General features: G+C 64.1%; 54 protein-coding genes and 8 pseudogenes (1 of these 62 only partly in view). 24 read left to right on the forward strand and 38 right to left on the reverse strand.

Annotation, left to right across the window (positions count from 1 at the left end; genetic code table 11):
• The 3 genes and pseudogenes from DC31_RS01755 to DC31_RS01765 all read right to left on the reverse strand — a co-directional run.
• Window positions 1-516: pseudogene (locus DC31_RS01755) on the reverse strand (cytochrome b/b6 domain-containing protein); the annotation flags it as partial.
• 5 nt (window positions 517-521) lie between these two features.
• The gene (locus DC31_RS01760; RefSeq protein WP_200872852.1) at window positions 522-1,508 is read right to left on the reverse strand and encodes an electron transfer flavoprotein subunit alpha/FixB family protein; all 987 of its coding nucleotides are present in this window, start codon (window positions 1,506-1,508) and stop codon (window positions 522-524) included.
• 2 nt (window positions 1,509-1,510) lie between these two features.
• A complete protein-coding gene (locus DC31_RS01765) occupies window positions 1,511-2,287 on the reverse strand; it encodes an electron transfer flavoprotein subunit beta/FixA family protein (RefSeq protein ID WP_036276320.1) in 777 nt (258 codons plus the stop codon).
• A gap of 153 nt (window positions 2,288-2,440) precedes the next feature.
• On the opposite strand from DC31_RS01765, the gene DC31_RS01770 reads away from it, so the two are divergent.
• A complete protein-coding gene (locus tag DC31_RS01770) occupies window positions 2,441-2,977 on the forward strand; it encodes a MarR family winged helix-turn-helix transcriptional regulator (RefSeq protein ID WP_036276324.1) in 537 nt (178 codons plus the stop codon).
• Window positions 2,977-3,426 (forward strand): SRPBCC family protein, encoded by a 450-nt coding sequence (locus DC31_RS01775; RefSeq protein ID WP_036276327.1) that lies wholly within the window; start codon window positions 2,977-2,979, stop codon window positions 3,424-3,426. Before DC31_RS01770 ends, DC31_RS01775 begins: the two co-directional genes overlap by 1 nt.
• Window positions 3,427-3,529: 103 nt before the next feature.
• On the opposite strand, the gene DC31_RS01780 is transcribed toward DC31_RS01775, so the two are convergent.
• The 13 genes and pseudogenes from DC31_RS01780 to DC31_RS01835 all read right to left on the reverse strand — a co-directional run bounded on the left by DC31_RS01780 (window position 3,530) and on the right by DC31_RS01835 (window position 13,996).
• Complete coding sequence (locus DC31_RS01780; protein WP_036276332.1) at window positions 3,530-4,306, reverse strand: enoyl-CoA hydratase; 777 nt, start codon at window positions 4,304-4,306, stop codon at window positions 3,530-3,532.
• Between the two features lie 26 nt (window positions 4,307-4,332).
• The gene (locus tag DC31_RS01785; RefSeq protein WP_036276335.1) at window positions 4,333-4,725 is read right to left on the reverse strand and encodes a type II toxin-antitoxin system VapC family toxin; all 393 of its coding nucleotides are present in this window, start codon (window positions 4,723-4,725) and stop codon (window positions 4,333-4,335) included.
• A complete protein-coding gene (locus DC31_RS01790; protein ID WP_036276337.1) occupies window positions 4,722-4,991 on the reverse strand; it encodes a type II toxin-antitoxin system VapB family antitoxin in 270 nt (89 codons plus the stop codon). Before DC31_RS01790 ends, DC31_RS01785 begins: the two co-directional genes overlap by 4 nt.
• A gap of 48 nt (window positions 4,992-5,039) precedes the next feature.
• Window positions 5,040-5,346, reverse strand: a pseudogene (locus DC31_RS17985) (NAD(P)-binding domain-containing protein); the annotation flags it as partial.
• 59 nt (window positions 5,347-5,405) lie between these two features.
• Window positions 5,406-5,510 (reverse strand): annotated as a pseudogene (locus DC31_RS18955) (hypothetical protein); the annotation flags it as partial.
• A 268-nt stretch (window positions 5,511-5,778) separates the two neighbouring features.
• Window positions 5,779-6,123 carry a hypothetical protein gene (locus DC31_RS01800; protein WP_036276342.1) on the reverse strand — a complete coding sequence of 115 codons (345 nt, stop codon included), beginning with the start codon at window positions 6,121-6,123 and terminating at the stop codon, window positions 5,779-5,781.
• Window positions 6,124-6,498: 375 nt separating this feature from the next.
• A complete protein-coding gene (locus DC31_RS01805; RefSeq protein WP_036276343.1) occupies window positions 6,499-7,404 on the reverse strand; it encodes a hypothetical protein in 906 nt (301 codons plus the stop codon).
• Entirely contained in the window at window positions 7,401-7,718 is a 318-nt protein-coding gene (locus DC31_RS18610) for a hypothetical protein (RefSeq protein ID WP_036276345.1), read from the reverse strand. Before DC31_RS18610 ends, DC31_RS01805 begins: the two co-directional genes overlap by 4 nt.
• 269 nt (window positions 7,719-7,987) lie before the next feature.
• Window positions 7,988-8,920, reverse strand: a complete 933-nt coding sequence (locus DC31_RS01815) for an aldose 1-epimerase family protein (protein WP_036276346.1) — start codon at window positions 8,918-8,920, stop codon at window positions 7,988-7,990.
• Window positions 8,920-10,443 (reverse strand): L-arabinose isomerase, encoded by a 1,524-nt coding sequence (gene araA, locus DC31_RS01820; protein WP_036276350.1) that lies wholly within the window; start codon window positions 10,441-10,443, stop codon window positions 8,920-8,922. Before araA ends, DC31_RS01815 begins: the two co-directional genes overlap by 1 nt.
• Before the next feature lie 19 nt (window positions 10,444-10,462).
• On the reverse strand, window positions 10,463-12,046 hold the full coding sequence (locus DC31_RS01825; RefSeq protein ID WP_036276352.1) for a xylulokinase: 1,584 nt from the start codon (window positions 12,044-12,046) through the stop codon (window positions 10,463-10,465).
• Window positions 12,043-12,750 carry an L-ribulose-5-phosphate 4-epimerase gene (locus DC31_RS01830; RefSeq protein ID WP_051606316.1) on the reverse strand — a complete coding sequence of 236 codons (708 nt, stop codon included), beginning with the start codon at window positions 12,748-12,750 and terminating at the stop codon, window positions 12,043-12,045. Before DC31_RS01830 ends, DC31_RS01825 begins: the two co-directional genes overlap by 4 nt.
• A 229-nt stretch (window positions 12,751-12,979) precedes the next feature.
• Window positions 12,980-13,996, reverse strand: a complete 1,017-nt coding sequence (locus DC31_RS01835) for a LacI family DNA-binding transcriptional regulator (RefSeq protein ID WP_036276356.1) — start codon at window positions 13,994-13,996, stop codon at window positions 12,980-12,982.
• Between the two features lie 57 nt (window positions 13,997-14,053).
• On the opposite strand from DC31_RS01835, the gene DC31_RS01840 reads away from it, so the two are divergent.
• Window positions 14,054-14,908 carry an NAD-dependent epimerase/dehydratase family protein gene (locus DC31_RS01840; protein ID WP_036276358.1) on the forward strand — a complete coding sequence of 285 codons (855 nt, stop codon included), beginning with the start codon at window positions 14,054-14,056 and terminating at the stop codon, window positions 14,906-14,908.
• A 15-nt stretch (window positions 14,909-14,923) separates the two neighbouring features.
• On the opposite strand, the gene DC31_RS01845 is transcribed toward DC31_RS01840, so the two are convergent.
• The 6 genes and pseudogenes from DC31_RS01845 to DC31_RS01870 form a co-directional block, all read right to left on the reverse strand.
• The gene (locus tag DC31_RS01845; RefSeq protein WP_051606317.1) at window positions 14,924-15,943 is read right to left on the reverse strand and encodes a LacI family DNA-binding transcriptional regulator; all 1,020 of its coding nucleotides are present in this window, start codon (window positions 15,941-15,943) and stop codon (window positions 14,924-14,926) included.
• Between the two features lie 84 nt (window positions 15,944-16,027).
• Window positions 16,028-16,990: a galactofuranose ABC transporter, permease protein YjfF gene (gene yjfF, locus DC31_RS01850; protein ID WP_036276359.1), complete on the reverse strand. Its 963-nt coding sequence runs from the start codon at window positions 16,988-16,990 to the stop codon at window positions 16,028-16,030.
• 52 nt (window positions 16,991-17,042) lie between these two features.
• Window positions 17,043-18,089, reverse strand: coding sequence for an ABC transporter permease (locus DC31_RS01855; protein ID WP_036276362.1), 1,047 nt, complete (start codon window positions 18,087-18,089; stop codon window positions 17,043-17,045).
• Complete coding sequence (locus tag DC31_RS01860; RefSeq protein ID WP_036276365.1) at window positions 18,086-19,660, reverse strand: sugar ABC transporter ATP-binding protein; 1,575 nt, start codon at window positions 19,658-19,660, stop codon at window positions 18,086-18,088. Before DC31_RS01860 ends, DC31_RS01855 begins: the two co-directional genes overlap by 4 nt.
• 67 nt (window positions 19,661-19,727) lie before the next feature.
• Entirely contained in the window at window positions 19,728-20,717 is a 990-nt protein-coding gene (locus tag DC31_RS01865; protein WP_036276367.1) for an ABC transporter substrate-binding protein, read from the reverse strand.
• A 159-nt stretch (window positions 20,718-20,876) separates the two neighbouring features.
• Window positions 20,877-22,129: pseudogene (locus tag DC31_RS01870) on the reverse strand (D-arabinono-1,4-lactone oxidase).
• 85 nt (window positions 22,130-22,214) lie between these two features.
• Between DC31_RS01870 and DC31_RS18345 the strand changes: the two are divergent.
• The 6 genes from DC31_RS18345 (at window position 22,215) to cofC (ending at window position 26,027) form a co-directional block, all read left to right on the forward strand.
• Window positions 22,215-22,370, forward strand: a complete 156-nt coding sequence (locus DC31_RS18345) for a hypothetical protein (protein WP_160173188.1) — start codon at window positions 22,215-22,217, stop codon at window positions 22,368-22,370.
• A 123-nt stretch (window positions 22,371-22,493) separates the two neighbouring features.
• The gene (locus tag DC31_RS01875) at window positions 22,494-23,288 is read left to right on the forward strand and encodes a hypothetical protein (RefSeq protein WP_235201305.1); all 795 of its coding nucleotides are present in this window, start codon (window positions 22,494-22,496) and stop codon (window positions 23,286-23,288) included.
• Window positions 23,176-23,493, forward strand: coding sequence for an ABC transporter substrate-binding protein (locus DC31_RS18960; RefSeq protein ID WP_235201297.1), 318 nt, complete (start codon window positions 23,176-23,178; stop codon window positions 23,491-23,493). Before DC31_RS01875 ends, DC31_RS18960 begins: the two co-directional genes overlap by 113 nt.
• On the forward strand, window positions 23,490-24,557 hold the full coding sequence (locus DC31_RS01880) for a putative F420-0 ABC transporter permease subunit (RefSeq protein WP_442921833.1): 1,068 nt from the start codon (window positions 23,490-23,492) through the stop codon (window positions 24,555-24,557). The genes DC31_RS18960 and DC31_RS01880 overlap by 4 nt, the downstream gene beginning before the upstream one ends.
• A complete protein-coding gene (locus DC31_RS01885; RefSeq protein WP_051606318.1) occupies window positions 24,554-25,384 on the forward strand; it encodes an ABC transporter ATP-binding protein in 831 nt (276 codons plus the stop codon). The genes DC31_RS01880 and DC31_RS01885 overlap by 4 nt, the downstream gene beginning before the upstream one ends.
• The gene (gene cofC / locus DC31_RS01890) at window positions 25,374-26,027 is read left to right on the forward strand and encodes a 2-phospho-L-lactate guanylyltransferase (protein ID WP_235201268.1); all 654 of its coding nucleotides are present in this window, start codon (window positions 25,374-25,376) and stop codon (window positions 26,025-26,027) included. The genes DC31_RS01885 and cofC overlap by 11 nt, the downstream gene beginning before the upstream one ends.
• On the opposite strand, the gene cofD is transcribed toward cofC, so the two are convergent.
• The 6 genes and pseudogenes from cofD to DC31_RS01920 all read right to left on the reverse strand — a co-directional run bounded on the left by cofD (window position 26,012) and on the right by DC31_RS01920 (window position 33,199).
• Window positions 26,012-27,037: a 2-phospho-L-lactate transferase gene (cofD, locus tag DC31_RS01895; RefSeq protein WP_051606320.1), complete on the reverse strand. Its 1,026-nt coding sequence runs from the start codon at window positions 27,035-27,037 to the stop codon at window positions 26,012-26,014. The genes cofC and cofD overlap by 16 nt on opposite strands.
• Before the next feature lie 2 nt (window positions 27,038-27,039).
• A complete protein-coding gene (gene fgd / locus DC31_RS01900) occupies window positions 27,040-28,056 on the reverse strand; it encodes a glucose-6-phosphate dehydrogenase (coenzyme-F420) (RefSeq protein WP_036276370.1) in 1,017 nt (338 codons plus the stop codon).
• A pseudogene (gene cofE, locus DC31_RS01905) lies at window positions 28,034-28,857 on the reverse strand (coenzyme F420-0:L-glutamate ligase). The gene fgd and the pseudogene cofE overlap by 23 nt, the downstream one beginning before the upstream one ends.
• A 6-nt stretch (window positions 28,858-28,863) precedes the next feature.
• Window positions 28,864-29,880 carry an LLM class flavin-dependent oxidoreductase gene (locus tag DC31_RS01910; RefSeq protein WP_235201269.1) on the reverse strand — a complete coding sequence of 339 codons (1,017 nt, stop codon included), beginning with the start codon at window positions 29,878-29,880 and terminating at the stop codon, window positions 28,864-28,866.
• A 48-nt stretch (window positions 29,881-29,928) separates the two neighbouring features.
• Window positions 29,929-32,325, reverse strand: a complete 2,397-nt coding sequence (gene ppsA, locus DC31_RS01915) for a phosphoenolpyruvate synthase (RefSeq protein ID WP_036276372.1) — start codon at window positions 32,323-32,325, stop codon at window positions 29,929-29,931.
• A 37-nt stretch (window positions 32,326-32,362) separates the two neighbouring features.
• A complete protein-coding gene (locus tag DC31_RS01920) occupies window positions 32,363-33,199 on the reverse strand; it encodes a pyruvate, water dikinase regulatory protein (RefSeq protein WP_036276376.1) in 837 nt (278 codons plus the stop codon).
• A gap of 185 nt (window positions 33,200-33,384) precedes the next feature.
• Here DC31_RS01920 and DC31_RS01925 point away from each other — a divergent pair, with 185 nt between their 5' ends.
• Window positions 33,385-33,729 carry a MarR family winged helix-turn-helix transcriptional regulator gene (locus DC31_RS01925; RefSeq protein ID WP_081813668.1) on the forward strand — a complete coding sequence of 115 codons (345 nt, stop codon included), beginning with the start codon at window positions 33,385-33,387 and terminating at the stop codon, window positions 33,727-33,729.
• A gap of 33 nt (window positions 33,730-33,762) precedes the next feature.
• Here DC31_RS01925 and DC31_RS01930 read toward each other — a convergent pair whose 3' ends face one another.
• The 4 genes and pseudogenes from DC31_RS01930 to DC31_RS17395 form a co-directional block, all read right to left on the reverse strand.
• Window positions 33,763-34,539 (reverse strand): enoyl-CoA hydratase-related protein, encoded by a 777-nt coding sequence (locus DC31_RS01930; protein WP_036276379.1) that lies wholly within the window; start codon window positions 34,537-34,539, stop codon window positions 33,763-33,765.
• Between the two features lie 13 nt (window positions 34,540-34,552).
• A complete protein-coding gene (gene mmsB / locus DC31_RS01935) occupies window positions 34,553-35,467 on the reverse strand; it encodes a 3-hydroxyisobutyrate dehydrogenase (protein WP_036276382.1) in 915 nt (304 codons plus the stop codon).
• Between the two features lie 15 nt (window positions 35,468-35,482).
• Window positions 35,483-36,598: a 3-hydroxyisobutyryl-CoA hydrolase gene (locus DC31_RS01940; RefSeq protein ID WP_036276856.1), complete on the reverse strand. Its 1,116-nt coding sequence runs from the start codon at window positions 36,596-36,598 to the stop codon at window positions 35,483-35,485.
• Window positions 36,596-37,358: pseudogene (locus DC31_RS17395) on the reverse strand (aldehyde dehydrogenase family protein); the annotation flags it as partial. The gene DC31_RS01940 and the pseudogene DC31_RS17395, both read right to left, overlap by 3 nt.
• Before the next feature lie 129 nt (window positions 37,359-37,487).
• Here DC31_RS17395 and DC31_RS01950 point away from each other — a divergent pair.
• The 8 genes from DC31_RS01950 to DC31_RS01985 all read left to right on the forward strand — a co-directional run bounded on the left by DC31_RS01950 (window position 37,488) and on the right by DC31_RS01985 (window position 44,767).
• Complete coding sequence (locus tag DC31_RS01950) at window positions 37,488-38,672, forward strand: acetyl-CoA C-acyltransferase (RefSeq protein ID WP_036276384.1); 1,185 nt, start codon at window positions 37,488-37,490, stop codon at window positions 38,670-38,672.
• A complete protein-coding gene (locus DC31_RS01955; protein WP_036276387.1) occupies window positions 38,669-39,424 on the forward strand; it encodes an SDR family NAD(P)-dependent oxidoreductase in 756 nt (251 codons plus the stop codon). Before DC31_RS01950 ends, DC31_RS01955 begins: the two co-directional genes overlap by 4 nt.
• On the forward strand, window positions 39,421-40,191 hold the full coding sequence (locus DC31_RS01960) for an enoyl-CoA hydratase/isomerase family protein (RefSeq protein WP_036276391.1): 771 nt from the start codon (window positions 39,421-39,423) through the stop codon (window positions 40,189-40,191). The genes DC31_RS01955 and DC31_RS01960 overlap by 4 nt, the downstream gene beginning before the upstream one ends.
• A gap of 88 nt (window positions 40,192-40,279) precedes the next feature.
• Entirely contained in the window at window positions 40,280-41,179 is a 900-nt protein-coding gene (locus DC31_RS01965; RefSeq protein ID WP_036276858.1) for an HpcH/HpaI aldolase/citrate lyase family protein, read from the forward strand.
• 159 nt (window positions 41,180-41,338) lie between these two features.
• Window positions 41,339-41,986: a GntR family transcriptional regulator gene (locus DC31_RS01970; protein WP_051606321.1), complete on the forward strand. Its 648-nt coding sequence runs from the start codon at window positions 41,339-41,341 to the stop codon at window positions 41,984-41,986.
• A 97-nt stretch (window positions 41,987-42,083) separates the two neighbouring features.
• On the forward strand, window positions 42,084-43,052 hold the full coding sequence (locus DC31_RS17400; protein WP_081813670.1) for a flavin reductase: 969 nt from the start codon (window positions 42,084-42,086) through the stop codon (window positions 43,050-43,052).
• A gap of 49 nt (window positions 43,053-43,101) precedes the next feature.
• Window positions 43,102-44,124, forward strand: coding sequence for an LLM class flavin-dependent oxidoreductase (locus DC31_RS01980; RefSeq protein WP_036276393.1), 1,023 nt, complete (start codon window positions 43,102-43,104; stop codon window positions 44,122-44,124).
• Window positions 44,117-44,767 carry an enoyl-CoA hydratase/isomerase family protein gene (locus DC31_RS01985; RefSeq protein WP_081813672.1) on the forward strand — a complete coding sequence of 217 codons (651 nt, stop codon included), beginning with the start codon at window positions 44,117-44,119 and terminating at the stop codon, window positions 44,765-44,767. Before DC31_RS01980 ends, DC31_RS01985 begins: the two co-directional genes overlap by 8 nt.
• Before the next feature lie 9 nt (window positions 44,768-44,776).
• On the opposite strand, the gene DC31_RS01990 is transcribed toward DC31_RS01985, so the two are convergent.
• A complete protein-coding gene (locus DC31_RS01990; protein WP_036276398.1) occupies window positions 44,777-45,427 on the reverse strand; it encodes a TetR/AcrR family transcriptional regulator in 651 nt (216 codons plus the stop codon).
• Window positions 45,427-46,206, reverse strand: coding sequence for a citryl-CoA lyase (locus DC31_RS01995; RefSeq protein ID WP_036276400.1), 780 nt, complete (start codon window positions 46,204-46,206; stop codon window positions 45,427-45,429). The genes DC31_RS01990 and DC31_RS01995 overlap by 1 nt, the downstream gene beginning before the upstream one ends.
• 90 nt (window positions 46,207-46,296) lie before the next feature.
• On the opposite strand from DC31_RS01995, the gene DC31_RS02000 reads away from it, so the two are divergent.
• From DC31_RS02000 to DC31_RS02015, 4 genes are all read left to right on the forward strand, one after another.
• Window positions 46,297-47,334, forward strand: coding sequence for an HpcH/HpaI aldolase/citrate lyase family protein (locus DC31_RS02000; protein WP_036276403.1), 1,038 nt, complete (start codon window positions 46,297-46,299; stop codon window positions 47,332-47,334).
• Window positions 47,335-47,448: 114 nt separating this feature from the next.
• Window positions 47,449-48,315, forward strand: a complete 867-nt coding sequence (locus DC31_RS02005) for an alpha/beta fold hydrolase (protein WP_160173189.1) — start codon at window positions 47,449-47,451, stop codon at window positions 48,313-48,315.
• Window positions 48,316-48,414: 99 nt separating this feature from the next.
• Window positions 48,415-49,380: an amidohydrolase family protein gene (locus tag DC31_RS02010; protein ID WP_051606322.1), complete on the forward strand. Its 966-nt coding sequence runs from the start codon at window positions 48,415-48,417 to the stop codon at window positions 49,378-49,380.
• 76 nt (window positions 49,381-49,456) lie between these two features.
• Window positions 49,457-50,167, forward strand: a complete 711-nt coding sequence (locus DC31_RS02015) for a GntR family transcriptional regulator (protein ID WP_051606323.1) — start codon at window positions 49,457-49,459, stop codon at window positions 50,165-50,167.
• Window positions 50,168-50,169: 2 nt separating this feature from the next.
• Here DC31_RS02015 and DC31_RS02020 read toward each other — a convergent pair whose 3' ends face one another.
• The 4 genes and pseudogenes from DC31_RS02020 to DC31_RS16750 form a co-directional block, all read right to left on the reverse strand.
• Window positions 50,170-50,868, reverse strand: coding sequence for an alpha/beta hydrolase (locus DC31_RS02020; RefSeq protein WP_081813675.1), 699 nt, complete (start codon window positions 50,866-50,868; stop codon window positions 50,170-50,172).
• On the reverse strand, window positions 50,865-51,092 hold the full coding sequence (locus tag DC31_RS16745; protein ID WP_051606325.1) for a hypothetical protein: 228 nt from the start codon (window positions 51,090-51,092) through the stop codon (window positions 50,865-50,867). Before DC31_RS16745 ends, DC31_RS02020 begins: the two co-directional genes overlap by 4 nt.
• A 1-nt stretch (window position 51,093) precedes the next feature.
• Window positions 51,094-52,595: pseudogene (locus tag DC31_RS20435) on the reverse strand (aldehyde dehydrogenase family protein).
• A 7-nt stretch (window positions 52,596-52,602) separates the two neighbouring features.
• Window positions 52,603-53,741, reverse strand: a pseudogene (locus DC31_RS16750) (CaiB/BaiF CoA transferase family protein).
• Between the two features lie 320 nt (window positions 53,742-54,061).
• Here DC31_RS16750 and DC31_RS02035 point away from each other — a divergent pair.
• Window positions 54,062-55,144 carry a helix-turn-helix domain-containing protein gene (locus DC31_RS02035; RefSeq protein ID WP_036276408.1) on the forward strand — a complete coding sequence of 361 codons (1,083 nt, stop codon included), beginning with the start codon at window positions 54,062-54,064 and terminating at the stop codon, window positions 55,142-55,144.
• Window positions 55,145-55,299: 155 nt separating this feature from the next.
• Window positions 55,300-56,106 carry the beginning of a flavin-containing monooxygenase gene (locus DC31_RS02040; protein WP_081813677.1) on the forward strand. It continues 987 nt past the right edge of the window, so only the first 807 of its 1,794 coding nucleotides appear in the window; its start codon is at window positions 55,300-55,302; its stop codon lies beyond the right edge, outside the window.

A 56,106-nucleotide genomic window follows, 5' to 3' on the forward strand; every position in this document is an offset into this window, starting at 1 on the left:
TACCCGCGGGCGCCACGGCTCGCCCCCGGGCGAGCGCGGCAGGCCACGGCGCAGCGCTGAACCACTGACGGATTCGACAGCCGGTGCGATTGCGCTCTCTGAGCGTGCCGAAGGGCGCGCCTCTTTCGTGGCTGCTGTGGGTGTGCTCGCGGACTGCGTCGCCGCAGCGAGCACGGGTGCTGATGGCGCCTCGACTGGTTCAGACGCCGCAACGGCCGCAGCAGCACCTGCGGGCGGCCACGGTTCACCACCCGGCGTACGCGGCAGACCGCGGCGCAGAGCAGCAGTCCGCGACTGCGTTGTCGCCGCCGGCACAGCCTGCTGTTCGGCGGCCGGAGCGGGAGCACCAGCTACAGCCGAAGCGGGCTCCGCATTCGGAGCGGCCTCGACGATCGGCGGAGCCTCGGCGACGGCATCTGACGCCGCGGCGTCCGCTACCTCGACTTCACTCGCCGGAGGCCAGGCATCGCCACCGGCGACCCGGGGCAACCCTCGCCGCAGCTTCTGCGCAGCCATCGGCGCTACTTCTTCCGCGCTTCGAGCGCCTCGATCACCTGCGGCACGATGGTGAACACGTCACCGACGATGCCGAAGTCTGCGACGTCGAAGATCGGCGCTTCGCCGTCTTTGTTGATCGCGACGATGTTCTTCGCGGTCTGCATGCCGGCGCGGTGCTGGATGGCACCGGATATTCCGAGTGCGACATACAACTGCGGCGACACCGAGACCCCGGTCTGGCCGACCTGATGCGCGTAAGGAATGTAGCCCGCGTCGACCGCAGCACGTGATGCGCCGACTGCCGCACCGAGAGCATCGGCGAGCTGCTCGACGAGCACGAACTTCTCTTTCGAGCCGAGTCCGCGACCTCCCGAGACGACCTTCGGGGCGCCTCGCAGATCCGGACGAGACGACTCGACCTCGACGACCTCGGTCGCACCGGCCGTTGCCGCGGCTGCGCCGGATGCGGTGACCTGGAGCGCCTCGATGGTGGGCGAGGCGACAGCTTCTGCGCGAGCATCCACCGCACCCTGACGGAGGGTGATGACCGGCGCACCATAGGTCGCGGCGGAGTCGACGAGATACGCGCCACCGTATACCGAGTGGTGCGCGACGATACCTTCATCATCGCGAGAGACTCCTACGGCATCGACCGAGAGAGCAAGCTTCTCGCGCACAGCGAGGCGCCCGGCGACGTCGCGCCCAGCGATCGAGTTAGACACCAGTACTGCGTCGGGCTGCACCCGTTGGAACGCGGCCTGCAGTGCATCCACGACCGGAACGGTGAGAGCGCCAGCGTCAGCCTCTGCGGTCAGCACGACCGATGCGCCAGCCGCTGCCGCGGCATCCACTGCGCGTTGTACATCAGCACCGGGGGAACCGCCGGGCACCAGCGCGACCGGCGATCCGATCAACGATGCGGCACCGATCAGAGCAGCAGTGCTGCTGGCTGCCGCACCGGTGGGGGTCACGTCCACGAGGACGAGAATCGACTTGTCGGGGTAGCTCATCGTCACACCAGCCTGTTCTGCACGAGGTACTCGACCAGCTTCGCGCCGGCGTCACCCTCATCGGTGATCTTCACGCCTGCCGCACGCGGAGGCTTCTCGGAGACAGTGGTCATGATCGTGCGCGGTGCCGCAGCGGGGTCAGCCGAGACGCCGAGATCATCGAGCGTAAGGATCTCCAGGGGCTTCTTCTTCGCAGCCATGATGCCCTTGAAGTTCGGGAACCGCGCGTCGGGAAGCGCCTCGGTAATCGAGATCACGGCCGGGAATTTCACCGACACCGACTGGGATCCGTCGTCGGCTGCGCGCGTGCCAGAGACACCGTCTGCGGTGATCTCGACGGCGTTGAGGGCGGTGGCCTGTGCGTAGCCGAGGTGCTCGGCGAGCATCGCGGGAATCACGCCGCCGGAGCCGTCGGTCGAGAGGTTGCCGGTAATGACCAGGTCAGGCTCTGCACGGCGGATCGCCGCGGCCAGCACCTCAGCGGTCAGCCCCAGGTCAGCGCCCGCCAGCTGCTCGTCGACGATGTGCACAGCGGATGCCGCGCCGATCGCGAGTGCACGGCGAATGGATGCCGTGGAAGATTCGGGGGCCATGGCAAGCGCCACGACCTCGGTGCCTTCGGCCTTGCCTGCGTACGCAAGCGCGACCTCGAGCGCACGCTCGGTGATCTCATCCAGGACCACGTCGCCGGCCGCACGATCGGCCAAGCCGGTCTCTAGATTCAGTTTTCGATCGCCGTACGTGTCTGGTACCTCTTTGACCAGGACAAAAATCTTCATCGACTGCTCCTCACGACAGGGCCGAGTCTATCCGTAAGCGGGTGAATGTAGCCAAACTGAAGCTTTGCGGGCTCAGGTCTCACGCATGAGACGTTGAATGTATACACAGTGCACGTTCCTCGAGGATGCCCACCCACCCAGTAGCGTAGAACCGTGGCCCAATCCCGTCCGCTTCCGATAGACCCGCTCGCCGAGGCGAAGCGCCAGTGGCTGGCGCACGGGTGGACGGATGCTGCCGACGGCATGACTGCGGTGATTTCCGTCATGCGCGCTCAGCAGCTGCTGCTCGCACGAGTGGATACATCGCTGAAACCTTTCGGGCTCTCGTTCGCACGCTTCGAAGTGCTGCGGCTGCTGGCGTTCAGCCGCTCGGGAAGCTTGCCGCTGTCGAGTGTGGTTGCGCGCCTCCAGGTGCACGCGACCACGGTTACGAGTACGGCGGAGCGACTGATGCGCGACGGGCTCATCACGCGTGAGCCGCATCCGCACGACGGGCGCGCGGCGATGTTGGCCTTGACCGAGGCCGGGCGCGAACTCGTCGAACGGGCGACCACTGCGATCAACGCGGAGGTGTTTGCTGCTCCCGGCGTCACCCAGACAGATGCCGCTGACCTGGTCGCGATCGTTGCCCGCCTCCGCAAGGATGCCGGCGATTTCACCGAACCACGTCCGCAGCCAGATCCACTCTGATGGCCGAGTTCGTGCTCGAGCGCGTTATCCGCGCAACGCCAGCAGCGGTGTGCGCGGCATCCCTTGATCCTGCCCTCCACGTCGAATCCATGGCGCGCTACGGCGAGACAATGGTCGCGGGTCCCGCCGGAGGCGCGTTCACCGAAGGCTCGACGGCGACCTGGCGTGCGCGGCACTTCGGTGTGCCGTTCCATCTCAGCTCGGTCGTCTTCGACATCGATCCACCGCACCGGTTCTGCGACCGGCAGATCAAGGGACCGTTCGGTGATTTCCATCATGAGCACGAGTTTTTGGAGCATCCTGACGGCACGTTGATGCGCGACACGGTGACCTTCCGTTCGCCATTCGGCCCCATCGGCACGCTTGTCGACAAGCTGTTCATGCGCAAGTACATGCGCCGGATCATCTCCGAGCGCAATGAAACCCTCGCGGGACTACTTGAAGCCTGACCGTCGCGGCTGATCCAGCGCTGGACATCATTTCCTGCATGAGACATCACGCGTGCCGTGGCGTCTCACGCAGAAAGTTGCGCCTCACGCAGAAATTGGTGTCTCAGCGGTTGGTGAAGTCGGGCGCGCGCTTTTCGAGGAACGCGGCCATGCCCTCTTTCTGGTCCGCCGTATCGAACAGTGCGGAGAACGCCTGCTTCTCGTGCGCGAGGCCCTCGGCAAGCGTCGTTTCCATCGCCGCATCCAGCGCGGCCTTCGCGGCGTACACGCTTGGCAAAGACTTCAAGGCAATCATCTCGGCGAGCTTGGTCGCCTCTGCCAGCAGATCGGATGCCGCGACCACTCGCGATACGAGCCCCGCGCGCTCTGCTTCTTCAGCACCCATCATCCGACCGGAAAGGATGAGCTCGGCAGCCTTGTAATATCCGACGGCCCGGATGAGTCGTTGGGTCCCGCCCATCCCGGGGATCACGCCAAGGTTGATCTCAGGCTGGCCGAACCTCGCGGTGTCAGCGGCGAGGATGATGTCGCACATCATCGCGAGCTCGCATCCGCCGCCGAGAGCAAAACCTGAGACCGCGGCGATCACCGGAGTACGCACAGCGGCAAAGTCATCCCATGCCCCGAAGTGGTCGGTCTGGCGCATGTCAGCGGTCGACATCGACTGCATCTCTTTGATGTCGGCGCCCGCAGCGAAGGCCTTCTCAGAACCCGTGACAACAATGGCGCCGACACCGTCATCGGCATCGAAAGCGACGGCGGCGGCCGTGACTTCTCCTGCCATCTGAGAGTTCAGCGCGTTCAGTGCCTGCGGACGGTTCAGCGTGATCCATCCCACGCGGCCCCGCTGCTCGACCAGGATCGTCTCGTACTCGGTCATGTGTTCCCCTCCGCGGCGAGTTGCCGCTAACGTCGGATAGCCGGAAGAATGTCGGTCGCCGAGAAGTCCTCTCCGACGAACAACAGCCTTTCCCCTGTGATGACGGCAAGCGCATATGCGAAGCAGTCGCCAAAGTTCAGTTTCGCCGGGTGTCCGGAGCCCCGACCATAACGACGGTAAGCCTCACGGGCGATCTGCGCCTGCGTTGCCGTGACCGGCTCAAGCGCGATGCCGGCGGTAGTGAGCAAGTCTTCGAAGTCGCGCTGCGTGCTCACGGATCGGTTGTCCACGACGATCGAGGCTTCCAGCCAATTCGCGACCGACATACGGCAGTTCTCCTGTATCAAGAGCTCTGCGCACGCCGTCGCATCTGCCTCACCTTGAATGACCGCCAGCATCGCTGAGCTATCGACGATCATCGTGGCAGCCCGGTGGCTTCATCGTAGAGATCCTCGACGCGGGTGACACCTGCCGCCGCTGTACTTTCCTCCCGACGGTAGCGCTCACCCATCGCAAGGAGCCGGTGCATGCGACCAGCCCGGGCATTGTCGTCAGGATCTTCGCCGTGCTGTTGCAGAAGAAGACGGAGTGCCGCTTCTATTGCGCTCGTCTGAGTCGTGCCCGTGACACGGGCCGCCTCACGCGCCAACTCGTGCACACGTTCGTTCTTGATGTTCAGACTCATGGTGTAATGCTACCTAGGACCAAAGGTAGATGTCTACCTTTGCTGAATTCACACCTTTCCGGCGCGAATGTCGGTGATGATCCCGGAGAAGTCACGCGCCGCACCCTCACCGGCGGCGAAGGCCGCGTAGATCTGCTGCGCGAGGCGCCCCATCTGCGCATCCGCCAAGGTCTGGCATCACCCACGACGATCTGCGACACAGCGAGGATCATGTTGTTGCACACCTCGCTGCCTGGCCGAGCCCCGGCCCGCCGCAGTGCACGATGCGCTTTCCCATGGCTTCAAGCAACGGCAGCGCGGCGGCGAAATCCTCGTCGGATGCTCCGACCATGAAGGCGAGCGTCGCATTCTCGGCGTCGCCAGCGACGTCATCTCGTTCTGTACGAGATCGAGGAAGCGCAGCAGAACCCGCGCATGCTTCTGCGGGTTGGTCGCCGCCCACGCAGGCTGAGTTGCTTCGGCGTTCGCTATGACCTCGCGAACCTCGTCTGCTGAGGCGAGCGGCACGCGTGCCTGCACCGCGCCGAGCTCGGATCATACACGTCGCTGAAGCGGCCAGCATCCGGAGTGCGGAGCGATCCGCCTACAAAATGGGGGATAGTACGAGTCATTGTGCGAAGTCTCTTCACGCCTACATTGGCACGATGCCTACACTACTCGGCCTTCCCGCTATTTACTAGGACACCCTTGCATCTCTCTGGCCCCGCCCATCCCCCACTTTCGAATCGCGCAAGTTGCTGCATCCGGGGGAAATGGAACAACTTGCGCGATTCGAAAGCAGGCAGGTCTACAGGTAGTCGTCCGGGTGCAGCTGGCGAACGCCACGGGCGTGGACGATGAACTGCGCGCGCAGCGGCACGTCGAGGAGCTCTGCGGCCTCGGCCATCGCACGTGCCCAAACCCGATCATCGTCGCCGACCGCATCTGTTCCGACGCGTTCCCAGGCAAGCACGACGCTCGCGTTGTCGGTCATCTGGCGCAGCATGCCAGCGCGGTGCATGAGCACATGAGCCTCGGTCACCGTGCCGAGATCGTCGACGTCAACAACGGCATACGGATCATCGGGGTAATCATCCATCGGCATGAGCGGATCGCCGAGACATCCCCGCCCGTCCATGAACATCAGCCACATCTGTCGCTTCTCGCGCGCTGCAGCACAAGCTGCAGCAGATCACGCAAGTCATCGTCGTGGTCAAGGACTCTGTCTTTGAGAGGACTGCTCGTATTCGTCATGCCACGATGATGGCCCGCCTAGAACAGGACGCCCCCCGAGATTCCGGGGGCTGTGGACAAGTCCGAGCGAGTACGCGAATGTGCAGAACGAGTGAGCGGCGCCTGTTCGGTGGCCGTTTACCACCCGTCCACATTCGTCGCTTACAACTGCTTGTGCGTGGAACACCTCAGACCGGATCGGGTATTCAGAGCTTTCCACGCAATGGTGAGCATAGCTCCCAAGACCCCCGCCGAATCGGGTCGGCGGGGGTCTTCTCATGGGAGCGAGAGGTGATCAGTCCCAGGAGACTGTCGGGGTCTCCTTGGCGAAATCAACCGACGGCGAGTTCATGTACCCGCCGAACCAGACCTCGAATTCAGCGGTCGCGCCGTCCTTCGTACCCTGCAGCGTCATGTCGACATCGACCGAGTCGTACGTCGTGACGAGCGTGGGCGAGCTGTAATCAAGGTCAGCCGCCATCTCGTCAAGAGTCTTCTGACCGTCCGCGGAGATCGTCCTGGTGACGCTGCCATCGACCGGCGTATACCCCTGCAGATCAATGGTGTCGATGTCCATGCCGCAGGGTGTGGTGAGCGACTTCATCGCGACGCACTCCTCGATTGCCGCGCGCACCAGCGTGCGGAACGTTGCAGCGCCATCATCGGTGAGAACTGGCTGCAGCTCCCAGAATGCCTCAGTGTCGGCATCCGTTGCGACCGTGAACGTGTCGGTTTCGCCATCGATTGCGAACTCGTCATACGCCAGCGCCAGCTGGTAGGCGCCGGGGAACATCGACATAGAGGTGTCTGCGGGCTCGACGCCATTGATCGTGAGCCCGAGTCCCTCGAAGTTTGCCAGCGTCGCCGTGACCAGGCCGTCGGTGAGCTGCCAGGTGTCGTCGTAGTTGTAGACCGTGAAGCTGCGATCGACCGTTTCGCCGCCGATCGCGAAGGATGCCGAAACAACCGTCTCGCCGGGGCCATCCGAGCCCTCTGATTCCTCCACCACGATGTCGGTGATCGGCGCGAGCTTCAGAGAAGTCGCAAGTGCATCATCCGTGAGCAGGCTGTCATCTGCATACGACTCAACGTACGTCAGCGCCGTCTCTGCGTCGCCTTCGGAGATCGCCGTCAAGTACTCCTCTACGACACCGGATGCCGTCTGGGCAGGTCCGCGCAGCAGAGCGGGGACGATGATCACGCAGCGACCAGCAGCACCAGGGCAGCCGCGCCGCCGATGATGCCGAACAGCAGCCCCTTCGACATCGGCTTCTTCGGAGCCGGAGCCGGCGCCGGAACCGCGCCCGGGTATGCACCCGCAGGGTACCCGTCGGCCTGGTAGCCCCCTGTCGGATAAGGCTGCGTGCCGTTCGGTGGGACTACGCCTGCGGCGTTGGGGTCATAGGCGGGCGCAGCGGTCGGGTAAATCGGGGCTGCCGGGTACTCAGGCGCCGCGGGCGCCGCACCTGGGTACGCCGGGCCTGCCGGGTACGCGCTCGGCGCCTCGGGTGCCACGCCAGGCTCCTCAACAGGAGGACGACAGGCTCGGGTGCCGCACTCTCAGAAGAAATGCCCTCTGATGACAGCATCCCTCCGAAGTCGTGCTGCCCGGCATTCACGTCAGCGGCAGACGCCCCCGCTGCCGCATTTTCAGACTCGGGCACGATCGGCGGGATCGGCGGGGTGGACTGGGGATTCTCCGGTGTCTCATTGCTCACGGATCCCATCGTAGAACGGCGGCACCGCTCATTCCCGGCCAAACCACCCCGCTGCCCGGAACGTGATCAGATCGCTGTGAACCGCCAGGATGCCGAAGCGTCAGCGCCCGGTTCAAGAACGAGAAGATCGACCCCGGAGTTGAAGGCATCCGGCGGGCAGGTCATTGGCTCGACCGCGAGGCCGATCCGATGGGTTGCGGCATCCCCCGTGTCGGCGGTGTGCACCTGCACCCAGGGGCATCGTTCGTCCCAGCTCAGCGCGACGCCGTGGCCATCGACGCCCGTCAGACGCGCCTCGACAACGCCCTCGACTGACGCAAGTTCGGTGAAGGCGTTGTCGATGAAGACATCGCCGATCACGCGCGGCTCGCGGAAATCCCATTCGGGATGCTGCTCCATCGGTTCGACCGCGACCGGGCTCAGCCGGTCAGACGTGACCGTGAGAACCTCGGCGGCCGAAAGCGTGAGCGTCCATTCGTCGACGGGGCCGGTCCCTGAGCCTGTCGAAGGGCCACCCACCAGATACGGGTGAGGCCCGGTGCCCCAGGGCGCAGCATCCGCGCCGAGGTTACGGGCGATCACGGTCTGTGTGAGTCCGTCTTCAGCGAGTCGGTATTCGACTTCGACTTCGACGCGGAAGGGATAACCCGTCTGCGGTTCGATCGTCGCCGACAGCAACACCCGTTCTTCTTCGATGATGCGGTCGGAGAATTCCGTCCACACCAGCAGACCGTGCAGCGCGTGGCCACGCTCGGGTTCGGTGAGTGGCAACTGGTAGTCGACGTCACCGAAACGGTAACGGCCATCGACGATGCGGTTCGGCCATGGCGCAAGAGTGGCGCCTCGGTATGCCGGGCGCACTTCGTCAGCGTCGAACGGCACGACGAGGTCGCGGCCGTCGTGCTGCAGCATCCGAAGCGAAGCACCGACACTGGCGACGACTGCCTCGTAACCGTGCGCGGAAAGCGTCAGCTGACGCCCGGATCGAGGCGTCGTCATCACAGGCCCTGCGCGAGACGGTAGTAGGCCTGGTTCCAGCGCACCTGCTTCTGGAACTCGGGCAGCGTGGTGTCGTTGTCGATGACGAGGAGTTCGACCTCAGCCATCTCGGCGAAATCTCGGAACGCTTCGAGTCCCACAGCCGTCGACATCACCGTGTGGTGCGCGGCGCCGGCGGTCAGCCATGCGGCTGCGCTGGTGTTGAAGTCGGGCTGCGGCTTCCAGACCGCGCGACCGACGGGCAGCTTCGGCAGCGAAGCGCGTGGTTCGACATTCTCGACAACGTTCGCGGTGAGGCGGAAGCGATCGCGCATGTCGCTCATTGCCACCACGATGGCAGGACCGGGGTCAGCGGTGAAGACGAGGCGCACCGGGTCGTCCTTGCCGCCGATGCCGAGCGGGTGGATCTCCAGCGTCGGCTTCGCAGTAGTGAGCGAGGGGGCGACCTCAAGCATGTGTGCACCGAGGATGAGCTCGTCGCCCGGAGTCATGTCGTAGGTGTAGTCCTCCATGAGGCTTGCCCCGCCGGGGAGACCTGCGCCCATCACGTTGGCGATGCGCACGAGAACGGCGGTCTTCCAGTCGCCCTCGGCGCCGAAACCGTAGCCCTCAGCCATCAGCCTCTGCACGGCGAGGCCTGGCAGCTGCTTGAGCGATCCGAGATCCTCGAAGGACGTCGTGAAGGCGCCGAATCCGCCCTCTTCGAGGAAGGAGCGCAGACCGATCTCGATCGCGGCGCCGTCGCGGAGCGACTGGTGACGCTCGGCGCCCTTCGCAAGTTCCGGGACAACCTCGTACAGCTCTTCGTATTCGGCGACGAGCGCGTCGATCTCGGCATCCGTCGCCGCATCTACTGCTTCGGCGAGTTCGTTCACACCCCAGGTGTTTACCTGCACGCCGAAACGCAGTTCGGCCTCGGTCTTGTCGCCCTCGGTGACAGCGACGAAGCGCATGTTGTCGCCGAAACGGGCAAGCTTCAGGCTGCGGGATGCCGCGAGTCCTGCCGCTGCGCGCTGCCAGGTTCCGAGTTCCTGCTGCACGCGCGGGTCGCTGGCGTGACCGACGATGGTCTTGCGCGGAACACCGAGACGGGTCTGGATGTAGCCGAACTCACGGTCACCGTGGGCGGCCTGGTTGAGGTTCATGAAGTCGAAGTCGATGTCGGCCCACGGCAGTTCGACATTCGCCTGGGTGTGCAGGTGCGCGAGCGGCTTCTGCAGCGCATCGAGGCCTGCGATCCACATTTTCGCGGGGCTGAAGGTATGCATCCAAGCGACGAGTCCGATGACGCGGTCGGCGGCGTTGGCTTCCAGCGCCGTGCGCTTGATCGCGGCGGAATCCGTCAACACGGGCTTCCAGACGATCTTCACCGGAACATCGGTTGCGTCATCGAGAAGCCGCGCGATCTGTTGCGACTGCTCGGCAACCTGCGCGAGCGTCTCGGGTCCGTAGAGGTGCTGGCTGCCGGTGAGGAACCAGACTTCGTACTCGTCGAGAGTGGTGGAGAGCGGCGTGCGGGTCATAGTGGATTCCTTCGAGGGGTCAGAGAGCAGCGACGGCGGCGGCTTGGATGGCGAGGCCGGCGCGGTAGCGGTCAAGGTAAGTGGCGAAGCCGGCGACGTCTGCCGGATCGGGGTCGATGACGCTGAGGGATGCTTTGGCGAACACCTGCTCGTCGAGGTAGGCACCGAGGTCGGCGTCACCAGCGTGGGCGAGATACGAGGCGAGGACGGCGATGCCCCACGCTCCCCCTTCTGCGGCGAGTTCACCGACCGCGACGGGTGCACCTAGGGCGCCCGCGAGGAAGCGCTGGGCCACGCCGGCGGTGCGGAACATGCCACCGTGGGCGAACATCCGATCCAGTGCCACGCCTTCACCTTCGAGCACCTTCATGCCGAGCGCGAGAGTGCCGAAGACGCCGTAGAGCTGGGCGCGCATCGCATTTGCCAGAGTGAACGAGCTGTCCGGGGTGCGCACGAACAGTGGGCGTCCCTCAGTGAGACCGGCGATCGGTTCGCCAGCGAGGTGGTTGTAGGCCAGCAGTCCGCCGGCGTCCGCCTCACCCTCGAGCGCCTCACGGAACAGCACTTCGAAGACCGCATCGTCATCAAGCGGCTGGCCAGCGGCCGCCGAGAACCGGGTGAACATTCCCGCCCAGGCGGCGAGTTCGCTGGCGCCGTTGTTGCAGTGCACCATGGCGACCGGGTCGCCCGCAGGCGTCGTCACGAGGTCGAGTTCGTGGTGAGTGCTTTCGAGCGGATGCTCCAACACGACCATCGCGAAGATGCTCGTGCCCGCACTCACGTTGCCGGTGCGCGGAGAGACAGAGTTCGTCGCGACCATGCCCGTGCCCGCGTCGCCTTCGGGTGCGCAGAGCGGGATGCAGGGGCGCAGGGCGCCGGTCGGGTCCAACAGTGCCGCACCTTCAGCGGTCAGCTCCCCCGCCGCTGCTCCTGCCGCACGCACGGCAGGCAGCAGGTTCTTCACGGGTGCCGGAAGGCGGCTGCCCGCGAGAGCGTCATAGGCGTCCAGCATCCGCGCGTCGTAGTCGCACGTTGCAGAGTCGATCGGGAACATGCCGGACGCATCTCCGACGCCGAGCACCTTCTCGCCGGTGAGCTTCCAGTGCACGTAGCCGGCGAGGGTCGCGACGAAGTCGATCTGCGGCACGTGAGCCTCAGAATCAACAACGGCCTGGTGCAGGTGCGCGATCGACCATCGCAGCGGAATATTGACGCCGAGCAGGTCGGTGAGCTCGGATGCAGCAGCACCGGTGTTGGTGTTGCGCCAGGTGCGGAACGGCACGAGCAGGTCGCCGGCTGCGTCGAAGGCGAGGTAGCCGTGCATCATCGCGGAGACGCCGATGGCGCCGAAAGTGTCTGGCCGGATGCCGTGGCGCTTCTCCGCGTCGGCGATGAGATCGGCGTAGGCGGTTTGAAGCCCCTGCCACACCTCGTCCAACGCGTAGGTCCAGAGTCCGTCTTCGAGACGGTTCTCCCAGGCGAACGAGCCCGTTGCGAGCACCTCGGTCGCATCTGATCCGATCAAGCAAGCCTTGATGCGCGTCGAACCGAGTTCGATGCCCAGGCTCGTGCGGCCTTCGAGGATGTCTTCACGAGCGGTCATCGGCGGGCGTCCTCACTCTGGCCATATACGTTCTGGTACCGGTTGTAGAGGCTGTCGATTGCCTCCTGTGCGATCGGAATCAGGGGGCCCGCCTCGCGTGCGTAGTGCACCGTGCGGGCAACATCTTCGACCATGACTGCGGCCTTCACCGCATCTTTCGCATCCGTGCCGATCGTAAACGGACCGTGGTTCTTCATAAGGACGGCACGGGAGCGGTGCCCGGCAAGCGTGTCGACGATGCCGCGCCCGATCGAGTCGTCGCCGATGATCGCGAACGGGCCGACCGGGATCGGACCTCCGAACTCGTCGGCCATCGCCGTGATGACGCAGGGGATCTCTTCGCCACGCGCAGCCCAGGCGACAGCGAAGGTCGAGTGCGTGTGTACGACACCGCCGACCTCTGGCATGTTCCGGTAGACGTAAGCGTGCGCGGCGGTGTCGCTCGACGGAGCGCGCTCGCTGCCCGCACTGCCCGGTACGACGTTGCCGTCGAGATCGCAGAGAATCATGTTCTCTGGTGCGAGGTCGTCGTAGCTGACGCCCGACGGCTTGATGACAAACAGGTCAGCGCCCGGGACGCGGCCAGAGACGTTACCGCCCGTCCAGACCACCAGGTCGTTACGGACCAGTTCGCCGTGCAGACCGGCGACGTCGATGCGGACGGCTTCGATCTCGGGTGTGTTGGCAGGGGCTTCGTTGCTCACGGATACCTCGTCAGGATGTTGATGGCCACTGTGACCGGTCACAGTTAGTGTAAACGTGGTCGAAGCGACCGTCAAGGCGCCCGGTTGCAGCTTCCAGCGTTCACAACTCCTCCAAATCAGCAGCGACGGCCGCGGCCCCCCGCATCGTTGCGGGGCCCAACCGGCCTGGCAAGCCGAATGGTGCAAAATCTGGAGGAGTTGTGAACGCGTGGCGGCGGAGCCGTGATGCTTAGCGCGGCGGAGCGACGGAGTCGCGGGAGATGAGGACCGGAGCGATGGGCGCGAGAGCGGATGCCACGGCATCGTCCCGTTCGGTCAGCGCTGCGACTGTGCGACGGGCTAGCTCCTCGAAGTCCTGGCGCACAGTGGTGAGTTTGGGCCAGTAGTAGGCGGCATCCGGAATATCGTCGAAGCCCACGACGCTGATGTCGGCGGGCACCGAGATGCCCGCCTCGTGCAGGCCGCTGAGAAGGCCGAGCGCCATCTGGTCGTTCGCGGCGAATACTGCGGTGACGCCGGCCGCACGAATCTGGTCGACGGCGTCATATCCGGATCGCGCGGTCCAGTCCCCCTCGATCACGGGTCCTATCGGCAGCTCGCGTGCCGCAAGTTCTACGGTGAAGCCATTGACTCTGAACTCCGCTTCGAGCCAGTCTGCGGGGCCCGCAAGATGGGCGATCTTGCGGTGCCCAGCATCCGCCAATGTCGCCACAGCCAATCGCGCGCCCGCAATCTGGTCGACCGAGAGTCCTGCTCGGCCTCGCCCTGCCGAATGCAACGTGAGCACCGGGATCCCGATGCTCAGCGCATCCAACGTGCGCAGCGTGCGAGCATGCGGCGCGACCACCACGATGCCTTCAACACCCTGCGCGATGAGGTGATCGACCGCCGCCACGACCGCGTCGGCATCTCCCGATTCTGCGAAAGCAGCGCTCACCCAGTACCCGGCGTCGCGCGCAGAAGCTTCGATCGCGGCAATGCTGCGCGACGGGCCGTACTGCAGGGCGTCGGAGGCGAGCACGCCCAACGTGTGCGAACGGCGGGTACCCAGCGCGCGCGCCGCGTTGTTCACCCGGTAACCGAGATCGGCCATCGCCTGTCGCACGCGCGCATTCGTTTCAGCGGCGACATCGGGGTGTTCATTCAGCACCCGTGAGACCGTCTGCCTGGAGACCCCGGCGAGCGCGGCGACATCGCGCACGCCGACCGTCCGGGTCTCTCCAGAGGTGCTCGGCGACTCATTCATCGCCCCGAGTGTACGACGCGAGGTCGCTTGGTGTCGCCGGTGTGCCAGTCTGGAGACATGCGAATTGCTCTCACTGGATCCTCCGGCAAGCTCGGAACCGTCGTCGCACGCGAACTGCGGGCAAACGGATACGACGTGGTCGGCATGGACGTCACCGGCCAGCGAGGGCCAGGCTTCTTGCAGGTTGACCTCACCAACTATGGGGAGGTGGTCGATGCCTTCGGCGGCATCGGCGGGCTGGGCAACGAGCACGAGGGGTTCGATGCGATCGTCCATCTCGGCGCGATTCCCGCTCCCGGAATTCGCAGCGACGTGGCGACCTTCCACAACAACATGGCGGCGACCTTCAACGTCTTCTGGGCTGCTGTGCGCCTCGGCATCCAGCGCATTGTCTACGCTTCGAGCGAGACTGTGCTGGGGCTGCCGTTCGACGTCCCGCCACCCTATATTCCGGTTGACGAGGAGTATCCGGCTCGCCCCGAGTCGGTGTACTCGATGGTGAAGACGCTCGAAGAACGGATGGCCCAAGAGCTGGTGCGGTGGAACCCGGGCGTCTCGATCACCGCGCTTCGATTCTCGAACGTCATGAACCCCGAGGACTACGCGGAGTTCCCCTCCTTCGACGACGATGCGCTGGGGCGCAAGTGGAATCTCTGGGGTTACATCGACGCCCGTGACGGCGCACAGGCGGTGCAGCGCGCGCTGGAAAACGCAGCTCCCGGGTTCGATAATTTCGTCATCGCTGCCGCCGACACGGTGATGTCACGCCCGAACGCCGAGCTCATCGCCGAGGTGTTCCCTGATGTGCCCGTCACCCGAGAAGTCACAGCGAATGAGACGCTGCTCTCCATCGAGAAGGCGCGACGCATTCTCGGATTTGAGCCGAAGCACTCCTGGCGCGACCAGGCATAGCGCGAAGCGAGACGGTCAGCGCTGCCGCGTACTCGCTCTGACGACGAGCTCGGGGATCCGCATCGCGCTCATCACCGGCGATTCTTCATCTTTGAGCTGAGCAAGGACGGCCGACACTGCTTCTTGCCCGAGGGCAGTGAAGTCCTGTCTGACCGTCGTCAGTGGCGGCGAGAAGTGCTCGGAGTCTGGCACATCATCGAAGCCGACGACGCTGACATCTTCCGGCACTCGAAGCCCTGCGTCGTGGAGTGCGTGCAAGAAGCCCAGCGTCATCTGATCGTTGCCGACGAATACCGCCTCCGGGGTCCGCTCGGCCAGAAGTTGCTGCCCGATGCGGTACCCAGAGTCGGATGACCAGTCTCCGCGCAGCGGTTCGACAACCGGCATCCCTGCGTCGATCAGCGCGTCGCGCCATCCGCGCAAACGCTCCTCGGCATCCATAGATCCCGCCGGACCAGCAATGTGCAGGATGTCGCGGTGTCCGAGTTCTTGCAGATGACCGACCGCGCGGCGTGCACCTCCGTACTGATCAAGGCTCACACGAACGCTCCGCCCGCGCGCCTCCGACGCGATCGCGACTAGAGGAACGCCAAGCTCCCAGTCGTCGAAGGCATCGAGCACCCCGCGCTCAGCGGCGAGCAGCACGATGGCCTCAACGCTCTGGCGGATGAGCATCTCTGCCGCCGAGCGCAGCGTCGGTCCTTCAATATCGGTGGGGTGTGAGGCGATGACCGCATATCCCGCGATGCGCGCCGACCTGTTGAAGCTGAGAACAATGCTCGAAGGCCCGAAGTCGGGCAGCCCGGTGGCGACGAGTCCGATCGTCCTCGATCGCCTGGTGACAAGTGCGCGTGCAGCCTGCGACGGCACATAGTGGAGTTGACGTATCGCCTGCTCGACCCGCTCACGAGTCGCCGCCCGCACGTTCGGCAGGTTGTTGAGAACTCGCGACACGGTCTGGTGAGAGACCCCGGCCAGGCGGGCGACATCAAAAATCGTGGTCGACGCACGCGGCTGCTCGTCGTTCGAACTCACCTGCTCCGCCTGCTCCCGTCGGGCGCCCTACGACGCGTTCTTTTCCCTATTATCGCGGTCAGGATGCACCCTGACCGCGACAGGTCACGTCTTGCGTGCCGTGAGCACCCGTTGCAAACCGATGAAGGCGAGCAGCAGTGCGCCGATGAAGATCTTCGTCCACCACGAAGAGAGGGTGCCTTCGAAGGTGATGATCGTCTGGATGATGCCCAGCACCAGCACCCCGAGAACAGACCCGAGAACGAAGCCATAGCCACCAGTGAGCAACGTGCCGCCGATAACAACGGCAGCAATCGCATCCAACTCTGTGCCGATCGCGGTGAGCGGATATCCGGAAAGCGTGTAGAAAGAGAACAGGATGCCGGAGAGCCCAGAGCACAGCCCGCTGACGGCGTAGACGAGCACCTTCGTGCGGGCAACGGGCAGCCCCATCAATTCGGCGCTGTGCTCGCCTCCGCCGATCGCGTAGACCGTGCGTCCGAAACGCGTCTGGTGCAGCGTCCATACCGCGGCGGCAACGATCACCAGGGCGATCACAACGCTCCATGTGATCGACATCCCCCCACCGAGGGAGATCCGCGACACCGCAAGAGCGATGAACGCGGGATCCGAGATCGAGATGGAACTCTGACTGATGACGTAGCAGAGCCCACGGGCAAGGAACATCGCTGCCAGAGTCGCGATGAAGGGCTGCACTTTGAAGTAGTGCACCATCAGCCCCACCAGCAATCCCAGCACAGTGGTGGCCACGATGATGACCGGGATCACGATGACCGCGGGGACTCCCGACTGCAGCAGGCTTGCCACCATCATTGTCGACAGCGCTACGACCGCTCCCACTGACAGGTCGATGCCGCCGGTAAGGATGACAAACGTCATCCCGACCGCGAGGACGATGAGGTACGCGTTGTCCACCAGGAGGTTGAGGATCACCTGACCGGAGAAGAACCCCTGATAGCGGATTCCACCCGCAATGAACACCGCGACGAAAAGGATGGCGGTGACCAGGACCGGCCCGTACTTGGGGCTGGTGAATGTGGAACGCACACGTTGCGCGATCCGTCCGGTCGGTGTGGGCGCCGGCGCTTGATGAGAGTGCTCATACGGACACCGCCTCCTTGCCTGCTCGCAGCGCGAGCCTTCGTCGGAACGCCGAGAGTGCGTCATTCGTGGTCGGCGACTGCAGCAGGCAGACCAGCGTCACGACCACCGCTTTGAACACCATCGTGATGATCGGGGGGATGCCCACGGTGTAAACGGTCGTGACGAGCGTTTGGATGACAAGCGCTCCCACAACCGTTCCCACCAGCGAGTACCGGCCTCCGGCGAGCGAGGTCCCACCGATGACGACGGCAAGGATGGCGTCGAGCTCGATGAAGAGAGCAACGTTGTTCGCGTCGGCCGCCATCGTGTTGGCGGTGAGGATGAGTCCGCCGGCCGCAGCGCACAGCGCCGCGAAGATGTAGACCAGGAACAGCAGTCCCCGTGCGCGCACCCCCGCCTGGCGGGAGGCCTCGGGGTTGATACCGACCGCCTCGATCAGCATCCCGAGAGCGGTGCGTCTCGTGAATACCGCGGCGACGATGAACACCCCAGCCGCGATGTATACGGCAACGGGAATGCCCCAGATGAACCCACCGCCGAGCACCTTGAACGGTGCGCTGTTCACGGTGAGGATCTGACCTTCTGTGATGAGCATGGCCGCCCCGCGCCCGGCGGTCATCAGGATCAGTGTCGCGATGATCGGCTGGATGCCGACCACCGCGATCAGGAATCCGTTCCACGCGCCAAGCACGAGCGAGATCAAAATGGCGGTGATGATAGCGATGGCGACGGTGCCGGGGTTTGCCGGGTCGGGAGATCCGAGCAGGATGCTGCAGGCGACGGATCCGGCAATCGCCGCGACGGCTCCGACCGAGAGGTCGATGCCGCGGGTCGCAATGACGAGTGTCATGCCAATGGCCACGATCATCATCGGTGCGCCATTGCGCAGAATGTCGATCAGGCTGCCGTAGAGGTTGCCATCGCGGATGGTGATCGAGAAGAACCCCGGGAACGCGATGACGTTGATGAGGAACAGGATGGCGAGCATCACGACCGGCCAGAACAGGCGACTGGAGGCGATGCGGGCGAACAGGGCGCTCATGCGGTCTCTCCGAGTTCCTCGTCCGAGTCGCCTTCGGCGATCAGGGCGAGCAGGTTGTCGATGGTCAGGTCGTTGTTCTCGAGGTCTGCGACCTTGTGCCGGTCACGCATCACGACGATCCGGTGGCTGAGTCGCAGCACCTCTTCGAGTTCGGCACTGATGAATACGACGCTCATACCGTTTTCGGCGAGACTGATCACCAGCTTCTGGATCTCGGCCTTGGCGCCGATATCAATACCGCGGGTCGGCTCGTCCAGGATGAGCAGTCGCGGTGCGACAGCAAGCCATCGCCCCAAGAGCACCTTCTGCTGGTTGCCGCCGGAGAGGTTGCGGACGATAGCGTCGGGATTCGCGGGGCGGATATGCAGGGCATCGATGTAGCTCTGTGCGAGCTCGTCCTGTCGCTTACGCGGGATCGGTCGGAACCAGCCGCGATCCGCCTGCAGCGCGAGAATGATGTTGTCGCGCACAGTGAGTTCGTCGACGATGCCCTCAGCCCTCCGGTTCTCACTGGAGTACGCGATGCGTCGCGAGAGTGCTTGCCGTGGGGTGCGCAGCCGGAGCGTGTCACCAAGGACCTCAATCGTGCCGGTATCCGCCCGATCAATCCCGCCGAGGAGCCGGGCAACCTCGGTGCGACCTGAGCCGAGCAGACCGGCGAAGCCGACCACCTCACCCTCGCCGATGCTGATGTCGACCGCCGCCACCGAGCCCTTCCGCCCCAACCCGCGCGCTCGCACGAACGGAACGGATTCCTCAGTGCTCTGCTCGTTCTCACGCACCCGCTGCTCGAGGTCTTCAAGCGTGCCGATCTCTTTGCCGATCATCTTCTGCACGAGCTCGATGCGCAGCAGCTCGGGAGTGAGGTACTCGCCGACCAGGCGGCCGTTGCGCAGCACCGTGAGACGGTCCGCGATCTCGTACACCTGGTCGAGGAAGTGCGAGACGAAGAGGATGGCGACGCCGTCGTCGCGAAGACTGCGGATGATGCGGAAAAGCTCGGCGACCTCGTCGGCGTCGAGGCTCGATGTCGGCTCGTCGAGGATCAGCACCTTCGCATTGATGTGGATCGCACGTGCGATGGAGATCAGCTGCTGGATTGCCAGGGAGTGGCTGCCGAGCATCGACTCCGGGTCGACGTCGAGGCCAAGGGTGTCTAACACGACTCTGCTCTGAGCGCGCATAGCCCGACGGTCGATGGAACCCCATTTGCGAGGCTCGCGTCCCAGCATGATGTTCTCGGAGACGGAGAGGTTCGGGAGAAGGTTCACCTCTTGGTAGACCGTGCTGATCCCGGCATCCTGCGCCTGCGCAGTGCCGCGGAAGGACACCGGGGCGCCAGCGAACACGATGCTGCCAGAGTCGATCTGGTAGACACCGGTCAGCGCTTTGATCAACGTTGACTTGCCCGCACCGTTCTCCCCCATCAGCGAGTGCACCTCGCCGGGGAACATTCGAAACGACACCCCGTCGAGCGCCTTGATTCCGGGGAACGAGATCGACACATCGCGGATCTCGACGATCGGCTCTGGGTGCTCTGCGGGGGCGGCGGGCCTGCTCAGATCAGTCATCCTGCTTCTCCATCGAAGGGGTGAAACCGGGAGCGAACAGGTTCGTCCGCTCCCGGCAGGGTCGTGCTCAGTACTGGCGGTCGGGCAGCGCCTCGATCGCCTGCTCCTTGGTGAAGGTGGTCTCCTCGGTGACAATACGGGGTTCGACCGTTCCGCCGTCATTCAGGGTCTTGACGATGTCGACCAGCTGCGCGCCGAGCAGCGGCGAGCACTCAACGATGAAGTTGATCTTGCCGTCGGCAAGAGCCTGCATGCCGTCCTTGACGGCGTCAACGGTGACGATCTTGATGTCTACGCCCGGTACGAGACCGGCAGCTTCAATCGCCTCGATCGCTCCGAGGCCCATGTCATCGTTGTGCGCGTAAACGAGGTCGATGTCCGGGTTGGACTTCAGCAGCGCCTCCATTACCTGCAGCCCGCCAGCACGAGTGAAGTCGCCGGTCTGGCTGGCGACGGTCTCGAACTTGTCGTCCTTGCCGACGACCTCGGCGAATCCTTCGGCGCGGTCAATTGCAGGAGCGGCACCCGTCGTGCCCTCCAGCTGGACGACCTTGACGGAGTCCGCATCCGCAAACTCTTCGACCGCCCATTCGCCGGCCTTCTTGCCCTCTTCGATGAAGTCAGAACCCAAGAAACTGACGTACAGCGACGTGTCCTTCGAGTCGACAGCGCGGTCGGTGAGGATGACCGGGATGCCTGCGGCCTTTGCCTCATTCAGCACGGCGTCCCATCCGGTCTCGACGACGGGTGAGAACGCGATGTAGTCGACGCCCTGCTGGATGTAGGAGCGAATCGCCTTGATCTGGTTCTCCTGCTTCTGCTGGGCATCGGAGAACTTGAGCTCGATGCCTGCATCCGCGAATGCGGCCTGAACATCTTTGGTGTTGGCCGTGCGCCACCCCGATTCTGCACCGACCTGAGCGAAGCCGACGACCAGGTCACCGACAGCCTTCGGTTCGCTGGATCCGCCAGCTGCGGGTGTGTCGCCGCCCGCAGCACAGCCTGCAAGACCAAGCAGCAGAATGCCGGCCGCAGCGATCGAAATGAGCTTCTTCATGGTGAACCTCCTTGTTCGTCCGGTACCAATGCGGCGATATTCCGCCGTGCGTACGGGGCGGCCGCCATGGCAGCTCCCCGAATGTTAGCGCTCACTGTTAGCGCTCACAAGAGCGCAAACTCCCCACATTGCAACGAAAGGGTAACGACGAAAAGAGCGTTAAAGCCCCAGCCGCTGCAGGTACTCGTTGACGAATCGACGCTCCGGGTCGAACTGCGCGCGCAGCTCAGCGAAGTCATTCCAGCGCGGATAGCGGCTTCGCACTTCGGCGCCGTCGAGTGTGTAGACCTTGCCCCAGTGCGGACGAGTGGATGCCGGGAGCGCTGCTTCGAGGTCGGGCAGCAGCGCCCGAATCGCCGGCTCATCGTTCTTCCAGGTGAAGTGCAGTGCGACAGCATCCGTGCCGTATGAGGAACTCAGCCACAGGTCATCGGCGCGCACCGTGCGCACCTCATTCACCAGCAAGATCGGCGCAATGCGATCGGCAAGCGAACGCACGGCCTCAATCGCCTCGACAGCATCCGCGCGCGGCACGAGGAATTCGCTCTGAATCTCGGCTCCCGCAGATGGAGTGAACTCCAGGCGGAAGTGGGGTAGTCGCTGGAACCAGGGCCCTGCCACGCCGCCTGATCGCTGGTGGCGTCGGGGTCGACGCCGAGAATCGGATGCCGTGGGCCGTCGGCCGCTGTCGCGCCCAGCCGTTCTGCGAGCTCGGCCCGATCCGCCGCACGCCCGTCTGGCTGGCGCTGCTTCACCCAAATCTGGTCGGCGGCATCTGTGCGTCGCCAGGTGGAGAAGATGCTCACGCTCGTGCCCGCGCCGGTGACAGCATCCAGATCGGCGAGAATCGCATCCCAGCTCGGCTGCTCGTACACGTACTGGGCCACCTGATAGGTCGGTTCGACATCGAGGGTGACATCGAGCACGACGCCGAGCGCACCCAGACTGACGACGGCACCGTCGAAGTCCGCGTCGCCACGCGAGATTTGGCGGGTTTCGCCGGAGGTGGTCATGACCGTGAGCCCGCGGACTGCAGAGGCCAGCGAGCCGGTGCGATCTCCCGAGCCGTGTGTGCCGGTGGCCACCGCTCCGGCGACCGAGATGTGCGGGAGGGAGGCGAGATTCGCCAGCGCCAGCCCCTGCGCTTCAAGTACCGGAGCAATGTCGCCGTAGCGCGCTCCGGCCGAGACGCGCACGCTGTCGCCGTCCTCACTCACCTCAATTTCGAGCGGCAGGCGGTCAAGCGACAGCAGCGTGCCGTCCGTGTCTGCGATGTCGTTGAAACTGTGCCTGGTGCCGAGCACGCGCACCTGACCGCCCCGGGTGATGAGGGTGCGGACCTCATCCGCCGACTCTGGGTGCTCGACGACAGCTGCCCGGTACTTGAGGTTGCCTGCCCAGTTTTGCTCCATGATGCCCTTGCTCTCCTCAGCGCGCCGCACATCGGCTCGTCGAAGTCTATGCGCGCTCAACGCGGCGTCATCCTCTCTGTCGAGCGTGGATGTCGGCAGCGAGCAGATCGCCGCGAGCGCGGTCGACCTGCTCATCGAGCGCATCGCTGAGAAGGATGTGCGGCGGGCACCGCGCACCGTCAAGCCTGACTTCCGCATCGTGCGACGTGAGTCCACCGGGTTCCCCGGGCTGGGGCGGTAGGTCAGGCAGTCCGCCTCGGCACAGGTATCGACTATACTCGTGCTGATCCTCTGCCTGACTTGGCTGGGAAACTCGGCCGTGAACTTGGCCGCTCGTCATTTCCAGACCAGCGCCAGGAGAATCATGCCCGTACCCCGCCAGCGAATCATCGCCTCGATTGCCGTCCTATTCGCAGCATCCGCTTTCGTTGGCTGTGCATCCACTGCCGAGGCCGCACCCGAGAAGAGCTCGTCGCCTGCCCAGAGCGCCTATCCCCTCACGCTCGACAACTGCGGAACAAGGGTGACGTTCGATAGCGCACCGGAACGCGTCCTCGCGATCAAGTCGACCTCGATTGAGATGATGCTCGCGCTCGGCCTTGAGGACCGGATGATCGGCACCGCCTTCTCGGACGGATCGCTCGCAGAAGCGTGGGCCTCTCGCGGCGCCGAGATCCCGGTGATCTCCGACAAGGTGCCCGGACAAGAGGCGACCCTGGATCTTGAGCCCGACCTCGTCTACGCCGGCTGGGAGTCCAACGTCACGGCCGATGGCGCCGGCGATCGTGCAACGCTCGCGAGCCTGGGGGTGAACACACTCGTCTCTCCTGCTGCCTGCCAGGAGCCCGGATACCAGCCCGATCCGCTGACGTTCGACGACGTCTTCGCCGAGATCGAGCAGGTGGGGGCGATCTTCGCGTCCGGGATGACGCGGCCGCGCTTGTCGCTGGCTTGCAGGACAGCCTCGACGCCGTCACGCCCGATGATCGAGCTTGACCGCGCTCTGGTTCAGCTCGGGCAGCGACACCCCGTTCGTCGGCGCGGGCATCGGCGCACCACAGATGATGATGGATGCCGCCGGCCTCACCAACATCGCCGCAGATGTGGACGAGACCTGGTCAAGCCTGAGTTGGGAAGTCATCGTCGACGCGAATCCTGATGTCATCGTGCTGGTCGATTCTGCGTGGAGTTCAGCGGAGAAGAAGATCGGCATGCTCGAGGCGAACCCGGCGACGGCACAGCTTCCGGCGGTTCTGAACGGTCGGTACTTGATCGTCCCGTTCCCCGCCGGCGAAGCCGGGGTCCGCAATGTCGAGGCCGTCGAGTCTCTGCTCACCCAACTGGAGGCGATCGACCTGCCGTGACCGCCCTCACCTCGAATCAACGCGCGATCGCGCCCGATTCCGATCGGCGCGATCGGTCCGGCGCGCGCACCGGCGCGTGGACGGTCGCGCTCATCATCGCGCTCGGGCTCTCCGTCGTGGTCAGCGTCACCCTGGGCCCGGCGCAGATATCCGCCGGCGAGGTGTGGGGCAGCATCCTGTCTCATCTAGGGATCGGGGAATCCTCTCTGACGACGTTGCGCGACGGGATCATCTGGCAGTTGCGGATGCCGCGCGTGCTCGCCGCCGCCGCAGTCGGCGCCGGTCTCGCGATCTGCGGGGCGATCATGCAGGCGGTGCTGCGCAACCCTCTCGCTGACCCTTATCTGCTCGGTCTCTCCTCCGGCGCATCCTTCGGTGCCGTCCTGGTGATCGTGCTGGGGTTCTCGATCGCGCTTCCTCTCGCCGCGTTCGGCGGTGCTTTGGGCGCGCTGGCACTGACACTCGTGCTAGCCGGTGCGATCGGGCGCATGACCGCATCGCGGACGATCCTGGCCGGCGTCGCCGTCTCTGCGGCGCTCGGCGCGCTGACGAGCCTGGTGATCTTCTGGAGCGCGACCGGCGACACCTACCGGGAGATCCTCGGGTGGTTGCTCGGGTCGCTGGCCGGTGTTACCTGGCCGATGGCCATCCTCGCGCTGGCGGCGATGGTGCTAGTGGGCGGGCCGCTGATGCTGAGCGCTGGCGCCCTGGATGCCTTCGCGTTCGGCGATCGTGCGGCTGCCTCACTCGGGGTCTCGGTCGAGCGAACCCGCTGGATCCTACTCGGCGCCACGGCACTATTGACTGGGTGCCTGGTCGCGGTGAGCGGTTCGATCGGCTTCATCGGTCTGGTCGTCCCCCACGCCGTGCGACTGATCGTCGGCGCGCGGCACCGCGTGCTGCTGCCCTTGTCGGCGCTGACCGGTGCAATCGTCCTGATCTGGGCCGACACCCTGGCCCGCACGCTATTCGACCCGAGGGAACTGCCCGTTGGCGTCGTCACTGCACTCATCGGGGCGCCGTTGTTCGGGCTCCTGCTGCTGCGCTCTCGGAGGATCTCATGACGCGCGCGCCCCTTCGTACTCACGGCGTCTCGTTCAGTCGAGGCGGGCGGATGCTGATCGACGGTATCGACTGCACTGTCGAGGCCGGTTCCCTCACCGCGCTCGTCGGCCCCAACGGCGCGGGCAAGTCGACCCTGTTGCATCTGATCGCCGCCGCGGATGCGCCGACGACGGGCGCGATCGAGCTCGGCGGGACGGATGCTCGCACGATGCGGCGCCGCGCGAGGGCGCGCTACACCGCGCTCGTCGAGCAGCAGGCAGACACCGATCTCGACCTGAGCGTGCTCGATGTCGTGCTGCTCGGGCGCACTCCTCATCTCTCGATGCTCGGCGGGCCGGATCAGGCGGATGCCGATATCGCCCGAGCGGCGCTGCGTCGCGCTGGGGCGGACGCCTTCTCCGAGCGCCGGTTCCAGGAGCTCTCCGGCGGCGAGCGCCAGCGAGTGCTGCTGGCCCGCGCGCTCGCGCAGGAGCCGACGCTGCTGCTCATGGACGAGCCGACCAATCACCTCGATATCCACTCGCAACTGCACACCCTGGGGCTGATGCGAACGCTTGCCGACGATGGCATCGCGATCCTCGCGGCGCTGCATGATCTTCCCCTTGCTGCCCGCTACGCCGACCAGGTCATCGTCGTCGACCATGGTCGGGTCGTGGCATCCGGAGTGCCTGCGGAGACTCTCACTCCTCAGCTGATCCAGCTCGTCTACGGCGTGCGCGCCGATGTGATCCCGCATCCAGTGGACGGCTCGCCGTTGATCGCGTTCTCGCCGCTCGATGCCGGGGTATTGACCGGTTCGTCCACGGGTGGCGTACATGCGCGATGACGCACCGGTGATGCCGTGCCGTGGGAGCGCGGCGCGCATGTGGACGGTGATCGTACCGATCAAGAACACCAAGCGCGCGAAATCGAGGTTCAACGTCGCAGAAGGCGAGCGCGCCGCCCTCGCCCTGGCGCTGGCGACAGACACCGTTCTTGCCGCTTTGGCTTGCAATGCGGTGGGCGAGGTCATCGTCGTGACCGATGACAATGACCTTCCCCGGTGGCTGCCCGACACCGTGCGTTTCGTGCCTGATCCAGATGCGGGGCTGAACGCGGCGATCGCCGCTGGCGCGGCAGCCGCATCACTGCATTGGCGTGCAGCGCTGCTCGGCGATTTGCCGGCGCTCACCCCTGTCGATCTCGGCGAAGCGCTTCACATGGCGTGCGGCGTGCCCCGCGGGGTGGTGGCGGATGCTGAGGGCATCGGATCCACGCTGGTGACCGCGTCGGCAGACGTCCACTGGGAATCGATGTTCGGACCGGGATCGTTCGCGGCGCACCAGCGGATGGGATGCGTCGCGATGAATGTTCCCGCTCAGTCGTCTCTGCGCCGCGACGTCGACACGGCTGCCGGCCTCGCTCATGCCGCCGAGCTCGGCCTTGGCGTGCACACCGCGGCCTGGCACACTTCTTACCGCGCGGCTTGACCACGCCTCGGCCGGTGCACCTCGCCGGCCCGCATGGCGTCCTCCGCGAGCGCGGCCGACGTGTCGAGATCCCGCATCCACAAGGGCCTGACGACCGCAGCGATGCCGGATGCGTCGATGTTGGCTGAGAGCACGGAATCCTCCTCGGCGATCAGCCATGCATCGAGCAATCCCCCGTCCGCACGCGCTCCGTAGTGCGCCGCGACCGCCGCCGCGCTCGAATCGACACCGATCGCCGCCAGACAGACATCGGCCATGCCTCTGACAACGCTGCCGGCGATGATCGGCGACGTTCCGACAATGGATGCCGGAGTGTCACGCAGCGCGTCACGGATACCGGGGACAGCGAGGATGGGCCCGATCGAGACGACTGGATTCGACGGGGCGAGCAGCACCAGATCAGCGTCGGCGATGCTCTCGATCACGCCGGGCGCGGGAGATGCCGCGGCGACTCCTGGATTGTCGAAGCGCACAGGTGTCAACGCTGCCCGGTGTCGCGTCCACCATTCTTGGAAGTGCATCGAGCGCTCCGCGGTGCCCTCGCGAACCGTCACGATCGTGTCGACCTCCGCGTCGGTCATAGGAAGGATTCGCGCGCCCAGAGGCCATCGTTGCGCCATCCGGCCGATCACCTCGCTGGCTGTCGCACCATCGCGCAACCATCCCGTCCGCGCGAGATGCAACCCTAGATCCAGGTCGCCGAGAGTGAACCATGGCCAGCTGGCACCCCACTGCGTGAGTTCCGCGCTGACCCGCTCGGATTCGCCCGCGCGGCCCCACCCACGTTGAGCGTCGTTGACCCCCGCCAGTGCGTAAACGAGGGAGTCGACGTCGGGCTGCAGCCGCACTCCTGTCAACCACAGATCATCACCGGTGTTCGCGATGATCGTCAGATGCGAGGCAGCGTCTGCTCCCCTGCGTCGCAGCGCCTCGCGCACGCCGAGTGCGAAATTGGAGCCGCCGACTCCCCCGGCGAGCACCACAATCCGCGGAGCACGGGAGTCGCTCATTCTTACAGCGCCCGCAGTCTCGGTGCGAGGTCTCGTTCGAACAACGTCATGAAGCGTTCCTGGTCGTGGCCGGGGGCGTGGAAGACGAGGTGGTTGAAGCCCCAGTCGATGTACTCCTTGATCTCCGCGACGACCTGATCCGGGTCGGTGCCGACGATCCAGCGCTTCGCGACCTGTTCGATCGGGAGGGCATCCGCGGCCTTCTCCATCTCGATCGGGTCGGTGATGTCGTGCTTCTGTTCTTTCGACAAGGACAGCGGCGCCCAGAAGCGGGTGTTCTCCAGCGCGGCCGCAGTCGTCTCCTCATAGGACAGCTTGATCTCGATCATCCGATCGATCTGCTCGAAGCTGCGACCGCCCGCGGCCGCACCCTCCTTGACCGCGGGCACGAGGCTGTCGACGTACAGTTCCCGACCCTTGCCCGAGGTGCAGATGAACCCGTCACCCGCACGCCCGGCGTACTTCGCCACCGTCGGGCCACCCGCGGCGATATACACCGGGACACCGCCCTCTGGGACGTCATAGATGGATGCATCGTGCGTGGAATAGTACTCGCCGTCGAAGCTCGTCCGCTCCCCCGTCCACAACGCCCGCATCAAACGGATCGACTCGCGAAGCCGAGCGAAGCGTTCACGGAACTCCGGCCACTCCTGCTCACCCGCACCCTGGAATCCAGTGGCGATCTCGTTCAACGCCTCGCCGGTGCCGACGCCGAGGAAGACCCGCCCCGGGCTCAGGCATCCGAGCGTCGCGAACGCCTGCGCGATCACCGCAGGGTTGTAGCGGAACGTCGGCGTCATCACACTCGTACCGATCCGAATCCGCTCGGTGCGCGCTCCGACGGCCGCGGCCCACGCGATCGAGAACGGCGCGTGACCACCCGTGTATCGCCACGGCTGGAAATGATCACTCACTGCCACCGACTCGAACCCATGCCGCTCCGCCGCAACAGCGATATCGACCAGCTCACGCGGAGCGAACTGCTCGGCAGATGCCTTATAACCCAGTGTCAGCGTCATTGACTGTCTCCTTCGTTTCAGCGGCCGCACCGGCAGCTTTGTATCCCTCGTCGAATCCGATCCGGTGCGCCTCGTCGGCGCCGAGTCGGAACATGTCCTTCTCGGAAGATCTCACGATGCTCGAGGCGCCGGGAAGATCAAGGCCGCCCACGAGGCGTCCCAGTCCCCGCACGACAGCAACCGGGCATCCGCTGATCTTGCCCTTGACCAGGTCACCGGCAGCCGCCAGCTCATCCGCAACGCAGGGCTGCGTCACGATCAGTGGACGACCTGCACTGTCGAGCTCGCCCTGCAGCTGGTCGAAGACGTGCACTCCCGCGGCGCGATAGCGACATCGGTCTGCCCATCGCGCCACGGGCGCCCCAGGGTGTCGCTCACGATGATGCCGACCTTCACACCGCTCTCGGCACGGATCTCCGACGCGATTTTGCGGGCAGAAGCATCCGGATCCACGGGCAGCAGCAGGATCGTCCCCGGTTCGGTGTTGGAGGCATCCACGCCCGCGGCGGCCCCGACGATGCCGAGACGGTTCTGCACGATGCGCGTCACACCACCGTCCGCGCGTTCACGCGTCGCGACGACACGGACGGTCTCGGAGGTGATCGCGTCCTCGCGGTCCTCCGCTCGCACCGACCGCCCCTCAGCCTTCGAGACGATCTTCGATGTAACGACCAGGATGTCGCCATCGATCAGTTCGTCTCCGGCCGCGGTGATGGCATCCAGAATCATTCTGGGCAGGTCAGCACCCGCGGCGACTTCGGGGATTCCCGCGAGTGCCCACACCTGCATCCGATCAGTCATGTCATTTCACCAATTTCGGGAGAATCTCACGGCCGGCAATCTCGATCCATTCGCCCTGTGTGCGCGACCCAACGTTGTGCATATGGACGGCGTCGAAGCGAGATCAAAGAATGACTGCAGGTACGCGCGATGAACCTCGGGGTCGGATGAGACGGGGATGCGCGCGCGAATGTCGTCGGCTGTGACGGAACGCGCGAGTTGATCGACGTCGAACGGCGAGCGGATGTCGCCCCTTGGGAAACGCAAGCCAGCCATCGGCCAGTCCCGCAATGCCTGGGTCATCGCCTCGTCATCGGTGGGCGCCCACGATAGCTGCGCGTGGACAACCGTCTGCGCGGACTCCGTGGAACGTCCAGCCTCCCGCCGGCCCTCCCGAAATGCATTGAGCAATGCCGCCATTCGCTCTGCCGGGCCTGCCTGCACGACCATGCCGTCGAGGGTGCGCCCCGCACGCCGCGCCGTCATCGGACCGCCTGCCCAGACCTGCATCAGGGGCGGCGACGTGGGCATCGTCCACAGGCGCGACGATTCCAACCGAAAGTGCGGGCCGGAATGACGAGTGTCATTGCCCTTGGCCGAGGCTGCGAAGAGTTTGCGGATGACCTCTGCCGCGTCGAACAGCCGCGCCGCACGCTCGGACGCTTCCGGCCAGTACTGACCCACGATGTGTTCGTCGATCGCGTCACCCGCGGAGAGGATGAGCCGGTGCCGGTTCGGATACAACGTCGCCAGCGTCGCGCTGGCCTGCGCCACCGCTGCTGGATGCATCCGATAGCCCGGCACGGCCGAAGCTGTCACCATTCCGGTGGTCTGCTGCCCGATGGCACCGAGCACAGCCCACGCGAACGACGCATTTCCCTGGCTGGGTAGCCACGGCTGGAACCGGTCAGCCACGACCGTGCCAGCGAAACCGCTCTTGTCGGCCGCGGCCGCCAGTTCGACCGCGGCATCCGGAGCGAACTGCTCCAGCGCGACGACGTGATGAACCTCACCGGGCGTGGAGTTCATCGAGCTGGACATCATACCGGAAGCTTATTGCCCGCCTGACAGGGCACGGTTCCCGGCGACCTGTCAGCCGGCAACGGGAACCGCCTTGTCCGCTCGCTGTGCCAGCCGCATCCAGGTCTCGACCACCGTGTCGGGGTTGAGTGACATCGATTCGATGCCCTGATCGAGCAGCCAGTCGGCGAGGTCCGGGTGGTCCGACGGACCCTGTCCGCAGATGCCGACGTACTTGCCGCGGCGCAGGCATGCCTCGATCGCCATCGCGAGCATCTTCTTCACTGCGGGGTCGCGCTCGTCGAATGTCGCAGCGACGAGCGCCGAGTCTCGGTCAAGGCCAAGCGTCAGCTGCGTCATGTCGTTCGAACCGATCGAGAATCCATCGAAGTGGTCGAGGAACTCATCCGCCAGCAGCGCGTTCGACGGCACCTCGCACATCATCACGACCTCGAGCCCGTTCTCACCTCGGCGCAGACCGTTGGCGGCGAGAAGCTCGACAACGGCTGCGCCCTCGGCGACCGTGCGCACGAACGGGATCATGATCTTGACGTTCGTAAGCCCCATGTCGTCGCGCACGCGACGAATCGCCTCGCACTCCATGTCGAAGCACTCGCGGAAGTCCGCCGAGATGTACCGCGACGCCCCGCGGTACCCGATCATCGGGTTCTCCTCGTGCGGCTCGTAACGGTCACCGCCGAGCAGGTTGGCGTACTCGTTCGATTTGAAGTCGCTCATCCGCACGATCACCGGCTCCGGAGCGAACGCCGCCGCGAGCATCGCGACACCCTCGGCAACTCGCTGGATGAAGTACTCACGCGCGGTCGGGTACGCGGCGATGCGGTCGGCGATCTGGGTCTTCAGGTCATCCGGGAGCGAGTCGTATTCGAGGAGCGCACGCGGATGGATGCCAATCTGGCGGTTGATGATGAACTCCAGGCGCGCGAGTCCGATGCCGCGATTGGGCAAGCGGGAGAAGGAGAAGGCCTGATCGGGTGTGCCGACGTTCATCATGATCTTGACCGGGACCTCCGGCATCCGATCCAGGTGCGTCTCCTCCTCAGTGAAGTCGAGGAGACCCTGGTAGACGAGTCCGTCGTCGCCTTCGGCGCACGAGACGGTGACATCGAGGCCGTCCGGGAGCACGCTGGTCGCATCTCCCGTGCCGACGACGGCAGGGATGCCGAGCTCGCGCGCGATGATCGCCGCGTGACAGGTGCGGCCACCGCGGTTCGTGACGATCGCGGACGCCTTCTTCATGATCGGCTCCCAGTCGGGGTCGGTCATATCGGCCACGAGCACATCGCCCGCCGTGAAGTCCGCCATCTGATCGATGCTGCGCAGCACGCTCACAGCTCCCGATCCGATCTTCTGGCCGATGGCACGTCCAGTGGAGAGCACCTCGCTGCGCTCGGCCAGCACGAAGCGGCGCATGACGTTCGCATCGGCGCGGGAGACGACGGTCTCGGGGCGAGCTTGCAAGATGTAGATCCGGCCGTCGACGCCGTCACGCGCCCACTCGATGTCCATCGGTCGGCCGTAGTGCTGCTCGATCGTGACCGCGTGCCTGGCAAGCTCTTCGACCTCGGCATCCGTGATGCTGAGCAGCCGGCGCAGGTCAGCCGGGACGTCCTCGAAGACCGTCGTGCCGCCGACCTGCTCGCTCTCGGTGTATCGCATCGCGATGGCCTTCTCGCCGACGGAGCGCTTGAGGATCGCGGGACGGAGGGCGGCAAGCGCCGGCTTGTAAACGTAGAACTCATCGGGGTTCACAGCACCTTGCACGACGGCCTCGCCCAGTCCGTAGGAGCTGGTGATGAAGACCGCATCCTCAAAACCTGATTCGGTGTCGACGGTGAACATCACTCCGGACGCTCCGATATCAGAGCGCACCATCCGCTGCACCCCGACGGAGAGCGCGACGTCGTGGTGGTCGAAGCCGTTGTGCACCCGGTATGAGATCGCTCGGTCGTTGTAAAGCGAGGAGAACACCTGCTTCACTGCCTGCAGGATGTGCTCGATACCGGAGATGTTAAGGAAGGTCTCCTGCTGCCCGGCGAAGGAGGCGTCTGGCAGATCCTCTGCGGTGGCCGAGGAGCGCACTGCCCAGGAGACAGAGTCGGGTGCGGGGTCGTTCTCGACCAGGCGCGTGTAAGCGTCACGGATGTCGCGTTCGATGTCGGCGGGCAGGGGCTGCTGCTCGATCCATTCGCGCACCGTTGCGCCGACGCGGGAGAGCTGGGTGACGTCATCGACATCGATTGCTTCGACCGCCTCGCGGATGCGCAGGTCGAGGCCGCTCTCGGCGAGGAACGCACGGTAGGCATCCGCTGTCGTCGCGAAACCTCCAGGCACGCGCACGCCCAGGTCGGAGAGGTGGGAGACCATTTCGCCGAGGGAGGCGTTCTTGCCGCCTACTTGGGGAAGGTCTGCCATGCCGACTTCGTCGAACCAGAGGATGTTGCTCATAGTGATGCTTCTTTCACTGGGCTCATTGAAAACACGGTCACGCACGCAGCTTCATGGTCTGCATGATGACCGCGGACATCTCCTCGACGCTTTTGGTCGCGGAGTTCAGGAAGGGAACACGGTTTCGTCGATAGAGGTCTTCTGCGCGGCGCAGCTCGATGGTGCACTGCTCGAGGCTGGAGTACTGCGAGCTGGGGCGCCGCTCATGGCGGACCTGGCTCAGTCGCAGCGGAGTGGTGGTGAGTCCGAAGCAGCGGGCGCCGTACTTCGCGACGGCGCGCGGGAGTCCCTCGGTCGGGTAGTCGTCGTCCGTCAGGGGGTAGTTTGCGACTCGCAGCCCGTGCTGCAGCGCAAGGTACATGGTCGTGGGTGTCTTGCCGCAGCGGGACGGGGCGATGATGATCGCATCCGCTTGGTCGAGAGCTCTCGCGCTCTGGCCGTCATCATGCTCGATGGCGTACTCGACAGCGCGCATACGTGCGAAGTAGCGGTCGGTGTCGCCGAGGCCGTGATAATTGCCGAGTTGTTCGGATGCCGTCACGCCGAGCGCTTGTTCGAGCTCGGTGAGGTGGCCGGCGAGGAGGTCGATGAGCGTGGCTTTGGAGGTAGCGAGGATGCTGCGGAGTGCAGCGTGCTTCACCGTGGTGAAGACGAGCGGTGCGCGGCCTTGTTCTGCGTCAGCGTCGATGCTGGCGACGACGCTGCGCGCCTCGGCGTCTGTGACGACGAACGGGATCGTGTGCTTGAGGAAGCGGATGCCGGGGAAGTTTGCGAGAAGTGCATTGCCGAGGGTTTCGGCGGTGACACCCGTGCTATCCGAGACGAAGTACGCGGCGCGCTGGGCTGCGATGTCTGGGACAGTGGGGGCGGGCATGATTCGACGGTACGGAAAGTTCGTACTGACTATTGACCAATCACAGACGAAGAATTCGCCGTTTTTGCGAAATCAGCAAGGTCTTGAGACTCCGCCCGTATCGCGGACCACCCCAACGTGCCCACAACGCACAAGCTCTGCGAGGTGTGTTCGCTCAGGTGCGCCAAGACGAATAGATTTCCGAGATGCTGAGGCTGCTCGCCTTCACACGCGAGGGACGGATGCCGATGGCCAGCGCTATCGCGCGGCTGCAGGTTCACCCGACCAGCGTGACGAACACCGTCTCGCGCCTCGTCAAGGACGGGCTCGTGCAGCGCGAGACGCACCCCGACGACGGACGCGCCGCACTCGTCGTGCTGACGGATACCGGCCGCGAGGTCATCGAAAAGGCCACGGCATCCCTCAACGACGTGTTCAGCGACGTGGGCCTCGCCGACGACGACACGGTCGACCTCGTGCGCATCCTCGCACGCTTTCGCAAGGATGCGGGCGACTTCCGGGATCCCGTACCGGGCCCCGATCCGCTGTGAATCGGCGCTGCCTGTGGGGGCAGCGTCGATCACTCAACGGTGGCTGAAGTTCGGGGAGCGCTTGTCGCGGGACGCCGCCATCCCCTCGGACTGGTCGTCCAGCGCGAACGTCGCGGCGAATGCCTGCTTCTCGAATCGCAGCCCCTCGGCGAGACTCGTCTCCTCGTCGGCCTGCAGCGCCGCCTTGGCCGCGTAGACCACCGGAAGCGACTTCGATGCGATGGTCCCGGCGACCTTCTCCGCCTCTGCGAGCAGCTCGTCGGCCGGGATCACTCGCGACACCACGCCCGAACGCTCCGCCTCTTCGGCGCCCATCAGTCGGCCGGTGAGCACGAGTTCGGCAGCCTTGTACTTACCGATCGCCCGAGGAAGCCGCTGGGTGCCGCCGATGCCCGGGATGACGCCGAGGTTGATCTCCGGCTGATCGAACTTCGCGGTGTCAGCGGCGAGAATGATGTCCGCCATCATGGCGAGCTCGCACCCTCCGCCGAGCGCGAACCCCGCAACGGCGACGATCACCGGTGTGCGCAGCCGCCCGAAATCACCCCAGCTGGCGAAGGGATCGTCGAGGTACATGTCAATGTATCCCTTGTCGGCCATCTCCTTGATGTCGGCACCGGCGGCGAACGACTTAGCCGAGCCGGTGATGACGATGGCGCCGATCTCGGGGTCCGCGTCGAACACCTTGCCGGCGGTCACGATCTCCCGGATGAGGGTCGAGTTCAGCGCATTCAGCGCCTCCGGTCGGTTGAGCGTGATCCAGCCGACGCGGCCCTTGGTCTCGACGATGATCGTTTCGTATGCACCCATGGTCGTACTCCTGTCAGGCGTCTGTCGTCGCGCTCTGCGCGCGGATGGTGTTGATGATGCCGGAGAAGTCCTGGCGCGCGCCGTCGCCGTCGGCGTAGGCCCGGTAGATCTCGCGTGCATGCCGGCCCAGTTGGGCGTCGACGCCGGTCAGGTCGATGGCGGATTCCGCCAGGCCGAGATCCTTCGACATCAACGCTCCGGCGAATCCTGGTTCGTAGTTGTTGTTCGCGGGGCTCGTCGATACCGGCCCGGGGACGGGACAGTTGGTCGTCAATGCCCAGCACTGGCCAGACGCATTCGATGCCACATCGAACAGAGCCTGGTGTGAAAGTCCTAGACGCTCACCGAGCACGAAGGCTTCAGCGACCGCGATCTGCGAGATGCCGAGGATCATGTTGTTGCAGACCTTCGCTGCCTGGCCGAGGCCAGAGCCACCGCAGTGCACGATGCGTCCGCCCATGACCTCGAAAAGCGGCTGCAGCGTCGCGAAATCGTCGTCGCTGGCTCCGACCATGAACGCCAGGGTGCCCTTCTCCGCGCCGACCACTCCACCGGATACCGGGGCATCCGCCGCACGGTGCCCCGCGGCGACGGCCAGGTCGTGCGCCTGCCGCGCCTCGTCGACGGCGATCGTCGAGCAGTCGACGAAGAGCGTGTCCGGCTTGGCCGAGGCCAGCAGCCCGGCGGTGTCGCCTTCACCCGAGTAGGCGGAGATCACGTGCGCGCCGGTGGGGAGCATCGTGATCACGGTGTCGACGTCGCCGACCGCCGTGACAGCATCCGGGGCGATCTCGACACCGGCCGAGCGAGCGGCGTCGAGCGCTGCCGGGGCCGGGTCAAAGCCGATGACGCGGTGGCCGGCCTTCACGAGGTTCGCGGCCATGGGGCCGCCCATATGTCCCAGTCCGAGGAATGCGATGGTCGTCATGATCTCAACTCTCCTTCAAAGCGGCCGCCGCTGAGGCGAGGCCGAGTTCGTGGTCATCGCGAGTTCGTGGTCATCGGATAATGCGAAGAATCCGCTGACGGCGGCCGCATCGACATCACCCGCGGGATTCCAGCGGGGGTTGCGGTCCTTGTCGATGACCTGCGCTCGCACTCCTTCGGCGAAGTCGAGTGTCGCCAGCATGCGGCGGGACACCCGGTACTCCTGATCGAGTGCGTCTTCCAGTGAGCTGAGGCGTGCGGCGCGGCGCAGCGATTCGAGCGTCACGGCCAGGGCCGTCGGTGATTTGGCGATGATGGTGTCGGCTGCAGCGTCCGCCTCCGCCGCCCCCGCCGTACGTAGCCGGACGATCGCCTCATTGACGGAGTCCGCATCGAAGGCCGACTCGATCCAGGAGCGCGCAGCGCACAGTGACGCCTCTCCCGGGTCCTCCGCCAGCAGCATGACCGCCTCACCGGCATCCATCGTCCTAAGAGCGGTGAGCAGCTTCGTGACGTTCTCGGAACGGATATGCACATCGCTGAGGCCGACCTCGATCGCATCTGCCGCACCGATCGATCCCGCCGTCAGCGCGAGGAACGTGCCGAGCTGCGCGGGCGCGTGCGAGAGCAGCCAGGTGGCACCGACGTCGGGCACGAATCCGATACCGACCTCGGGCAGGCCCAGGCGCCCGCGCTCGGTCACCACACGATGCGAGGCGTGTGCGGAGATGCCGATACCGCCGCCGCCGCCGCCGCCGCCGCCGAGCACGATTCCGTCCTGGACGGCCACGATCGGCTTTGGAAATCGCGCGATCTCGGCGTACAGGTGGTATTCATCGAACCAGAACTGCGCGGCGGCGGTGCCGTCGCCGGAAGTCGCATCCTCGTACAGCGACACGATGTCGCCGCCGGCGCAGAGACCTCGGTCGCCGGCGCCGATGATCGCGACCGTGTCGATGGAGTCGTCGCTCGCCCAACGATCGAGCTCCGCACGTATCAGCTGCACCATCCGGTGCGTGAGTGCGTTGATCGCGCGAGGGCGATTCAGCGTCACGAGGCCGAGGGGGCCGCACTGCTCGAAGAGGACCTGTTCTTGTGGTTCCACTGGCACTGATTCCACGGGCGCGCTCATCCGGTGCTTCGCCCCGCCGAAGCACCGCGCGCGCTTGCCGTTCGCGGCAGCGGTCTCGTGGATGTACTGCGCGATCGGCGTCGAACCGACGAACCCGACAGCCTTGATGCGGTCGTCGTGCAGGATGGCGTCGACGGCTTCCTTGTCGCCGTTGACGACGTTCAGAACGCCCGCCGGGAGGCCGGCCTCGAGGAAGAGCTCGGCAATGCGCAGCGGGACAGAGGGGTCGCGCTCGCTCGGCTTGAGGATGAAGGAGTTGCCCGCAGCGAGCGCTGGGCCCATCTTCCACAGCGGGATCATCGCGGGGAAGTTGAACGGGGTGATCCCCGCCACAACACCGAGGGGCTGGCGCATCGAATAGACGTCGATGCCGGTACCCGCGCCCGTCGAGTACTCGCCCTTGAGAAGGTGCGAGGCCCCGGCTGCGAACTCGATGACCTCGACGCCGCGCTGAATGTCGCCCTTGGTCATCGACCGTCTTGCCATGTTCGCTCGAAAGCAACTCGGCGAGGCTCTGAGTGTCCTTCGCGATGAGGTCGAGGAACTTCAGCATCACCCGGGCGCGCTTCTGCGGGTTCGTGCCGCCCCAGGCGACCTGCGCCTCCTCGGCGTTGGCGATCGCGGCTGTTATCTCGGCATTGCTCGCCAGCGGAACTTTCGCCTGCACCTCTCCGGTACTCGGGTCGAACACGTCACTGAAGCGGTCCGACGTACCGGCGACGTGCTTGCCGCCGATGAAGTGGGTGAGTTCACGAGTCATTTCGAGAATCCCCCTCGGCGCGCCGACGAGGGCGCGTGTCCACTATAGTAGATGGAGTTCCTACTAATTACTAGGTCGACAAATAGCTCGAGTTGATCTCACGACTTTACGACGATCGAGGAGGATCGCATGACAAGTGTCATCGTGGCAGGCGCACGAACGCCGATCGGCAAGCTTTTGGGCGCATTCACATCGCTGACTGCGTCTGACCTGGGAGGACACGCGATCGAAGCGGCGATCTCCCGTGCGGGAGTGCAGTCCGCCGATCTCGAAGCCGTCTACTTCGGCAACGTCGTGCAGGCAGGGGTCGGCCCAAACCCCGCCCGACTTGCCGCTGCGGCCGGCGGCGTTCCGCTCACTGTCCCCGCGACCTCGATCAACAAGCTCTGCCTCTCCGGCCTGACCGCCCTCGGTCACGCCGATCTCGCTATACGCGGCGGAATGCTGAAGACCGCGCTGGCAGGCGGCACAGAGTCGATGACGAATGCGCCCCACCTGACCCACGTCCGTTCCGGAGTGAAATACGGCCCCGGTGCCCTTTCGGACGCGCTCGACCAGGACGCACTGATCTGCGGTCTCGAGCACCTCGTGATGGGCGCTGGCACCGAGCAGCACCAGGCATCGATGGGGATCGGCCGACAGGAACAGGATGACTTCGCCGCGCGCTCGCATCAACTGGCCTCTGCAGCAGCAGATGGCGGCATCTTCGATGACGAGATCGTGCCGATCGCTGTGCGAAGCAAGCGACAAGAGATCGACATCCGTCGAGACGAGGGAATACGTGCCGACACCACGTCAGAATCTCTCGCTTCCCTGCGCCCGGCCTTTGCTCCCGACGGGACGATCACCGCAGGCTCGGCCTCGCAGCTTTCAGATGGAGCGGCAGCGCTCGTGGTGATGGACAAAGCCGAAGCGCAACGGCGCGGGCTGTCGTGGATCGCCGAGATCGTCTCCTACGCGACAGTCGCGGGGCCGACACCCTCGCTCCTGCATCAACCGGCGCGCGCCATCGAGAAGGCAGCAGCCGTTGCAGGCGTGAGCGTCTCCGATCTCGACCTGCTCGAGATCAACGAGGCGTTCGCGAGCGTGGCGATCGCCTCGATGCGCGAACTGCAGGTCAACCCCGAGCGCGTCAATGTCAACGGCGGCGCGATCGCGCTGGGTCACCCGGTCGGGATGTCAGGCGCGCGCCTCGCCCTCACGCTCGCGCTCGCGCTGCGCAGACGAGGCGGGGGACTGGGAGTCGCCGCACTTTGCGGAGGCGGCGGTCAAGGAGATGCCATCATTCTTCGCGTCACGGAGGACAGCAAATGAACATCAATGGAATCAGCGCGCTCGTCACAGGAGCCGCATCAGGGCTCGGCGCGACAACTGCGAGCGCCTTGGCGGAGCGCGGCGCACAGGTGCTCGGCCTGGACCTTGCCGCGAGCATCGAGCGTGCCGGCACGGCACCTGCCAACGTGCGATACGTCGCCGCGGATGTCACCAGCGAAGAGCAGGTGAGTCATGCTCTCACGATGATCACCGATGCTCCACTGCGGCTCGTCGTCAACTGCGCCGGCATCGCGCCCGCCCGGCGCATCCTGTCATCACGCGGCCCCCACGACCTCGCCACGTTCCAACGAACCATCGACATCAACCTGGTCGGGACGTTCAATGTCCTTCGCCTGGCGGCCGAGGTGATCGCCAAGACCGAGCCGGACGAGGGCGGACAGCGCGGACTCATCGTGAACACCGCCTCTGTCGCCGCCTATGAGGGGCAGATCGGGCAGATCGCTTACGCCGCCTCCAAGGGTGGAGTGGTGGCGATGACGATCGCCGCCGCACGAGACCTCGCCCGTTACGGCATCCGCGTGGACACGATCGCACCCGGCATCCTCGACACGCCGATGCTGTCCTCACTCGGAGAAGAGGTCAACGCATCACTCGCTGCGACGGTGCCCTTCCCCCACCGGCTCGGACGACCTGCGGAATACGCACAGCTGGTCATGATGCTCGCCGAGCACGACTACATCAACGGTGAGACCGTACGGCTGGACGGCGCACTCCGGATGGCTCCGCAGTGACCGGGCTCATCGTCTCGGTCGAGGAGACGATCACCCACATACGGCTGGCGCGGCCAGACGATGGCAACGCTCTCGATCTCGAACTCGCGGCGGCATTCGAGGACGCAGTTTCCACCGCGAGATCAGACGGAACAAGCGTTATAACCTTAACAGCGAACGGGCCGCTCTTCTGCGGGGGTGGCGACGTCGCGGCAATGTGCGGTGCCCCCGATCCGGCCGCCTACACATATGAGCTCGCCAGCAGTCTTCACAGAGCACTGCTAGCCCTCGCCGAATCAGGCGTGATTGTGGTCGCTGCCGTCCAAGGCGCAGCAGCCGGAGCAGGGTTCGGGATCGTTCTTAACGCCGACTATGTCGTCGCCGCCGAGAACGCGACCTTCCTGACGGCATACTCCGCGCTTGGCGTGAGCCCGGACGGCGGCACGACCCATCTGCTCCCCCACGTCGTCGGTACGAGGCGTGCAGCGGCGCTCGCTCTTGCAGGCCGCCGACTGGATGCACGCACTGCACTGGAGTGGGGCGTCGTCAACGACGTGGTCGCGCCGGATGCCCTCACTGAAGCCGCAGCATCAATGGCCCGATCGATCGCACGCACGCCCGCTGCTGCACTCGCGGCGACCAAACGACTGCTGAACGCCGCGTGGATCCAAGGGTACGGTGAGCACCTCGCCCAGGAGGCAGAGTCCATCGCGAGACTCATGGCGACCGAAGAGTCCCGCGCACTCCAGCATGCTTTCTTGGCGCGGCGCCGCCCTGCCGTCAAATGATGATCGAGGGAGAATGTATGTGTAGGTCGAGGTCTCTCTCCCGCACCAAGTGCACCACGAACGAGGAGTAATGATGAACGAGCGACCGATGCGCGTGCGCCGTAGTTGCCTCACGGTCCCCGGCAGCAGCATTCGCATGCTTGAGAAATCTGCTTCCCTCCCCGTCGACGAGGTGATACTTGACCTTGAGGACTCGGTGGCGCCCTCAGCCAAGGCTGAGGCCCGTGTGAATATACTGACTGCGCTAAGACAGCACGATTGGGGTCAGAAGACTGTGGTGGTGCGCATCAACCACATCGACTCACCATGGTTCGCTGAGGATCTCGAAGTGGTGGGCGCCGCAGCTGAGCTCTGGGATGCGGTGATGCTGCCGAAGGTCTCCAAACGCTCCTATGTCGAATCGGTTGATAGCGCATTGTCTGAATTCGAACGACGAGTCGGCACCCCCGTAGGTCAGATCGGAATGGAGCTGCAGATCGAAGATCCCCTCGGACTGCAGCGCGTCGACGATCTCATCGCCTCCTCTTCGCGGGTCGAGACGGTTGTCTACGGACCTGGCGACTTCATGGCTGCGATGCAACTGCCGTCACTCACGATCGGAGCGGCTGCAGGTGCTGCGCAACTCGTCGTCGATGCCGCACTCGTACAGCTGGCCTTCGCGGCGCGACGGAATGGCATCCAGGTTATCGACGGCCCCTATGCAGTCATCGGCGACGACGAGGGCCTCGACCGCGCGGCATCAAGAGTCGCCGGAATGGGCTTCGACGGAAAATGGGTTGTGCACCCGTCGCAGATCGAGACCTGCAACCGCGTGTTCACACCCGACGAGCAGTTGTATGAGCGAGCCAAGGCGCTTCTGGATGCTTACGATAAGAGCCAGAAAGAATCTGGAGCTGGAGCCGCCACGTTTGGCGGAGAGATGATCGACGAAGCAACCCGAAAGATGGCAGAGATGACGGTGCAACGAAGGCTTCGCGCGATCGGCTGAAGCCCGCCGCAGCCACCGCGCCCGTTGATCTGCGAGAATGTAGCATCTGAAATATTCTTCGGGGGCACAACGATGACTGACCTAAGCGCACTCGCCAACAACGGGATCGGAAGCTTGTGGGTAAAGCCTCACGATCGTGCACGGTCGGTCGATTTTGGCATGACCGCCCGTGATCGGGTCGCCCGAGAACTCCGGCATCGGGTCCTATTGGGTTCACTCAAAGCAGGAGATCGGCTCGACCTGGATGCACTCGCCGAGGAGTTCGGCACGAGCCGGACGCCAATCCGCGAGGCGACGCTCGAGCTTGCCAACGACAACCTGGTGAAACTGGCACCTCGCAGCGGTATCACGGTGCTAGGCATCACCGCATCAGATCTCCTCGACAACTTCGAGATCATGGCGGATCTTGCGGGAATGGCGGCGGGCTGGGCGGCTATCCGAGCCACTGCTGAGGACGTGGACCGCATTCGAACCCGCTGCGACGCGGTGGTCTCGGCATCCGAAACCGGCAGCGACGTCGCACTGGCGAACTTCGAGTTCCACCGGAGCGTCAATCAAGCGAGTCATTCGTCCCGCGTGATGGCACTGATCGCTCAGACCGCGCGGCTGTTTCCCGAGCGATTCTCCGATGTGGTCCCCGACCAGGTGCCATGCAGTCTCCGCGAGCATGCCGAGTTGGTTGACGCCATCATCGATCGCGACCGAGCGAGAGCACAGCATCTGATGGTGAATCACTTCCAGGACGCGGCCGTCCGCCTACGCGGCCACCTCCACGTCGAAGACGATCCACTGATCCCCGCTCAATAAATTACCGCCGGACTCTTCGCGGCAGCGCCCGATTTCGATCTGCCGGAAAACCTGATATATTACATACAACATTTCCACGAAGGGGTTAGGAGCTCTCATGGACGAGGAATCCACGATCGATGTCACCACGCTGACACCACGCACTGTTGCGGTCATCAGCGCGTTGGAAAGGTCCTGGGGGCAAGGCAACGTCGACGCCCTCGATGCCGTACTTGCCCCCTCGTACGTCCGACGCGGACGCCGATCGCGTCAATCGAAGGAAGAGCTGAAGTCATCGATACTCGACATGCGCAGGGCTTTCCCGGATCTCGACATGCGAGTCACTCGAGTCGTCGAAGGCGAGAATGACCTCGCTCTGTATTGGACGAGCAGCGGCACGCTCCACGACGAATATTTGGGCTTGCCACCCACCGGACGGCAATATTCCGTTTCCGGCGCGACCTTCTCCCACTTCGAGGGTGACCGAATCGTCGAGGAGAATGTCATCTACGATCGTCGGGGAAAGTACTCCTCGCTCGGAGTTCCGCTCAGCGGCAGTTCGACCGTCGAAGAGCCCAATGCCAAGACGGCCGTCGGCATAGATGTGCTGCGGTCTATGCATCGGAAGATGGTGACCGGCGTGACGGTCGTCGCCGTCGATTCTGACGGAGAACCTCGCGGTCTCGCGGTCAATGCATTCTCCAGCGTCTCTCTCGAGCCGCCCCTCATCCTGGTCTGCGTTCAGAAGTCCAGCTCGACGTACTCGCATCTGATCGCTGCAAGTCACTTCTCCGTCAGCGTACTCGCCGCAGATCAACTGAACGTCGCAAAGGTCTTCGCGACAAAGCAGGAGCGAAAGTTCGACCAGGTGGCATGGCATCACGGCGAGCACGGTGTGCCGCTCATCGACGGCGCGGCCGCAGCGATGGAACTTGAGCTCCAAGACACCTTGCACGCGTCGACGCACACAATCTTCATCGGACGAGTTCGCCGCATCACGACCACGGATGCCGCGCCCTTGGTCTACACGAATGGCGCGTTCTTTGACGGTGCGCAGCTCATCGAGGCGAGCGAATCACCCGCGTGACGCCGCTTCTCATTCCCCACCAACACACTTCAGATTAGGAGACATAGCAGTGTCCAAGCTCGAGATTTATAGTTACCTCACACCGACAACGTTCGGGCAGTCGCTCGACGAGATCCAAGCGGGCTCGGCGGCGATCAGTGGCCTTGACCGCGCGCTGATCGGTTACCACAGCTTCGGCCCAGATAACATCGTGCTCGCCGCGCTCGTGCTCGCCGCTAACCCAGAGCTGAACGTCCTCATCGCCCATCGCCCAGGCGTGATCGAGCCGCCCGTGGCAGCCCGCATGATCAGCACGCTCAGCCGCGTCTCAGATGGTCGCGTCGATCTTCACGTGCTTGCCGGTGGGGCACCCGGCGATCAGCTGCGAGAGGGCGACTACGTCGCACACGATGATCGCTACCGGCGTGCCACCGAGTACGTGGAAGCGTTGCAGCAGATCTGGGCCGCCGAGGCACCCACCTCGCACAGCGGCGAGTTCTACAAGTTCGAGGACACCCGCCCAAACGAGATGAAGCCCGAAGAAGTTCGCATTCATATGGGCGGTGCCAGCGGTGCGGGCCTGGAGTTTGGTGCGGCGAAGGCCGATGTATACATGCTGTGGGGCGAGCCGCTGGAAGAAGTGCGCGCGCGGATCGAGGAGATTTCTGCAAAAGCCTCCGGATACGGACGTCCGACCCCACGCATCAGTCTGAGCCTGCGACTGTACCTCGGCGAAACCGAGGAGGAGGCGTGGTCTCTGGCCAGGTCTGAGCCCGCTTACCAAAAGTTCATCGAGCGGGGCGCTGAAGTATCGACGCGCGCGCATGCCGAAGACGCAGGCCGCAACCGTCAGCTCAAGGTGGCGCAGCAGGGTGAGGTGCACGACGATTGCCTATGGACGGGGCTAGTCGCGGCCATGAACGGGCTGGGGAATGCATCCGCGCTGGTCGGCACAGAGGATCGCGTCATGGAATCATTGCGCGCATACCGCAAGCTTGGCGTCGACACATTCTTGATCTCCGGCAAGGGCGGAGACTGGGACCAGTCGCTGGCACCGCTCGCGACCGGATGCGCCGTGAGCTGGCATGACTAAGACGCCAGAGCTGATCAGAATCACTCCGTCGACGGCAGGAGCGACACGGCTGACGTTGGCTCGCGTACCGCGCCGGAATGCGGTGAACAAACAGCTGGCCGATGAGGTTTCGGCCGCCGTGGCGATGCTTGGCGAAGAAGGAGTTCGTGTCGCGATCCTCGACGCGGAAGGTCCCGCGTTCTGCGCCGGAGCGGATCTCGATGACCTTGTCGCAGGCGGGGCAGCCGTCGAACAGATCGTCGAGACGCTGAGCGGGACTCCCATCCATTGGACCGCGGTTGTGAACGGAGCTGTGCGTGGTGCGGGCCTGAGCATTCTTGCGGCGTGCTCCCGCGTGATCGTCACACCAGATTCCACATTCGGATTGCCGGAGATCAGCCGAGGATTCTTTCCTGCGGACCTCATCGGCGAACTGGCATCGATCGTCGGCGCGCGCCGCGCATTCAATCTTGCATTCCGGGGGGCACCGATCTCCGCGGAGACGGCACTGTCAATGGGGCTAGTCTCAGATGTCGTGGGGGTAGATGAGCTTGAAAGTTTCGTGGAAAGCTCATCCGCCGACCTTCTCGCGGTAGAACCGTCGGCGCTTCGACACGGCGTCGAACTCTGGCAGTCTCACGCACGGTCCGCCGCGACCCTCTGAGTCTGTCATCTAGCTGTGGCCGGCGGCGCCCTCGTCGAGGGCCGCACCGGCCACAGGGCTGAGCGCACGTACCGCGAGCGCTGCGTGGTGGGCGGCGACCTCTTCCCGTCGGTATGGGCCATCCGAACGGAACCAGCGGATAGTGGCGTTCGCCATCGACAACAACGCCCGTGCAGTGAGGGCAGCGTCATCGACAACTACCCCGCCGTGAGCGTGAGCGGATTCGATGAGCCGCACCAGAGCGCCCTCGTAGCTTCGGCGCTCGGCTGCGAGGACCTCCCACCACGCGTCCACCGTCCGCACCACTTCCAGTTCCAGCAAGTACAGCGCCGATACGGCATTGTGAGTCAACACGAAGGACACGTGCCTTTCGACGAATAGGCGCACGGCCTCCAGCTCGCTGAGAGTGTCCAGGCCAGAATCGTCGAGGACGTGACGGTGAAGACGTTGATGGTTACGCAGCACGACTTCGAAGAGCAACTCCTCCTTCGAGGAGACATAGTAATAGAGGCTGCCCTTCAGGATGCCAACGGAATCAGCGATCTCCTGAGTCGTCGTTGCAGAGAACCCCTTCGTGGCGAAAAGGTTCTCCGCCGCTTCCAGGATGCTCTCGCGCCGCCGTCGCGCTTTCGGGCCTGCGACACGTTGACTTTCGATCATCACGCCGGCTGCGGCCCCGTGTATTCGACCTGATCTGCTGGGGCATGCCTCCACCGGTTGCCCTGTTCCAGCTCTTCGACGATGTGCGCGGTGAGCCCGAGAGACCGAGCCGCGACGACGATGCCCCTGATTGACAGCCAGGGGAATCCGAGATCGAGGAGAATCGCGGCGAGGGCGCCAGTGACGTTCGCCCGGCGCAGAGGTGCACGGCCGGTCGCGCGATGAAGAGACTCTCCGAGCGCCTCTAACGTCTGGCAGTACGCGCCGGAAACCCCAAGCTTTTCCGCAAGGTTCAAAAGCTGGATCGCACGCGGGTCACCGTCAGTGTGCTGTGGGTGACCGAAGCCGGGGATCTGCTGCCGCTGCGCCCGCCTGTCAGCGACGAATTCGTCACACAGTTGTGCCACCCGGTCGGCGCCCTTTCCATCAGCGGCTTCCATGATCGATGACAGTATTTTGCCCACTTCCTCACCTGTGCCACCGTGCCAGTCTGCGATGCTGACCATCGCGCCAGCGAGACTCGCCTGAACGGGTGTTCCGCACGATGCGAGGGTCCGAGCAACGATAGAGGTCGGCGAAATACCATGATCGGCCAACGTCACAAGTATCGCATCGAGCATCGCCCGCTCGACGTCAGTCGCACGGTTCCCTCGGATCAGCAGGAACGCCATTTCCGCGTATGTTACGGAGCCGACGAGATCACTGAGCCGTTCACCGCGGATGATGACGTCATCCGTGGTGACCTGCGAAATGCTCGTGCGCCATGTCATATCCGTCATCGTGCTCTCCATTCTTGGGGATGCCGGAGGACATCACCAATTTTTTGACCAACGTTTGAATAATCGACGATACACCTCTAAAGTGAAGCCATGCGTAGCCCCAGAGACTTCTTTCGCCCCTTGGCCATCGGCGCTCCAGATCCGCTTTACGTGATCGAGCCCATCGCCTCTCGTATGATCCATTTCTTTGACCCCTCCAATCCGCGGATGGTCGCCAAGATGCCCAGCATCGCACCGACTGTCGATGTGCTGTTGGGCAATCTAGAGGACGCGATCGAGATCGATCGGAAGGTGGATGCTCGTCGAGGGCTGATCGACTTCGCACGCTCCAACGACCTCGGTGCCACTTCGCTGTGGGTTCGCGTGAACGCGCTTGACTCGCCGTGGAACCTCGACGACCTGACCGAGATCGTGAGTGAGGTCGGTGACCGGATTGACGTGATCATGCTGCCCAAGGTCCAGGGTGCCGAAGACATCCAATACGCAGATCGTCTGATCGCACAGCTTGAGGCTCGCGCACGAGTTCAGCGCCCGATTCTTCTCCACGCGATCTTGGAGACAGCTCGCGGAGTCGCCAATGTGGAGGAAATCTGCATCGCCAGCCCCCGCCTCCAGGGCGTCTCGCTCGGACCGGCAGACCTCGCCGCCGACCGAGAGATGAAGACGACGAACGTGGGTGGTGGACACCCCGGCTATCTCGTGCGTGCAGATCCAGAGAATCGGGCCTATGCAGCACCGAGGCAGACGGCACAACAGGACCTGTGGCACTACACCGTCGCACGAATGGTGGACGCCTGCAGACTCGCCGGTATCCAGCCCTACTACGGCCCCTTCGGCGACATCGATGATGTCGTTGCGTGTGAGGACCAGTTCCGCAACGCCTACATCATGGGCTGCGTAGGAGCCTGGTCTCTGCACCCAAAGCAGATCGAGGTCGCTCGCAAGGTTTTCACCCCCGACGCTGCACAGGTCGCCTGGGCGCGCCGCGTCGTCGACACCCTCACTGACGGGGCTGGGGCATTCATGGTCGACGGCAAGATGCAGGATGACGCCTCCTACAAGCAATGCCAGAAGATCCTCCGCTATGCGGAACTCGTCGAAGAACGGGACAAGCTCGTCGCCTCGTGAGCTAAGAGTCCACTCCACCCTTGTGCGAACCGTCGACGTCTGCTTGCATGTATCCTACTGTCGACTGTCGTCGACGGTAGGATACTCAAGCTGATCAATGAGGAGATGCTGACAATGCCAGAAATCACACACCACCAACGGACCATCAATGGGTTCCGCATGCACTACGTCACCGCCGGATCGGGCTACCCACTCGTGCTACTGCACGGGTGGCCCCAGAGCTGGTACGAATGGCGCCACATCATTCCAGCGCTCGCCGAGAAGTACACCGTCATCGTTCCTGACCTGCGGGGCTTGGGAGACTCGGAGAAGCCGCAGTCGGGCTTCGACAAGCGCACGATGGCTAGCGACGTAGCCGAGCTGGTCGCACAACTCGGCTACGACAAGGTCGGTGTCGTCGGACACGACTGGGGCGGCTCTGTGGCGTTCTATCTCGCCTACGACAATCGTGATCTCGTCGAGCGGCTATTCATCCTCGACATGATTCCGGGGCTGATCAAGGAAGGCGATTCGTTCCCGCTTCCGACAACACTGTTCATCAATCACATCTTCTTCCATGGTGGGAACCCTGACAATGCGACAGCGCTCGTGAGTCAGAATGTCGATCAGTACATCCGGCGTTTCCTGACCTCGCTCGACTTCAACTACAGCCCAGCGGTGTTCTCCGACGCGGATATCGCCGAGTACGTGCGGGTCAACTCCATCCCCGGATCAATCCGCTCCGGCTTCCAGTGGTATGCAACTGGGCTGCGCGAAGACACCGTCAACTACAAGAATGCGACACAGAAGCTGACCATCCCGGTGCTCGCCTACGGCGGCTCGCACTTCCTCGGAGACATCACCCCCATCTGGGAGGATGTCGCCGAAAACGTCTCAGGCGGTGCGGTGGAGAACTGCGGCCACTTCGTCCCGGAGGAGAAGCCCGAATTCGTCATCGAAAAGGCGCTGGAGTTCTTCGAACCGCTTTCACAGTCCGCATAAGAGCAGTGGGGGTGGGTGGGCATCACTATCGTGGGTGCCCACCCACCTCCACCTCAAACAACAACGGACGAGATTTGTCCACCACTCAAAGGAATTACCATGACGGCGATGTCACCGCTCACACCCCAGGTCGCCCCTGTGATCGATGCTTTCTTGCACACACCGTGGCTGGGCGGCGACGATCCGCTCGATCCGCGCGGCGACGTCGTCGACTGGAGGGGAGACACACGCCTCCAACGCGTGATGCGTACCTTCAGTCACACCGACCCTGAGGGCAGACCCGTGCCCTCACTGACGGTCGAGGAGATCCTGTCCGCGATGGATGAAAGCGGGGTGAGCAAGGCTCTACTTCCCGCCAAGGTCTATTACGCGGCGACGGATCGCGGCGTGCGCGCGGTGCACCGAGAACTCGCCGCACTTGCAGACGCATCCGGCGGACGTTTGAAGGGTGTCGCAACCATCCCACCGCCGGAGCTCGGGCCCGGAACGTACTGGGATGTCATGCAGACCGTACGAACGATCAAACATGCCAAGCACGAATACGGCTTCGTAGGCGTTCACCTCACGCCGTCTCCATGGGGGATGCCACCGAATCACAAGTGGTTCTATCCGGTGTACGCAGCGTGCGTTGAGCTCGACCTCGCGGTCTTCGTGCACGTGGGAACCCCGGGGCCGCTCTGGCCGATGGAGCACCACAATCCGATCCATCTCGACGAAGTGGCTCTCGCATTCCCCGAGCTGCGCATCATCGCTCACCACATCGGAGACCCCTGGACAGATATATCCGTCCGGCTCGCGGCACGGCATCCGAATGTCTACATCTGCACATCAGCTTGGTCTCCAAAGCGATATCCCACGGAGCTGATGGAGTTCATGCAGGGAAGGTGGCACGGCACCGCAGGCTCAAACAAGGTCATCTTCGCCTCGGACTTCCCCCTGCTCGACATGGAGCGGGCAATTCGGGATGCACGTGCGTTGCCGTTGAACGAAGAACAGCTACGCAGCGTTCTCCATGACAATGCAGAGAGGCTTTTTTGGCCCGAGTCGCCATCGATCCGCCCATGACATAGAGCAACATGAGGATACGGTAGGTACCGCGGTTCCTGCCGCAGCGACGACGAGCAGACGACTGAGGGACAACGTGAACGCACAGAACACCGAGGGAAGCGCTGGCAAACGCGATCGCGACGGAAGTCCGCGATCGATCTACGAGAAGTTGCGTGCACGAATCGTCGACGGCCAAATCACTCCGGGAGCACAGCTCGTCGAGGGAAGCCTGGCAACCGAGTTCGGAGTGAGTAGGAGCCCGATCCGCGAGGCCCTGGGGCAGCTGACCTACGAGGGGCTCCTCGAACGACATGGGCGAGTCATGCGAGTGCGAGTGCTCAAGGCCGAAGACGTCCTTGAACTCTACGAGGTGCGGATCGCTCTGGAGCGCGCGGCAGCGCGGGCAGCTACTGAGAGACGCACAGATCTTGACCTGGGACGTCTCACGACATTGGTGGGCGATATGACTAATCTTCCCGAAGATCAGTCCGAGCGTCGCCCCAAGCTCGCACATGCGTTCCATTTCGAAATCTGGCGCGCCAGCCACAACGCCACGCTGGAGTCGACGCTGGAGTCGGTGCACCTCAAAGTGCTTGGCCTGTCGTCAACGACCCTCCACTACTCCGAGCGCTGGTCAGTCTTCGTTGAAGAGTGCATCGAGATCCTCGATGCCGTTCGCAACAGGGACATTGAACGAGCTGGCGCCGCTGCTGAGCGACAGATGACGAGCGCGCGGGACTTCCGCATTCAGCTCTACAGCCTCCGACCGGACTCGCTACCAGATCGTCACCCACTGGGGATGTGAGGTTACTGCGCGCTGAGCGCCGCCTGGACGTCTTCAGCGATATCAGCGATCGCGCCGCGGGCGACGTCCAGGTGGTTGTGCAGGCGCAGGAAACCGTGAGTCACGCCTGCGTATTCGCGAAGTGTCGTTGGGACTCCCGCCGCCTCTAATCGAGCAGCGTAGGCGACCCCGTCGTCGCGAAGGACGTCTGCCTCGGCAACCATAATTGTCGTCGGCGGCAGCATCGACAGGTCCGCCGCGCGCAACGGCGAGACATCCTCATGCTGATAATGGCCCGGCGCGACGTACTGCGCGAAGAACCATTCCATATCCTTGCGGGTCAATGGCAGCCCCGCTGCGAATGACAGATAGCTTGCGCGCTGAAAGTCCGAATCCGCGACAGGGTAGATGAGTATTTCCAGCGCGAGCTGCACGGTGTCTGCTAGGCGCCGGGCCGCAACGGTCACCAGATTCGCGCCGGCACTATCGCCTGCACCAATGAGTGGCCCATCGATGCCGAGAAGGCCCTCGACAGAGACTGCACTCCAGGCCAACACGTCCTCGACGTCTTCGAGCCCGGCAGGGAACGGATGCTCTGGCGCCAGCCGATACTCGGGCAGCAGCACTGCGCATCCCGTGTTGAACGCGATCTCACGACCGAGGGCGTCGAAATCATCAATCGACCCGACGACCCATCCGCCACCATGGACGTAGACGATCAGCCTCGTGGCGAAGTCAGCGGGATGAGCAGACGTGACCGCACTCCCCCGCTCCGGGTCGGCACCTCGATGTCACGCACGCTGACCATGTCACGACCAGCCCCGAGGGCAGCACGGGCCCTCAACACGATATTGCGAGCATCCTCGGGTGTTCCCGCAGAGAGCCCGGGCGCTCCGCGAGAACCTTCAAGCAACTTCTCAACGAAGGGGTGCAGTTTCACCATCATCTCATTCCTTGCCGAGATCGACCCAGACGGCCTTGGTGGAAAGATACTCCTCCACGTGCTCGATCCCACCCTCTTTGCCATATCCACTCATCTTGCTACCGCCGAATGGCACCGCAGGATCAAGCGCATGATACGTGTTGACCCAAACCGTCCCCGCACGCAGGCGATGTGCGACGCGGTGTGCTCTGCCGACGTTTGTCGTGAACACCCCGGCCGACAGGCCATAGGGAGTCGCATTCGCCCGTCGTACTGCGTCATCCACATCAGTGAACCGCATCGCGGATATGACCGGCCCGAAGATCTCCTCACGAACCATCTTCATGTCGTCACGCGCATCTGCGAAGACGGTGGGAGCAACAAAGAACCCATCCGCGAGTGCGCCATCGCTGAGTCGCGTTGCTCCAGCCACCGCGCGCGCGCCCTCCGAGATCCCGCTCTCAATATACGAGGTGACCTTGTCGAGCTGCCGCTCGCTGACGACAGGACCGATCTCTGTGGCGGGATCAGCGCCGTCGCCCACGCGCAACCCCGCGGCATACACACCAAGACGTTCAACGAATTCGTCGTGAATCGAATCTTCCACAAAGAGTCTCGAACCCGCGATACAGATCTGCCCGGAGTTCGCGAAAGCGGCAAGTCCGACACGGGAGACGGTCTCATCGAGGTCAGCATCGGCGAACACGATGATCGGAGACTTTCCGCCGAGTTCAAGCGATACGCGCTTCACGTTGCCTGCCGAGCGCGCAGGATGCTCTGCCCCGTTGTCGTTGAGCCGGTGAATGCGATCTTATCGACGCCGTCGTGCTCAGCGAGCGGCGCCCCGGCCTCGGGACCATTGCCCGTGACGACGTTGACGACACCGGCGGGAACGCCCGCCTCATCCATGATTCGCGCAATCAGCAGCGCGCTCAGCGGAGCCTCTTCAGAGGGCTTCAGGACGATCGTGCAGCCCGTCGCGAGTGCGGGACCGATCTTCCACACGGATGCCGCAATAGGCGCGTTCCACGGGATGATCGCACCAACAACGCCCACGGGTTCTTTTCGCGTGTAGCTGAGGTACTCACCCGGCAGCGAGCTGTCGATGGTGCGCCCGTCCAGTGTGGTCGCGAGTCCTGCGTAGTAACGCAGCATGCCTGTTACCCGGCCGCGATCAGCTCTCGCTCGGCTGATCGGCTTACCCATGTCGAGCGTGTCGCACAGGCTGAGATCGTCCCAGTACTTGTCGAACAGGTCTGCAATCGTCAGCAGAAGCCGCTGACGCTCGGCGGGACGGAACCGGCTCCATGGGCCGTCGAATGCCCGCCGCGCCGCAGCGACAGCGAGATCGATGTCTGCCGCGCTCCCGCGTGGAACAGTCGCCAGGACCTCACCTGTTGCGGGGTTCCTCGAAGCAAAGACTTCGCCGGTGACAGAGTCCGTCCATCTCCCATCGATGAACATCTGATGGTGACGTCCGTCTAGTGCGAGGAAATCTGACGACGTGTTGGCTTGGATGGTGTTCATCGGTTCATCACTCCTTGCTGCGAGATTTCGTTAGGGACTCGTCTTCGAGTACAGCGTCTATAGCGGCGTCGTCGTACCCAATCTCCTCGAGGACCTGACGCGTGTGCTGTCCCAGGTCGGGAGGAGAGTCGTGGCGATACGAGCGGGTTCCGTTATAGGAGATGGGATGATCCACCAGTCGAAGATCCTCGATATCGCTGTGCGGCCAGGGGCGGATCATGCCCAGTGCCTTGACGTGGGGGTCGGCGACAACCTGGTCGATCGTGCGCACACCCGAGCACGGCAGACCCTCGGCGCGCAGCAACCGTTCCCACTCCACCGCATCGCGCTGAAGCAGGACCTGCCCCAGTATCTCACTCAGCTCGTCCCTCTTCGCGACTCGATGGGCGTTCGTTCGGTAGTCAGGATCATCTGCGAGAGTGGGAATGCCGAGAGCTTCGCACAGGCGGCGAAAGAGGCGGTCGTTGAGCGCGGCGATGTAAATGTAGCCATCTCGAGTCGCGAACCCCTGATATGGCGCCATCTGTCCGTGCCGTGACCCCTGCGGGGTGGGCACCTGTCCGCTGGCGAAGTAGTTGGAGGTGAAATACCCCATCCAGGCGAGCCCTGTCTCCATAAGACTCGTCTGCACGTGCTGCGCCTCGCCGGTTGCGTCGCGCTGACGCAGTGCCGCGAGCACCCCTAGGGCTGCCCACATGCCCGTCCCCTGATCAACGATCGACGGACCGACGCGACTGGGCATGCCTTCGGGCTCGCCATTGATGCTCATGACGCCGGATGCCGCCTGCACGATCGTGTCATATCCGGGCCGGTCACGGTCCGGCCCCCAACCACCGAAGCCACTGATCGAGCAGTAGACGATGCTTGGATTGATCTCGCGGACGCAGCGAACCCGAGGCCACGCTTATCGAGGCTTCCGGTTCGGTTAGACTCCACGATCACATCGGCTCGAGCCGCCAGGTCTCGAATCGCTTGAGCACCCGCATCCGAGTCAATATCCGCGACGACGCTCTCTTTGTTGCGATTGAGAGCGAGAAAGAGTGCGCTGTGATCTCCCCACGTCGGCGGCGTCCACTGCCTCGTGTCGTCGCCGAAGCCCGGACGTTCGACTTTGATCACACGGGCACCCAGGTCTCCGAGGACCATCGTGCTGTAAGGGCCGGCGAGATTTCGCGTCAGGTCCAGAACCGTGACTCCCGAGAGTGGTGCGATCACGTGTGGCTCCTCTGCCGATGGGCGAAACTTTGAACCTGGAGCAGCAACGCTGCGAGCACCATGTCCTCATTGACGGTCGATTTTGCTTATGACTCAACACTCTAGCATCATGTCGACCTTTGTCGACAGTAGTCGACCGTATATTGACAGTGTGCGCTTATGACCGGTGAGCGCCTGGCGGACACGTCGACGCCTGTCGACCGCAGTGTACAATAAATGCAGGTCTATTCAATGCTGAACGGAGGTCATCGGTGATCGCCTTCGAGCGTCAGCGCGTCGAAACACTCGATTTCTTCGACGACCTGGTGGAGCGACAGGTCTCGATAGATGAGCTGCTCGTGAACGCTGCAGCATTCGCGAATACCACCGTCGGTATCATCCTCCCCGATGCGACTCAGCGCTCAAGCAGGCGAACCGACGACGCGCTCCGACCCAACCCGCCGGAACACGCCACCCGCCTGCAGAACGCGCACGGACAGATCGTCTGGCTCGACGATGCGGATAAACGATACGAAGACGCCGGGTTCTTTCTTCGCCGATTCGCGCTCGCAGCGCAGATGCTCTCCCAGGAGCCGCCTCCTCGCGACTTTTCTCGGGTTCCCCCCTTAGAGATACTGATTCGCACAGGCACCTCCGAGCCGCTTCTGCTGGAGTCGCTGAAACGCCTGCGCGTACGCCCGGATGAAACCATCCGTGTGCAGATCTGTGAGGGCAATCTCGATAAGTGGAGCGCCTTCATCGCATCACAGACACACCGTCGCCTCGTCGCGCGTGCGAGCCTGCAGACCCTCAACGTCACACTCTGGGTTGTCGAACCGGATGAGACCTACACTCCGATCGCACCACCGGCTGAGGTCGTGGCGGCGGAAAGCGAGATCTACCAAGCCCGCAACGTCAGCTTGGCGTTCGAGAACGCGCGCTCCGCGCTGCGATTCGCATCGATCGCATCACTTACAGTCGAGCAGAAGGGCACGCTGGTCCGCCACGAGGACCTCGGCCCCTTCGCATCCCTCGCCTCTCTCAACCGCGCGGCCATCGACGCGGTTTCCGATGTTCAACGGCTCGACGAACTGGTACAGAAACATGGACCAGTTGTCCTGACCGTCCTCGAGGCATATGCGTCAAGCGAATCGCAACGAAAGGCTGCGGTGAGACTTCACCTCCACCACAACTCAATCTCCTACTGGGTGAAACGTGCGGAACGCAGCCTGGAGTTCGACGTCGGCGCGGTGGCTCAACGATCACGGCTGCTTCTCTCCGTGATCCTGTACCGACTACGGGATACTGCCGCCACCACACGTGCCAGCAGTACTGGTGCAGATATCCGACTATGAGGCCCAAGGTCTCCAAATGGCGAACAAGTCACCACAATGTCTGTCCAGGTGACCGACGAACAGCACAACGATGCGCGACGATACTTGGCTGAGGCTCCCGTCTTGTTGACGAGATTCTCAAGAATTCCAGCACACCGCGATGAAGGGGTAGGAATATGGAAGAGAACACGCGCTACGACGCGCTGATCATCGGCGCAGGGTTCGCGGGCATGCATCTCGTGCACAAGCTGCGCGACGAGCTCGGACTCAACGTCCGCGTCTTCGAGCGCGGAACGGGCGTGGGAGGAACGTGGTTCTGGAACCGCTACCCGGGAGCGCGATGCGATGTCGAATCGGTCTTCTACAGCTACTCATTCGATGAAGGGCTGCAGCAGGACTGGGACTGGAGCGAACGCTACCCCGCCCAGGAGGAGATCCTGCGCTACGCGAATCACGTCGCCGACCGTTTTCACCTCCGCGAAGCCATAGAGTTCGAGACCTCGGTCACCGAAGCGGTGTTCGACGACGCGGACAACAGCTGGACGGTCAAGACCGATCGCGGCACGACCGCGACGGCGCCGTTCCTGATCTCCGCGGTCGGGTGCCTCTCTGTTCCACTGACACCGTCCTTCCCCGGGCTCGACGACTTCGAGGGGGACGTCCATCACACTGGAGCGTGGCCGACCGAGAAAGTCGATTTCAGCGGCAAGCGCGTCGGCGTGATCGGCACAGGATCATCCGGCATCCAGATCATTCCCGAGATCGCGAAGCAGGCGGCTCATCTGACGGTCTTCCAGCGAACGGCGACCTTCACCGTACCGGCCCGCAACAGACCGCTGACCGAAGACGAGCGCATACAGACGAAGAGTCTCTATCCTGACATCCGCCAGGCAGCGCGCTATTCGGGCACCGGGCATCTGCTCGAGCAGCCGATCGGATCGGGACAGGAAGCCGATCGCACCCAGGCCAGGGTCGAGCTGGAG

Source organism: Microbacterium sp. CH12i, from assembly GCF_000685355.1.
In the GTDB taxonomy this organism is placed as follows: domain Bacteria; phylum Actinomycetota; class Actinomycetes; order Actinomycetales; family Microbacteriaceae; genus Microbacterium.

What these genes read in the sequence shown, in the direction of transcription:
- DC31_RS01995 (WP_036276400.1), bottom strand. Translation starts at nt 46,206, where the DNA reads ATGACGGATATGACATGGCGCACGAGCATTTCGCAGGTCACCACGGAT.
- ppsA (WP_036276372.1), bottom strand. Translation starts at nt 32,325, where the DNA reads ATGAGCAACATCCTCTGGTTCGACGAAGTCGGCATGGCAGACCTTCCC.
- cofD (WP_051606320.1), bottom strand. Translation starts at nt 27,037, where the DNA reads ATGAGCGACTCCCGTGCTCCGCGGATTGTGGTGCTCGCCGGGGGAGTC.
- DC31_RS01785 (WP_036276335.1), bottom strand. Translation starts at nt 4,725, where the DNA reads ATGATCGTCGATAGCTCAGCGATGCTGGCGGTCATTCAAGGTGAGGCA.
- DC31_RS01920 (WP_036276376.1), bottom strand. Translation starts at nt 33,199, where the DNA reads ATGCCCGCCCCCACTGTCCCAGACATCGCAGCCCAGCGCGCCGCGTAC.
- DC31_RS01800 (WP_036276342.1), bottom strand. Translation starts at nt 6,123, where the DNA reads ATGTGGCTGATGTTCATGGACGGGCGGGGATGTCTCGGCGATCCGCTC.
- DC31_RS01775 (WP_036276327.1), top strand. Translation starts at nt 2,977, where the DNA reads ATGGCCGAGTTCGTGCTCGAGCGCGTTATCCGCGCAACGCCAGCAGCG.
- DC31_RS01965 (WP_036276858.1), top strand. Translation starts at nt 40,280, where the DNA reads ATGCGCGTGCGCCGTAGTTGCCTCACGGTCCCCGGCAGCAGCATTCGC.
- DC31_RS01970 (WP_051606321.1), top strand. Translation starts at nt 41,339, where the DNA reads ATGACCGCCCGTGATCGGGTCGCCCGAGAACTCCGGCATCGGGTCCTA.
- DC31_RS01950 (WP_036276384.1), top strand. Translation starts at nt 37,488, where the DNA reads ATGACAAGTGTCATCGTGGCAGGCGCACGAACGCCGATCGGCAAGCTT.
- DC31_RS01940 (WP_036276856.1), bottom strand. Translation starts at nt 36,598, where the DNA reads ATGAGCGCGCCCGTGGAATCAGTGCCAGTGGAACCACAAGAACAGGTC.
- DC31_RS01835 (WP_036276356.1), bottom strand. Translation starts at nt 13,996, where the DNA reads ATGAATGAGTCGCCGAGCACCTCTGGAGAGACCCGGACGGTCGGCGTG.
- DC31_RS02005 (WP_160173189.1), top strand. Translation starts at nt 47,449, where the DNA reads ATGCCAGAAATCACACACCACCAACGGACCATCAATGGGTTCCGCATG.
- DC31_RS01765 (WP_036276320.1), bottom strand. Translation starts at nt 2,287, where the DNA reads ATGAAGATTTTTGTCCTGGTCAAAGAGGTACCAGACACGTACGGCGAT.
- mmsB (WP_036276382.1), bottom strand. Translation starts at nt 35,467, where the DNA reads ATGACGACCATCGCATTCCTCGGACTGGGACATATGGGCGGCCCCATG.
- DC31_RS01990 (WP_036276398.1), bottom strand. Translation starts at nt 45,427, where the DNA reads ATGATCGAAAGTCAACGTGTCGCAGGCCCGAAAGCGCGACGGCGGCGC.
- DC31_RS02000 (WP_036276403.1), top strand. Translation starts at nt 46,297, where the DNA reads ATGCGTAGCCCCAGAGACTTCTTTCGCCCCTTGGCCATCGGCGCTCCA.
- DC31_RS01760 (WP_200872852.1), bottom strand. Translation starts at nt 1,508, where the DNA reads ATGAGCTACCCCGACAAGTCGATTCTCGTCCTCGTGGACGTGACCCCC.
- cofC (WP_235201268.1), top strand. Translation starts at nt 25,374, where the DNA reads ATGCGCGATGACGCACCGGTGATGCCGTGCCGTGGGAGCGCGGCGCGC.
- DC31_RS01910 (WP_235201269.1), bottom strand. Translation starts at nt 29,880, where the DNA reads ATGATGTCCAGCTCGATGAACTCCACGCCCGGTGAGGTTCATCACGTC.
- DC31_RS01865 (WP_036276367.1), bottom strand. Translation starts at nt 20,717, where the DNA reads ATGAAGAAGCTCATTTCGATCGCTGCGGCCGGCATTCTGCTGCTTGGT.
- DC31_RS01855 (WP_036276362.1), bottom strand. Translation starts at nt 18,089, where the DNA reads ATGAGCGCCCTGTTCGCCCGCATCGCCTCCAGTCGCCTGTTCTGGCCG.
- DC31_RS01790 (WP_036276337.1), bottom strand. Translation starts at nt 4,991, where the DNA reads ATGAGTCTGAACATCAAGAACGAACGTGTGCACGAGTTGGCGCGTGAG.
- DC31_RS01925 (WP_081813668.1), top strand. Translation starts at nt 33,385, where the DNA reads ATGCTGAGGCTGCTCGCCTTCACACGCGAGGGACGGATGCCGATGGCC.
- DC31_RS01875 (WP_235201305.1), top strand. Translation starts at nt 22,494, where the DNA reads ATGCCCGTACCCCGCCAGCGAATCATCGCCTCGATTGCCGTCCTATTC.
- DC31_RS01985 (WP_081813672.1), top strand. Translation starts at nt 44,117, where the DNA reads ATGACTAAGACGCCAGAGCTGATCAGAATCACTCCGTCGACGGCAGGA.
- DC31_RS01885 (WP_051606318.1), top strand. Translation starts at nt 24,554, where the DNA reads ATGACGCGCGCGCCCCTTCGTACTCACGGCGTCTCGTTCAGTCGAGGC.
- DC31_RS01930 (WP_036276379.1), bottom strand. Translation starts at nt 34,539, where the DNA reads ATGGGTGCATACGAAACGATCATCGTCGAGACCAAGGGCCGCGTCGGC.
- DC31_RS01840 (WP_036276358.1), top strand. Translation starts at nt 14,054, where the DNA reads ATGCGAATTGCTCTCACTGGATCCTCCGGCAAGCTCGGAACCGTCGTC.
- DC31_RS02010 (WP_051606322.1), top strand. Translation starts at nt 48,415, where the DNA reads ATGACGGCGATGTCACCGCTCACACCCCAGGTCGCCCCTGTGATCGAT.
- DC31_RS01780 (WP_036276332.1), bottom strand. Translation starts at nt 4,306, where the DNA reads ATGACCGAGTACGAGACGATCCTGGTCGAGCAGCGGGGCCGCGTGGGA.
- DC31_RS01815 (WP_036276346.1), bottom strand. Translation starts at nt 8,920, where the DNA reads ATGACGACGCCTCGATCCGGGCGTCAGCTGACGCTTTCCGCGCACGGT.
- DC31_RS01860 (WP_036276365.1), bottom strand. Translation starts at nt 19,660, where the DNA reads ATGACTGATCTGAGCAGGCCCGCCGCCCCCGCAGAGCACCCAGAGCCG.
- DC31_RS01955 (WP_036276387.1), top strand. Translation starts at nt 38,669, where the DNA reads ATGAACATCAATGGAATCAGCGCGCTCGTCACAGGAGCCGCATCAGGG.
- DC31_RS01825 (WP_036276352.1), bottom strand. Translation starts at nt 12,046, where the DNA reads ATGACCGCTCGTGAAGACATCCTCGAAGGCCGCACGAGCCTGGGCATC.
- DC31_RS16745 (WP_051606325.1), bottom strand. Translation starts at nt 51,092, where the DNA reads ATGATGGTGAAACTGCACCCCTTCGTTGAGAAGTTGCTTGAAGGTTCT.
- araA (WP_036276350.1), bottom strand. Translation starts at nt 10,443, where the DNA reads ATGACCCGCACGCCGCTCTCCACCACTCTCGACGAGTACGAAGTCTGG.
- DC31_RS17400 (WP_081813670.1), top strand. Translation starts at nt 42,084, where the DNA reads ATGGACGAGGAATCCACGATCGATGTCACCACGCTGACACCACGCACT.
- fgd (WP_036276370.1), bottom strand. Translation starts at nt 28,056, where the DNA reads ATGACGCTGACACTGGGTTATAAGGCATCTGCCGAGCAGTTCGCTCCG.